The 57,671-nt window shown below is 50.5% G+C and carries 54 protein-coding genes (1 of these 54 running past the window's edge); 25 read left to right on the forward strand and 29 right to left on the reverse strand.

From position 1 onward, the window contains the following. Window positions 1-82: 82 nt before the first annotated feature. Complete coding sequence (locus H6G21_RS06965; protein WP_190572037.1) at window positions 83-304, reverse strand: hypothetical protein; 222 nt, start codon at window positions 302-304, stop codon at window positions 83-85. Window positions 305-502: 198 nt separating this feature from the next. After that, window positions 503-1,894 carry a malic enzyme-like NAD(P)-binding protein gene (locus H6G21_RS06970; RefSeq protein WP_190572039.1) on the reverse strand — a complete coding sequence of 464 codons (1,392 nt, stop codon included), beginning with the start codon at window positions 1,892-1,894 and terminating at the stop codon, window positions 503-505. 177 nt (window positions 1,895-2,071) lie between these two features. Here H6G21_RS06970 and H6G21_RS06975 point away from each other — a divergent pair, with 177 nt between their 5' ends. After that, window positions 2,072-2,506 carry an SRPBCC domain-containing protein gene (locus H6G21_RS06975; RefSeq protein WP_190572040.1) on the forward strand — a complete coding sequence of 145 codons (435 nt, stop codon included), beginning with the start codon at window positions 2,072-2,074 and terminating at the stop codon, window positions 2,504-2,506. A 92-nt stretch (window positions 2,507-2,598) separates the two neighbouring features. Here H6G21_RS06975 and H6G21_RS06980 read toward each other — a convergent pair whose 3' ends face one another. Beyond that, window positions 2,599-3,093 carry a redox protein gene (locus H6G21_RS06980; RefSeq protein WP_190572042.1) on the reverse strand — a complete coding sequence of 165 codons (495 nt, stop codon included), beginning with the start codon at window positions 3,091-3,093 and terminating at the stop codon, window positions 2,599-2,601. 174 nt (window positions 3,094-3,267) lie between these two features. Here H6G21_RS06980 and H6G21_RS06985 point away from each other — a divergent pair, with 174 nt between their 5' ends. The 3 genes from H6G21_RS06985 (at window position 3,268) to H6G21_RS06995 (ending at window position 7,544) form a co-directional block, all read left to right on the forward strand. Beyond that, entirely contained in the window at window positions 3,268-4,149 is an 882-nt protein-coding gene (locus tag H6G21_RS06985; RefSeq protein WP_190572044.1) for a LysR family transcriptional regulator, read from the forward strand. Window positions 4,150-4,167: 18 nt separating this feature from the next. Then, the gene (locus H6G21_RS06990; protein ID WP_190572046.1) at window positions 4,168-5,472 is read left to right on the forward strand and encodes an LdpA C-terminal domain-containing domain; all 1,305 of its coding nucleotides are present in this window, start codon (window positions 4,168-4,170) and stop codon (window positions 5,470-5,472) included. A 74-nt stretch (window positions 5,473-5,546) separates the two neighbouring features. Next, window positions 5,547-7,544, forward strand: a complete 1,998-nt coding sequence (locus H6G21_RS06995; RefSeq protein WP_190572047.1) for a R3H domain-containing nucleic acid-binding protein — start codon at window positions 5,547-5,549, stop codon at window positions 7,542-7,544. 39 nt (window positions 7,545-7,583) lie between these two features. On the opposite strand, the gene H6G21_RS07000 is transcribed toward H6G21_RS06995, so the two are convergent. The 4 genes from H6G21_RS07000 to psbB form a co-directional block, all read right to left on the reverse strand. After that, window positions 7,584-7,979 (reverse strand): hypothetical protein, encoded by a 396-nt coding sequence (locus tag H6G21_RS07000; RefSeq protein ID WP_190572049.1) that lies wholly within the window; start codon window positions 7,977-7,979, stop codon window positions 7,584-7,586. 447 nt (window positions 7,980-8,426) lie between these two features. Continuing rightward, window positions 8,427-8,915, reverse strand: coding sequence for a GNAT family N-acetyltransferase (locus H6G21_RS07005; RefSeq protein WP_190572051.1), 489 nt, complete (start codon window positions 8,913-8,915; stop codon window positions 8,427-8,429). Between the two features lie 402 nt (window positions 8,916-9,317). Then, on the reverse strand, window positions 9,318-9,413 hold the full coding sequence (locus H6G21_RS07010; protein ID WP_075600934.1) for a photosystem II reaction center protein T: 96 nt from the start codon (window positions 9,411-9,413) through the stop codon (window positions 9,318-9,320). A 107-nt stretch (window positions 9,414-9,520) separates the two neighbouring features. Beyond that, on the reverse strand, window positions 9,521-11,047 hold the full coding sequence (gene psbB, locus H6G21_RS07015) for a photosystem II chlorophyll-binding protein CP47 (RefSeq protein WP_190572053.1): 1,527 nt from the start codon (window positions 11,045-11,047) through the stop codon (window positions 9,521-9,523). Between the two features lie 657 nt (window positions 11,048-11,704). On the opposite strand from psbB, the gene H6G21_RS07020 reads away from it, so the two are divergent. Together H6G21_RS07020 and psbM are read left to right on the forward strand one after the other, a co-directional pair. After that, a complete protein-coding gene (locus H6G21_RS07020; protein WP_190572450.1) occupies window positions 11,705-12,025 on the forward strand; it encodes a 2Fe-2S iron-sulfur cluster-binding protein in 321 nt (106 codons plus the stop codon). Window positions 12,026-12,183: 158 nt separating this feature from the next. Then, complete coding sequence (gene psbM / locus H6G21_RS07025) at window positions 12,184-12,291, forward strand: photosystem II reaction center protein PsbM (protein ID WP_190572055.1); 108 nt, start codon at window positions 12,184-12,186, stop codon at window positions 12,289-12,291. A 220-nt stretch (window positions 12,292-12,511) separates the two neighbouring features. On the opposite strand, the gene H6G21_RS07030 is transcribed toward psbM, so the two are convergent. Further along, entirely contained in the window at window positions 12,512-12,832 is a 321-nt protein-coding gene (locus H6G21_RS07030; protein WP_190572057.1) for a hypothetical protein, read from the reverse strand. Between the two features lie 423 nt (window positions 12,833-13,255). On the opposite strand from H6G21_RS07030, the gene H6G21_RS07035 reads away from it, so the two are divergent. From H6G21_RS07035 to H6G21_RS07050, 4 genes are all read left to right on the forward strand, one after another. Beyond that, window positions 13,256-14,083, forward strand: a complete 828-nt coding sequence (locus tag H6G21_RS07035; RefSeq protein ID WP_190572059.1) for a photosystem II manganese-stabilizing polypeptide — start codon at window positions 13,256-13,258, stop codon at window positions 14,081-14,083. A gap of 564 nt (window positions 14,084-14,647) precedes the next feature. Next, entirely contained in the window at window positions 14,648-15,421 is a 774-nt protein-coding gene (locus tag H6G21_RS07040; RefSeq protein WP_190572060.1) for an RNA polymerase sigma factor SigF, read from the forward strand. 95 nt (window positions 15,422-15,516) lie between these two features. After that, the gene (locus tag H6G21_RS07045; protein ID WP_190572062.1) at window positions 15,517-16,314 is read left to right on the forward strand and encodes a hypothetical protein; all 798 of its coding nucleotides are present in this window, start codon (window positions 15,517-15,519) and stop codon (window positions 16,312-16,314) included. Between the two features lie 677 nt (window positions 16,315-16,991). Further along, window positions 16,992-17,555, forward strand: coding sequence for a DUF6391 domain-containing protein (locus H6G21_RS07050; protein ID WP_199307082.1), 564 nt, complete (start codon window positions 16,992-16,994; stop codon window positions 17,553-17,555). 85 nt (window positions 17,556-17,640) lie between these two features. Here H6G21_RS07050 and H6G21_RS07055 read toward each other — a convergent pair whose 3' ends face one another. Beyond that, window positions 17,641-17,988 carry a BON domain-containing protein gene (locus H6G21_RS07055; RefSeq protein WP_190572064.1) on the reverse strand — a complete coding sequence of 116 codons (348 nt, stop codon included), beginning with the start codon at window positions 17,986-17,988 and terminating at the stop codon, window positions 17,641-17,643. A gap of 467 nt (window positions 17,989-18,455) precedes the next feature. Here H6G21_RS07055 and ilvN point away from each other — a divergent pair, with 467 nt between their 5' ends. Continuing rightward, window positions 18,456-18,977: an acetolactate synthase small subunit gene (gene ilvN / locus H6G21_RS07060; protein ID WP_190572072.1), complete on the forward strand. Its 522-nt coding sequence runs from the start codon at window positions 18,456-18,458 to the stop codon at window positions 18,975-18,977. Window positions 18,978-19,084: 107 nt separating this feature from the next. Here ilvN and H6G21_RS07065 read toward each other — a convergent pair whose 3' ends face one another. The 6 genes from H6G21_RS07065 to ilvA all read right to left on the reverse strand — a co-directional run bounded on the left by H6G21_RS07065 (window position 19,085) and on the right by ilvA (window position 25,161). After that, complete coding sequence (locus tag H6G21_RS07065; RefSeq protein ID WP_190572074.1) at window positions 19,085-19,831, reverse strand: hypothetical protein; 747 nt, start codon at window positions 19,829-19,831, stop codon at window positions 19,085-19,087. 237 nt (window positions 19,832-20,068) lie between these two features. Then, window positions 20,069-20,896 (reverse strand): M48 family metallopeptidase, encoded by an 828-nt coding sequence (locus H6G21_RS07070; RefSeq protein WP_190572076.1) that lies wholly within the window; start codon window positions 20,894-20,896, stop codon window positions 20,069-20,071. Between the two features lie 128 nt (window positions 20,897-21,024). Beyond that, window positions 21,025-21,720 (reverse strand): TIGR00266 family protein, encoded by a 696-nt coding sequence (locus H6G21_RS07075; RefSeq protein ID WP_190572078.1) that lies wholly within the window; start codon window positions 21,718-21,720, stop codon window positions 21,025-21,027. Between the two features lie 123 nt (window positions 21,721-21,843). Then, complete coding sequence (locus H6G21_RS07080) at window positions 21,844-22,521, reverse strand: TIGR00266 family protein (RefSeq protein ID WP_190572080.1); 678 nt, start codon at window positions 22,519-22,521, stop codon at window positions 21,844-21,846. A 100-nt stretch (window positions 22,522-22,621) separates the two neighbouring features. Next, the gene (locus H6G21_RS07085) at window positions 22,622-23,287 is read right to left on the reverse strand and encodes a TIGR00266 family protein (RefSeq protein WP_190572082.1); all 666 of its coding nucleotides are present in this window, start codon (window positions 23,285-23,287) and stop codon (window positions 22,622-22,624) included. 287 nt (window positions 23,288-23,574) lie between these two features. Continuing rightward, the gene (gene ilvA / locus H6G21_RS07090; RefSeq protein WP_347277994.1) at window positions 23,575-25,161 is read right to left on the reverse strand and encodes a threonine ammonia-lyase, biosynthetic; all 1,587 of its coding nucleotides are present in this window, start codon (window positions 25,159-25,161) and stop codon (window positions 23,575-23,577) included. 612 nt (window positions 25,162-25,773) lie between these two features. Between ilvA and H6G21_RS07095 the strand changes: the two genes are divergently transcribed. The 3 genes from H6G21_RS07095 to H6G21_RS07105 all read left to right on the forward strand — a co-directional run bounded on the left by H6G21_RS07095 (window position 25,774) and on the right by H6G21_RS07105 (window position 29,008). After that, window positions 25,774-26,895 (forward strand): GH25 family lysozyme, encoded by a 1,122-nt coding sequence (locus tag H6G21_RS07095; protein WP_190572092.1) that lies wholly within the window; start codon window positions 25,774-25,776, stop codon window positions 26,893-26,895. A gap of 97 nt (window positions 26,896-26,992) precedes the next feature. Then, window positions 26,993-28,267: an NAD(P)/FAD-dependent oxidoreductase gene (locus tag H6G21_RS07100; RefSeq protein ID WP_199307083.1), complete on the forward strand. Its 1,275-nt coding sequence runs from the start codon at window positions 26,993-26,995 to the stop codon at window positions 28,265-28,267. 210 nt (window positions 28,268-28,477) lie between these two features. After that, window positions 28,478-29,008 carry a hypothetical protein gene (locus tag H6G21_RS07105; RefSeq protein ID WP_190572095.1) on the forward strand — a complete coding sequence of 177 codons (531 nt, stop codon included), beginning with the start codon at window positions 28,478-28,480 and terminating at the stop codon, window positions 29,006-29,008. 103 nt (window positions 29,009-29,111) lie between these two features. Here the strand turns inward: H6G21_RS07105 and H6G21_RS07110 are convergent, their stop codons facing one another. Both H6G21_RS07110 and H6G21_RS07115 read right to left on the reverse strand, forming a co-directional pair. Beyond that, window positions 29,112-29,873, reverse strand: a complete 762-nt coding sequence (locus H6G21_RS07110; RefSeq protein ID WP_190572456.1) for a HEAT repeat domain-containing protein — start codon at window positions 29,871-29,873, stop codon at window positions 29,112-29,114. Between the two features lie 140 nt (window positions 29,874-30,013). Further along, entirely contained in the window at window positions 30,014-30,388 is a 375-nt protein-coding gene (locus H6G21_RS07115; RefSeq protein WP_190572097.1) for a cytochrome c, read from the reverse strand. Between the two features lie 286 nt (window positions 30,389-30,674). Between H6G21_RS07115 and petG the strand changes: the two genes are divergently transcribed. The 3 genes from petG to H6G21_RS07130 all read left to right on the forward strand — a co-directional run bounded on the left by petG (window position 30,675) and on the right by H6G21_RS07130 (window position 35,354). Then, the gene (gene petG / locus H6G21_RS07120) at window positions 30,675-30,785 is read left to right on the forward strand and encodes a cytochrome b6-f complex subunit V (protein WP_190572098.1); all 111 of its coding nucleotides are present in this window, start codon (window positions 30,675-30,677) and stop codon (window positions 30,783-30,785) included. Window positions 30,786-31,262: 477 nt separating this feature from the next. After that, window positions 31,263-32,075 carry a DUF1361 domain-containing protein gene (locus H6G21_RS07125; protein ID WP_190572100.1) on the forward strand — a complete coding sequence of 271 codons (813 nt, stop codon included), beginning with the start codon at window positions 31,263-31,265 and terminating at the stop codon, window positions 32,073-32,075. 231 nt (window positions 32,076-32,306) lie between these two features. Beyond that, window positions 32,307-35,354 (forward strand): GAF domain-containing protein, encoded by a 3,048-nt coding sequence (locus tag H6G21_RS07130; protein WP_190572110.1) that lies wholly within the window; start codon window positions 32,307-32,309, stop codon window positions 35,352-35,354. A 27-nt stretch (window positions 35,355-35,381) separates the two neighbouring features. On the opposite strand, the gene H6G21_RS07135 is transcribed toward H6G21_RS07130, so the two are convergent. Further along, the gene (locus H6G21_RS07135) at window positions 35,382-37,763 is read right to left on the reverse strand and encodes a putative PEP-binding protein (protein ID WP_190572111.1); all 2,382 of its coding nucleotides are present in this window, start codon (window positions 37,761-37,763) and stop codon (window positions 35,382-35,384) included. 346 nt (window positions 37,764-38,109) lie between these two features. Here H6G21_RS07135 and H6G21_RS07140 point away from each other — a divergent pair, with 346 nt between their 5' ends. Next, complete coding sequence (locus tag H6G21_RS07140) at window positions 38,110-38,796, forward strand: ComF family protein (RefSeq protein WP_199307084.1); 687 nt, start codon at window positions 38,110-38,112, stop codon at window positions 38,794-38,796. Between the two features lie 30 nt (window positions 38,797-38,826). Here H6G21_RS07140 and H6G21_RS07145 read toward each other — a convergent pair whose 3' ends face one another. Further along, window positions 38,827-39,186: a hypothetical protein gene (locus H6G21_RS07145; protein WP_190572113.1), complete on the reverse strand. Its 360-nt coding sequence runs from the start codon at window positions 39,184-39,186 to the stop codon at window positions 38,827-38,829. A 381-nt stretch (window positions 39,187-39,567) separates the two neighbouring features. Continuing rightward, on the reverse strand, window positions 39,568-40,167 hold the full coding sequence (locus H6G21_RS07150; RefSeq protein WP_199307085.1) for a TVP38/TMEM64 family protein: 600 nt from the start codon (window positions 40,165-40,167) through the stop codon (window positions 39,568-39,570). A 208-nt stretch (window positions 40,168-40,375) separates the two neighbouring features. Between H6G21_RS07150 and ureE the strand changes: the two genes are divergently transcribed. The 4 genes from ureE (at window position 40,376) to H6G21_RS07170 (ending at window position 43,860) form a co-directional block, all read left to right on the forward strand. Beyond that, the gene (gene ureE, locus H6G21_RS07155) at window positions 40,376-40,813 is read left to right on the forward strand and encodes an urease accessory protein UreE (protein WP_190572460.1); all 438 of its coding nucleotides are present in this window, start codon (window positions 40,376-40,378) and stop codon (window positions 40,811-40,813) included. Between the two features lie 41 nt (window positions 40,814-40,854). Next, window positions 40,855-41,565 (forward strand): urease accessory protein UreF, encoded by a 711-nt coding sequence (locus H6G21_RS07160; RefSeq protein WP_190572117.1) that lies wholly within the window; start codon window positions 40,855-40,857, stop codon window positions 41,563-41,565. A gap of 764 nt (window positions 41,566-42,329) precedes the next feature. Next, window positions 42,330-42,935, forward strand: a complete 606-nt coding sequence (locus tag H6G21_RS07165; RefSeq protein WP_190572119.1) for a hypothetical protein — start codon at window positions 42,330-42,332, stop codon at window positions 42,933-42,935. Next, window positions 42,928-43,860 (forward strand): alpha/beta hydrolase, encoded by a 933-nt coding sequence (locus H6G21_RS07170; RefSeq protein WP_190572121.1) that lies wholly within the window; start codon window positions 42,928-42,930, stop codon window positions 43,858-43,860. The genes H6G21_RS07165 and H6G21_RS07170 overlap by 8 nt, the downstream gene beginning before the upstream one ends. A 47-nt stretch (window positions 43,861-43,907) precedes the next feature. Here H6G21_RS07170 and H6G21_RS07175 read toward each other — a convergent pair whose 3' ends face one another. Next, entirely contained in the window at window positions 43,908-44,615 is a 708-nt protein-coding gene (locus tag H6G21_RS07175; RefSeq protein WP_190572123.1) for a hypothetical protein, read from the reverse strand. 179 nt (window positions 44,616-44,794) lie between these two features. On the opposite strand from H6G21_RS07175, the gene H6G21_RS07180 reads away from it, so the two are divergent. Both H6G21_RS07180 and H6G21_RS07185 read left to right on the forward strand, forming a co-directional pair. After that, the gene (locus H6G21_RS07180) at window positions 44,795-45,994 is read left to right on the forward strand and encodes a sigma-70 family RNA polymerase sigma factor (protein ID WP_190572125.1); all 1,200 of its coding nucleotides are present in this window, start codon (window positions 44,795-44,797) and stop codon (window positions 45,992-45,994) included. Between the two features lie 94 nt (window positions 45,995-46,088). After that, window positions 46,089-47,213: a DUF1822 family protein gene (locus H6G21_RS07185; RefSeq protein WP_190572127.1), complete on the forward strand. Its 1,125-nt coding sequence runs from the start codon at window positions 46,089-46,091 to the stop codon at window positions 47,211-47,213. A 482-nt stretch (window positions 47,214-47,695) separates the two neighbouring features. On the opposite strand, the gene H6G21_RS07190 is transcribed toward H6G21_RS07185, so the two are convergent. The 4 genes from H6G21_RS07190 to H6G21_RS07200 all read right to left on the reverse strand — a co-directional run bounded on the left by H6G21_RS07190 (window position 47,696) and on the right by H6G21_RS07200 (window position 51,875). Beyond that, window positions 47,696-47,884: a hypothetical protein gene (locus H6G21_RS07190; RefSeq protein WP_190572129.1), complete on the reverse strand. Its 189-nt coding sequence runs from the start codon at window positions 47,882-47,884 to the stop codon at window positions 47,696-47,698. Between the two features lie 611 nt (window positions 47,885-48,495). Continuing rightward, a complete protein-coding gene (gyrA, locus tag H6G21_RS07195) occupies window positions 48,496-51,087 on the reverse strand; it encodes a DNA gyrase subunit A (RefSeq protein ID WP_190572131.1) in 2,592 nt (863 codons plus the stop codon). A 395-nt stretch (window positions 51,088-51,482) separates the two neighbouring features. Further along, entirely contained in the window at window positions 51,483-51,611 is a 129-nt protein-coding gene (locus H6G21_RS25980; RefSeq protein WP_277875261.1) for a hypothetical protein, read from the reverse strand. Window positions 51,612-51,716: 105 nt separating this feature from the next. Beyond that, the gene (locus H6G21_RS07200; RefSeq protein WP_190572133.1) at window positions 51,717-51,875 is read right to left on the reverse strand and encodes a hypothetical protein; all 159 of its coding nucleotides are present in this window, start codon (window positions 51,873-51,875) and stop codon (window positions 51,717-51,719) included. A gap of 711 nt (window positions 51,876-52,586) precedes the next feature. Here H6G21_RS07200 and H6G21_RS07205 point away from each other — a divergent pair. Further along, window positions 52,587-53,510 carry a histone deacetylase gene (locus tag H6G21_RS07205; RefSeq protein ID WP_190572135.1) on the forward strand — a complete coding sequence of 308 codons (924 nt, stop codon included), beginning with the start codon at window positions 52,587-52,589 and terminating at the stop codon, window positions 53,508-53,510. Window positions 53,511-53,603: 93 nt separating this feature from the next. Here the strand turns inward: H6G21_RS07205 and H6G21_RS07210 are convergent, their stop codons facing one another. The 4 genes from H6G21_RS07210 to H6G21_RS07220 all read right to left on the reverse strand — a co-directional run. Next, complete coding sequence (locus tag H6G21_RS07210; RefSeq protein WP_190572137.1) at window positions 53,604-55,235, reverse strand: MBL fold metallo-hydrolase; 1,632 nt, start codon at window positions 55,233-55,235, stop codon at window positions 53,604-53,606. Between the two features lie 30 nt (window positions 55,236-55,265). Then, on the reverse strand, window positions 55,266-55,388 hold the full coding sequence (locus tag H6G21_RS25985; RefSeq protein WP_277875262.1) for a hypothetical protein: 123 nt from the start codon (window positions 55,386-55,388) through the stop codon (window positions 55,266-55,268). A 189-nt stretch (window positions 55,389-55,577) separates the two neighbouring features. Next, complete coding sequence (gene trpS / locus H6G21_RS07215; protein ID WP_190572139.1) at window positions 55,578-56,588, reverse strand: tryptophan--tRNA ligase; 1,011 nt, start codon at window positions 56,586-56,588, stop codon at window positions 55,578-55,580. Between the two features lie 1,066 nt (window positions 56,589-57,654). After that, on the reverse strand, window positions 57,655-57,671 hold the final stretch of the coding sequence (locus tag H6G21_RS07220; protein ID WP_199307086.1) for a S8 family peptidase. Its footprint extends 1,180 nt past the window's final position; only the last 17 of its 1,197 coding nucleotides appear in the window; the start codon falls outside the window, past its right edge; it ends in the stop codon at window positions 57,655-57,657.

Below are 57,671 nucleotides of genomic sequence, written 5' to 3' on the forward strand. Positions count from 1 at the left end.
GGGATGGTCTGGCTATCCCTCGCAGCGTCCCCCTGGTGTTGTGACGATCGTCAAGGGTCTACAACGGTTTGAAGGCATTTTCTTAGGTTGGAAAATGACTTTCCCCTGACTTGTGTGTACACGGTAGGGCTTGCCCTTCCAGGGTCTCGACTCGCACGCTCAGCTGATTCACTTGTTCCGATAAGACTTCGATTTGGCTGAGCAACGTTTTGACCAGCGTCACGACGGCTTCTTCTCCCTGCCCATACACCGCACGGATTTCTGCATCACTGAGCTGGATGGGTTGAAGCGCAGGTTTACTCACAGATTCAATCTCTAGTCCCTAATAGAATGCTAAATTAACTGCTTTTTCTGGATTCTTGTAAAAACTCTCTATTTTTTTAAGCCTGAGTAGTTACGCTTTTTCCTAGTTTATTCCGACTTGTGTGTACACGGTAGCCCAGAACGGGAGAGGGATTTAGGGTGAGGGTCGCAACCGTAGGATGCGCCCCTGCATGCCTCACTAGTGTTGAGCAACGCCATCTTCGCGGGCTGCTTTTTGCACCGCTGCGGCAACCGCTGGAGCAATGCGATCGTCGAACACCGAGGGCACAATATGCTCACGGTTGAGTTCCTGGGGATTGACTAAGGACGCAATCGCTAAAGCAGCTTGGAGGAACATGTTAGTGGTTAAGGTCGTGGCTCGGCAGTCCAATGCCCCACGGAACACGCCGGGAAACGCTAGCACGTTATTAATTTGATTGGGATAGTCACTGCGACCGGTTGCCATGACTGCAACAAGATCCCGTACCAATTCCGGTTGAATTTCGGGAATGGGATTGGCCATGGCAAAGACAATGGGATCCTGGGCCATGGATTTCACCATGTCTACGCTAACGACTCCGGGCGCACTTAAGCCGAGAAACACATCTGCCCCCTGCATCGCCAATGCTAAATCCCCCGCTTGGTCAACGGCAAAGGACTGTTTGGCTTCGTTTAAGTCGGTTCGATCGCTGGAAACAATGCCCTTAGAGTCACACAACCAAATAGTCTCTGCGCCTCCTTTCTTGAGCAGATTCCCCACGGCAATCCCCGCAGCCCCTGCACCGTTGATCACAATCTTGACTTGGCTGATATCTTTCTTGACCAGCTTCAAGGCATTGGTCAAGGCCGCCAAAACGACGATCGCGGTACCGTGTTGATCATCATGGAAAATCGGAATGTTCAATTCCCGTTGCAACCGCGCTTCAATTTCAAAACAACGGGGCGCGGCGATATCTTCCAAGTTCACCCCACCAAACACAGGTGCAATCCGCTTGACCGTTTCGACAATTTCATCCGTGTCCTGGGTATCCACGCAAATGGGGAAGGCATCCACGCCACCAAATTCCTTAAACAGCATCGCCTTACCTTCCATCACAGGCATGGCGGCTTCTGGCCCCAGGTTGCCCAACCCCAGTACAGCACTGCCATCGCTGACGATCGCGACCATGTTCTGTTTGATCGTCAGTTCATAGACCCGTTCCGGTTCCGCCGCGATCGCCTTACAAATCCGACCGACCCCGGGGGTATAGGCCATGGCCAGATCATCTTGACCATGCAAGGCTTGCTTACTTTGAACCGTAATTTTGCCACCGCGATGCAGGGTAAACGTGCGATCGTAGACATCCAAGACCTTGACCTCAGGCAATGCCTTCACGGCTTCGGTAATCGATTCCGCATGTTCTTCACTGGCGGCATTGACGTTGATTTCCCGAATAGCAATTTCACGGGTTTGTTCAATCAACTCGATGTGTCCTAGGTTGCCCCCCAAGTTAGACACGGCCAGGGTAATATTGGCCAACATACCGGGACGATTAGGAACTTGAACGCGAATGGTCAAACTGTAGCTGGGATTTGGGGTCAACTGTGCCATGGATGCCTATTTTCGGTAGGGTGCAAACTCTTAATTTTAAGATAATTTGTTAAGAGGACAGAAAGGATTCTGGAGAATTCGCGACGATCGTCCTGGAAAAATCAATTTTCTAGGGATCTTCAGAATTCAAAAATCAGCGTGCAGAATAGAAAAGAAGAGCTTCGATGAGCTGCAATTATGCCAACGCTTTATCATGAAATCTTGATTTCTGCTCCCCGGCAAGCGGTCTGGGAAGCCTTGATCTACAAAGACCGTTGGCGGTTCTGGAATACGTTTCTCTACGATTGCAGTCCTAAGTTGCCCTTTCACGCAGGACAGTCGATCGTCCTTGCCCTGCGACGGGTGCCTGGAGATGACCCGTTGGAGTTCAAGGCAACGGTAACGCAACTGCACCCCACCTTTACGCTGCATTGGAAAGCGGCGATTCCTGGCTTCCGCAGCGATGTGGCTATGGAATTACAAGATGTGGGGCCAGCCGTAACCAAGTACCTCTACCAAGAGCGCTTTTCGGGGTGGGTGAGTCGGTTTGCGTTGTCATTTATCAAAGACGACCAATTGCGGGGCATCCGCCGCATGAGTGGCGAGCTCAAGGATTACGTGGAGCGCTTTTAGGCTTCATTAAGGATGCCCCCTATAAATACCGGGGTTCTGTATAGAACCCCGGTATTGAAAATGGTATTTAAAATTTAAGGTCTGGAGCCGGATCAAGAAGCTAGCCGTAACTCAATTTCACGGAAGCCGTGCATTTTGGGGGGCGGTGCTGTTTTAGCCGTTACCTGCATCAGACGGGGAATGTCCGCGCTGCTGTAAACGCGAAATTCCTTTTCCACCGTGGTTTCCGCCAGCCGCACCGCCTGATTCAGCACGATCGACCCATTGGGATCCGACACCGATCGATGGAAGGTTCCCGGTGGGATCCGCAGAATCGAACCCTTGGCCTCTAGGCGCACCATGTGGAAGGGATAATCCCAACTGAAGTTGACTAGGTAAAAGGTACGGCCACCGGATAACGCAATCAAATTGTCCTCTTGATTGGGATGCATATAAAACTGCCAGTAGCCCTCTTCCGTATTATTAGGGCTGACCGCAGGGCCTTCATGGATGACTAAATCACGGGCATTGGATCCTGAAATTGTAATGTCAAAAAAACTAACACTAGGCGTATCTCGAAAGCGATGGTAAGGCAGCAGTTCAAACATAGGGCGCAATCAGTGATGTATTGGGCGTTGTCTAGCAGTGAGTGGCAGATTCCAGAATTCTTAAAATCTGTTTACTCAAGTTAACTTTGATGTCCCTAAGCTAACTTCTACCCTCCTTGAGGAACAAAACTAAATCCAGGGTACGTTTATGCGAAATGCGAATTGATGTGCTAGATGAACATTTTCCACCTCCAGGCGTTAATGGCAGTGGTTGAGCGGGGGAGTTTTTCCGCTGCGGCCTTGGAGCTTGATGTCTCCCAAGCCGCAATTAGTCGGGCGATCGCGGCCTTGGAAGATGAATTGGGCGTACCGCTTTTGCATCGAGGCCGGTTTGGAGCCTACCCCACCCAAACGGGAGAACGGCTGCTTCCCTGCGCTAAACAAATGTTGGATCTGCGCCAACAAATGGAACAGGAAGTGCAGCAGACCAAGGGCTTACACGGCGGACAGGTGCGTATTGCCTCCTTTCGCAGCGCCGCCACCCATTTATTGCCGTCCAAAATTGTGCAATTTCGCGATCGCTTCCCCCAGATCGAAGTGACGTTGACGGAGAGTGATCCAACCACAGTGGAGCAGCTATTGCGGGAAGGCAAAGTCGATATTGGTTTGGTGCCCCTGCCCCGATCGACGGAATTTGACACCTGGGAAATTGCGCGGGATGAATTTGTCGTGCTGTTGCCCCACCGCAATCCCACCCTGCCGGAACAATTGACCTGGGAAATGTTGGCGGATCAGGAATTCATTCTCTACAACTACGCAGAATGTACCTCGGCGGTGCGAGAGCATTGGGCCAAGTGGGGCCGATCGCTCAAGGCCACCTACGAAATGAAGGAAGATTCGACGATCGTCAGCATGGTGGCCCAGGGGTTGGGGGCTGCCATCTTACCTCGATTAGCTGCCATGCCCATTCCGGAATCGATCGCGGTACGATCGTTACCCGTGCCCTTGGAGCGAGTCATTGGCGCAGCGGTGGTTGCAGAGATGCTCCATCCTCCGGCGGTCTTTGCCTTTCTCGATCTCCTCCGGGGCACTGGAATTTTTCAATCGCGCCGATAGTGCGTCTATTCCACACCCATGCAGTTTCAACGTCCTCGCCTCTCTCTGGAAACCGGTCAATGGGTCAAACTGATCTGCGGTGCCAGCTATCAACACATTCCTGCCATTCGCAGTTTAGCGATCGTCTACAGTCTAGCGGGGGTGGATTGCATCGATGTTGCTGCCGATCCAGCCATCATCGCCACGGTGCGGGAAGCGATCGCGATCGCTAATACTTTAGTACCAAAATCTCAACCCAATTTCCATTTGCCGAGCTACAATGGAGACGCAACGCCGTGGCTCATGGTGAGCTTGAATGATGGTGAAGATCCGCATTTTCGCAAAGCAGAATTTTCTAGCAGTGCCTGTCCTGCCGATTGCCCGCGACCCTGCGAAAAGGTGTGCCCTGCTGAGGCGATCGTGTTTGGTTCCGACTACGCTGGGGTGATCGATGCCCTCTGCTATGGCTGTGGTCGCTGTTTGCCCATTTGCCCGATCGAACAAATCCATGCCCGATCCTACGTTTACGCACCGGAGGTGATTGCACCGACGGTGCTGCAAGCGGGGGTCGATGCGGTGGAGATTCATACCCAGGTGGGGCGGTTTGAAGATTTTCAACGGCTGTGGCGATCGATCAAACCCCAGCGCGATCGGCTGAAATTAGTCGCCGTCAGTTGTCCCGATGGGGAGGACTTAATTGATTACCTCTGGTCTTTAGCCACGCTACTGCAACCGGCTTTGCCGCCCAGTTGCGCTTTGGTTTGGCAAACCGATGGGCGACCCATGAGCGGTGACATTGGTGATGGAGCCACGCGGGCTTGTATTCAACTGGGCCAAAAGGTCTTACAAGCGGGTTTACCGGGATTTGTGCAACTGGCGGGTGGGACCAATCGTCATACGGTGGAAAAGCTGCGATCGTTGGGTTTATTGCAAGCTCCGCGATCGAGTTCGGATCCACAGGAGGGTGCTGATCCGACTGCCCCGGCAGACTCCACCCCCCCCATGCAGTCGGGAACCAGTCTCGCTAGAATGGCGACATCAACGGGTGTTCCCTCTGGGATAGCAACCGGAACAACAACCGGGATAGCAACCGGGATAGCAACCGGAACAGTAACCGACAACTTAACCGCACCCACCATTGCTGGAGTGGCCTATGGCAGTTACGCCCGATCCATTCTCCAACCCGTTTTGCATCAACTGGAAGAACGCGGCTCCACCCGTTTGGAAGAACACCCCGATCTACTCTGGGCCGGTGTTACAATTGCCGCCAACTTAGTCTCTCCCTTAAAAAAAATCGCCGGCTGTAGCCTGGTTAACGCCCATGGACTAGGAAATGTGACATAAATGCGATCTTGGGAGTGTTTCCCGAGATAACACGATTCTTGATGAAATTTCCTTTTCTTCTTTGAAATATCTTTATGACCGAATCGATCGACGGCCTGTATCCCGAAAACCTGTCTAATCAAAACGTGTCTAATTCATCCAACCATCATCAGTCCCATCACCCTAGCGATTTTTCCACCACCGCTGATACCGTTGCTGAAGCCTTTGAAACGTCCTCTGTAGACCCTGCTCCGTTGGGGAACGATGGCCCATCTTCCACAGTTGTGGAACAGAAAATTACCGATGATTTAGACAAATTATTAGAGATTTTGCCCCCGGATTTACGCACTGCGCTCCACGCCCATCCCCAGAAAGGGGTATTGGTGGAAGTGGTAATGGATTTGGGACGGCAGCCAGAAGCCCGTTTCCCCGGCAAGGCCGAATATCTGTCCGATCGCTTAATTACCCTCGAAGATTTGCAAGAGAGCATCCAACGGGTGGGGGACTTTGGCGGCGATAACCGCGCAGGGATTGAACGAACCCTGCATCGGATCAGTGCTATCCGCAATCGCCGGGGGGATGTGATTGGTTTGACCTGTCGGGTGGGTCGTGCGGTCTTCGGCACGATCGGCATGATTCGCGATCTGGTGGAAAGCGGACAGTCCATCCTGATGCTGGGGCGTCCCGGCGTGGGCAAAACGACCGCCCTACGGGAAATCGCCCGTGTCCTAGCCGATGACTTGGAAAAGCGGGTCGTGATTATCGATACCTCCAACGAAATTGCGGGAGATGGTGATGTGCCCCACCCCGCGATCGGTCGCGCGCGGCGAATGCAAGTGGCTCAACCCGAACTGCAACACCAGGTGATGATTGAAGCCGTGGAGAACCACATGCCTGAAGTCATCGTGATTGATGAAATTGGCACCGAGTTAGAAGCCCTTGCCGCCCGCACGATCGCCGAACGGGGGGTACAACTGGTCGGCACTGCCCACGGCAACCAGTTGGAAAATCTGATGAAAAATCCCACCCTCTCCGATTTAATTGGTGGGATTCAATCTGTCACGCTGAGCGACGAAGAAGCCCGTCGGCGCGGCAGTCAAAAAAGTGTCCTAGAACGCAAAGCTCCGCCCACCTTTGACATTGCGGTGGAAATGTTAGAGCGACAGAAATGGACGGTGCACGAAGAGGTTGGTCAAACTGTGGACATGCTGCTGCGCGGACGGCAACCCAATCCCCAAGTCCGCACCGTAGACAGCAAAGGCCAAGTCGTGATTACCCAAGAATCCGGCGGCCCTGTCCCCATCCCACCCAAAAATCGACCTCTCAAAGTTGCGCCCCTCGGCGGTCAGCCGCCCTACAGTGGATCCTCCTATGGTGGATCAGCCTACAGCAATGGTTCCACCTACAGCACTGGCCCTGTCGCAGTGCCGGATAAACCCATAGGCTGGCGATCGTCCGGTCGGATGCAGGCCATTTCGAACCCTAGCTTGGAACGGCGGGAGTTTGAGCACCTGTTGGATCGATCGTTGGGCAATGCCTTTGATGGAAGTGCTGCCATGGAAACCCACTATGGAGCCAATGGGGAAGAACTGCCCCTCCAGGTCTATCCCTACGGCATTGGACGGCATCAGTTGGATCAATTGATCACCACGCTCAACCTCCCGATCGTCCTGACCAAGGATATTGATACGGCGGATGCGGTCTTAGCCCTACGTTCCCATGTCAAAAATCACTCCAAGCTACGGCACCTGGCCAAATCCCGCCAAATCCCCATTCACACGCTGAAATCCAGCAGCATTCCCCAAATTGCCCTAGGGCTGCGACGTTTGCTGAATATGGATGATCCCAGTGAACCGGAAACACCGGATTTGAGCCTCTTTACCCGAGGGGACACTGATGATGAGTTGGAAGCGTTGGAAGAAGCACGGTTGGCCGTGGAACAGATCGTGATTCCCAAGGGGCAACCGGTGGAATTACTGCCTCGATCGGCCAATGTGCGCAAAATGCAGCATGAGTTGGTGGAACACTACCACCTGACTTCCCGCAGCTTTGGCGATGAACCCAATCGACGGATTCGGATCTATCCTGCGTAATGCGATCTATGAATTAACGGAACGAATTAACAGAGCGAATTAACGGATCTCTGAAGAGGATAGCTCAGAATGCCGCACTCGATAGACCGTGTGCGGCAAAACTCCAACTAACTGGGCAAAGGCTTCGTCGGGAACTTGTTTAATTGTTTCCGATGAAAAATAATTTTCAAATTGCTGTAACAGCATCCTAACCCGTTGCTGAGCGTCCGGCGTGTCTGTAATTTGCTGGATGAGCCGAATCCATTGCCGTCGGATTAAGTAAGCTTTTTGACGATCGTCGCTGGAATCGGGCTCAATCACGGAGAGATCACCCACACAAACGACTCGCTCACAATTACGATCGAAGCCTCCACCAATCGCAGCCCCAGGACCTGCGAACTCAGCATGGAATGGCTTGTAGAGAATTAAGCCATTACGTTTGCGACTATTGACCATGAGCAATTGCCCGCTCTGTAGCTGGGTTAAAATATCACACACGATACCAATCTCTCTACACCCTACCTACTGATCAGGACAAGACTGACTGTATTCCCTCGCGCAGATGGCCCCAAAAATTGTTAAAAGTTTATGCTCAGTCATTTAAGTCCCTATTGTAGAACAACCCTCTGTAGAACAAACTGCAAATCGAACATCGTCTGCGCCACCTCCTCAGCCTGAGGACATCGAAGGAAAGTACGTCCTGCTAAGAACTTGTGGCCACAGATCATGGAAACAATTTGCCCCCTCGCCCTGACTTTTCCACCTCCGATGTCAATCACGCTTGACAGAACCGTTGCAAGATTCCAACATGCCTCACCAAAATTCGCCCGTGCAATTCAAACTCACTCACATGAGGTTGCAACTCGCTTCATTGGATTGACAGCTTAATTCGCTCTCAAGATTTTATATCTTTTTATGAAGGAATATTCGCAGCGATCGAGATTGGCGGTGGAAGCCATACATTCGGGCGAGAGACTGGGTGCTGTAGCCTAGGTCTAGGTAGAGTTTTCTCGCCGGAAAGTTTTCTTCTAAAACATGTAGATAAAGATCCTGGGCTCCCCAATTAACAATTTTTTGTTCACACATCTGGATGAGACGTCGTGCAATGCCCTGTTGACGATAGTCAGGATGAACTGCGAGGTTGGCCAGGTAGGGATAGGTGAATTGGGGGCGTCCTAAAAAGTTGGGATTTCTCAGACTGACTTCGATCGTGCCAACAATCTGAAAATTTCTCGGATTCGTTGGTTGGAACTCTGGTGCTTGCAGCGTCCCCCCTTGCAACGTTGTTGCTTGCAACTCGGCCACAAAGCAGGCATAGCCCTGTTGTTGCCTCAAGCGATATTTCAGATCTTCTTGCATCCCTAGACGAATCAACGGCAACAGCCAAGCCATTTGCGGGGAAACCAAATCAAAACATCGGATCAGTAATTCAGCTATTTTCTTCGTATCCGACGATCGGGCCGGACGCACTCTCAAAGGATAAGACGTGATCTCTGGGGGACAAGCAGAGTTGATATCAGGCCAGAACAGAGACAAGGCTAGCTCCTAGAATTCCCAAAGTTTGATAACAACAGTTTCTAGTTCACGACAATTGCCAGCGGTGAAGCAAGTGCTATGAAGCAAAGCTCGTAAAACAAAATCTGTAAAACAAAACCTATGAGACATCAATCAGCAGAATTGAAGCATCGCCAGCAAGATTCGTGCCGGTTCTACGCTGACCATGAAAATCTAGCAATTAAAAACCTGCCCAGTGTTTAGATGATCACTAGGCAGGTAGCCACACAGACTTAACAATTACTTGCCAATCCGTGGGGGTTCGCGAAAGGCGATGGCAAAGAACAGAACGCCCAGGGCCAACGTCAAAATCAAAATGTAAGCAACGCTTTCCATAACAGCCTCTGAATCAAGGATTCACGAAACAATCTATCAGGTGATGGGGGACAAGCCATAGGGTAAACCACTACAACTTGCCCCAAACATCCTATCGAGCCACGGCCCTAAGCTTTAGCACGGGTGGTCTTATCACCCACCTTCTGATAGAAGCCCCACTCGACTTGTTCTTCGCTGAGTTCGGGGTCAATACCCGCAAACACGTCGCGGAAGAGAGTCCGAGAACCATGCCAGATATGGCCGAAGAAGAACAGCAGTGCAAAAACAGCGTGACCGAAGGTAAACCAACCTCGAGGACTGGTGCGGAAGGTCCCATCAGAATTCAATGTTTCACGATCGAATTCAAACGGTTCACCCAACTGGGCTGCCCGAGCATATTTCTTAACAACCGCAGGATCGGTGAAGGTCTGACCATTCAACTGACCGCCATAGAAGGTAACGGTTACACCGGTTTGTTCAAAGCTGTACTTAGACTCTGCCTTCCGGAAGGGAATGTCAGCCCGAACAACGCCATCTTTATCCGTCAAAACAACGGGGAAGTTTTCAAAGAAGTTTGGTAAACGACGAACAAAGAGCTCACGACCTTCGCTGTCGGTAAAGACTGGATGACCCAGCCAACCTTGGGCAATTCCATCACCCTTATTCATTTGACCCGTACGGAATAAGCCTCCCTTCGCAGGGCTGTTACCCACATAGTCATAGAAAGCCAGCTTCTCAGGAATCGCTTCATAGGCTTCTTTTAAGCTGCTGCCTTCTGCCACAGCCGTTTGGACTCGCCGATCGATTTCTTGACGGAAGTAGCTACCATCCCACTGATAACGAGTGGGGCCAAAGAGTTCGATCGGAGTGGTTGCGTTGCCGTACCACATGGTACCCGCCACCACAAACGCAGAGAAAAAGACAGCGGCAATACTGCTGGAGAGAACCGTTTCAATATTCCCCATCCGCAGCGCCCGATAGAGCCGTTCGGGCGGACGTACCGTCAAGTGGAACAGACCAGCGATAATCCCCACAATCCCAGCGGCAATGTGGTGCGCCACAACCCCACCAGGGTTAAAGGGGTTAAATCCGGAAGGCCCCCACTCCGGCGCAACGGGTTGAATATGTCCCGTCACACCGTAGGCATCGGATACCCACATGCCAGGTCCCCACAAGCCAGTCAGGTGGAATGCACCAAAACCAAAGCAGAGAAGACCAGACAAGAACAAATGAATCCCAAACATCTTGGGGAGGTCTAGGGCTGGCTCACCAGTACGGGGGTCACGGAATAATTCCAAATCCCAAAATACCCAATGCCAGACAGCCGCCAAAAATAGCAGACCCGATAAAACGATGTGAGCTAGGGCCACACCTTCAAACGACCAGAAACCTGGATCGACATTTGTCTCACCTGTGATGCTCCAGCCACCCCAGGAACCCGTCACGCCCAAGCGTGCCATGAAGGGCAGCACGAACATGCCTTGCCGCCACATTGGGTTCAGTACTGGATCGGTCGGATCAAAAATAGCCAACTCATAGAGGGCCATTGAACCCGCCCAGCCAGCAACTAGAGCAGTGTGCATTAGGTGAGTCGCGATCAACCGACCTGGGTCGTTAATCAGGACGGTGTGAACACGGTACCAAGGTAGTCCCATTGACTACGCTCCTCCTCTAAACGACTGCAACGCTTCTTTCAGCCTTTTGTTAAAGTGCTAGGTATTGGTAATTTACCAGATTACGGATAGCTCCGGCCTGCTCTCCCACTGCCCTGACCTGTCAGGAATCCGACTAGCGCAACACCCTGGGAGTAGCATGGACAGACAACACTGCATTCGCAAAAATGAAAGTGTATAAAGAAGTGTAACTACTGTTAGAAGCGTTTGCAAGACAGACCAGACAACGGCTGCGGTGGTTCAGCCCTTCCCGTCGAGAAGTTCACAATTCTTAACTTTTGGGCCATGATAGTTGACAATGCCAATGAACTTGATCCAGGGCTTTTGTCCAGTTAGCGCCCAATGCCTGAATAGACCCCCAAGTTCCGGTTTTGGGGCCTTCTACGGGGTGCACAGCCCTTGGGGTCGCCCTTGGACATCCCAGGGGCTAATTTAGGGCTCTTCCCCACCCATCAGGCATCGCATTATGCAAAGCTGTATGTAAAGCTGCTGTATGTAAAGCTGTTGTTGCGTTAATTTGGCTACCCTTGACCTCCAGGAATCTTTGCCATGACTGAATCCTCACCCCCATCCCTTGCAACGGATGTTGTTCATGACTCTTCGGTCGTTTCTAGTTCTTCTCAACCCACCCAGTCACCCATGTTTACAACTGCTTGTATCCGTTTTGAAGCTGAAAATAAAGAAGCGATCGCCTCTGGGGGCGCTAATCTCCGGGTTAAGGCGATCGAATCCGGGATTGACCTCTATACCCTGATGGGCAAAATGATGAACTGTGGCGGGTATGGTCAATGCGGAACCTGCGTTGTAGAAATTGTCGAGGGCTTGGACAACCTCTCCCCCAAAACGGCTGTCGAGGAACGGCGGTTCCGCAACAAGCCCGACAATTACCGGCTCGCCTGCCAAACCCTGGTCAACGGAGATGTGACCGTCCGAACCAAGCCGACAGGCAAGAAGAAGTAACCCTTCGCAGAGATCCTGGGCACCCAGCTCCAGTCCAAATCTCCAAAAGCCCGTCATCATTTTCGCAACACTTCTTTACACAAGTTGGTTGGCGATTCCGACAGTGGTATTCTGAGGGGTAATATCCCAGTTATGCAGTTAGAGACGGACTAAGTGGTATGCAAGTTAACGACCTTGGCTTTGTAGCAAGCATTCTATTTGTGTTGGTTCCTTCGGTGTTTTTGCTCATTCTCTATATCCAAACCGCTAGCCGTCAAAATCAGTAGTGTCTGAACACAGTCAATACTCCCAAGACTGGCTACTGGGAATGTTGACTATGAAGCCGTTGAGGCAATTCAGGCATTTCAGGTCGCGATAGCGTTGAGTCAGTTAAAGCAAATTTTTTTCATACCTTGATCAAACTTGTTACGCCTTAATCAAGCGTTTAACAAGGTTTTCGTATTGATATGCATGTTCGATCGCCATACGATCGAACATGCATTCTATTTATGGTTGCAACTCTCCTGAAGCAGTATTTTCGAGACAATTCACCATCAGTTGTTGAATTTTCATTCTGGGAATGTGGGGCCAGCCCCCTTCTAGCTCAATATCTTTTAACAAGTTGTACAGTCCATGACGGGTCGTTGGCAATGAATCTTGGAAAGCACCCTCAAAAATTTCCCGGTGTAACTGCTCTAATACCCGCAGCAATGCTAACAGCGCAAACGTATCTCCCTCGGCCTGTTGAGCCAAATTTTTCACCACGCCCATGAGATCTTGTAGCTCCGGTTCTAGCGCCGTCGATCGTTGAGTTACCTGATTTTCCATAACACTCCTGAAATTTGCTTGGGTCTATATAACTTGCGCTCTTAACTTGCTCAGGATAGTAATCTGAACCTTAAGTTGGAGTAAAGCATTGGAGAGAAATCTAGGCACACTAGGACGTATTGGCAGAATTTACTGGACAGAACTTACTGGACAGAACTTGTTGTAAAGCTTTGTTGAAAAGCAATGTGGGTATGAAATTGGACTTTTAGATCGATTCTTCTCAATCTGTTTCAATCAAAGCCCAAGGAAGGGGTAACAAGCCATGTAAAATGCTATGAGAGGTTCAAGCTGACCTATAGCCTTTATTAAATATTCCAAAGCCTGTCAGTGGATGAAGCCAGTAGTGTTCGCTTGATTTCAAGCGACTACGGTTGATTGTGAATTTCACTGCGGGATTTTTTGACATTGACTTTGAGGTTGACCATGAGGTACCGCGCTATCATCGCTGCACTCCTGGCATTTTGTCTGAGTGTATTCGTGACTGCCTGTAGTGAGGCCCCCACTAGCAAAGAGGGCTTGACCTACGAAGAAATTCACAACACCGGTCTGGCAAACTTGTGCCCTACGTTGGAAGAAACTGCTCGGGGTTCTGTACCGTTAACTGGCGGTCAGTCCTACGTGCTGAAGGATCTGTGCTTACAACCCACCAACTTTGCAGTCAAAGTGGAAGGCGAAAGTAAGCGTCAAAAGGCTGAATTTGTGCCTGGGAAAGTCATGACCCGCTACACGTCGTCGATCGACGCCGTTGAAGGTCGCCTGACTGTCAATTCTGATGGCAGTGTCACCTTTAAGGAAGAAGATGGTCTGGACTTCCAAGCCGTGACAGTTCAACTTCCCGGTGGCGAACAGTTCCCCATGCTGTTCACGATTAAAGGTTTAGAAGCAACCAGTCAACCTGGTTTAAATGCTATCAACTCCTCTACCGACCTACAGGGTGAGTTCCGCGTTCCATCCTACCGAACATCGAACTTCTTGGATCCTAAAGGACGTGGCTTAACCACTGGTTACGAAAGTGCCGTCGCGATTCCCTCCAGTGGAGACGATGAAGAACTCGCTAAGGAAAACACCAAGCGGTTCTTGACGGGTAAAGGGAACATCTCCCTTCAGATTACTCGGGTCAATGGTGAAACGGGTGAAGTTGCTGGGAACTTTGAAAGCTTCCAGCCTTCCGAATCTGATATGGGATCTAAGGAACCCAGCGATGTGCGAGTCCGTGGTGTTTTCTATGGTCGGGTTGCATCGGCAGCCTAATTTTCTAAGGCCAGAGAGTCCGCAACTGGGTGAGTTTAACTAGCTGAACATGAAATAAAGATGGATCAAAATTGATCCATCTTTTTTAATATGATGACCCACTCGTTATCCCCAAATTCCTCGGGTTACCGCCAGCACCCAGCTCAGTCCCCAGCACGTGAGTTGTTCTGAGACCCATCGGATCCTAGTTTCCTCACTTTTATGGGGGCTCAGTCCATTCCACTCCGGAGCTGTCTGGGCTAGCAACCGATCGTCCGGTCGAAGACCTTTGGCTGAAACCTGTGGAAAGCCGGCATAGCAACGGGCTTTTTCTCATTGTCATCAGTAGAAATGCAGTTGTAGGAGGGTGTACGAACGCATACCTTGAAGTTAAGCTGTCAAAAGCGACTCATTTGCCAACAAACCGCTTAAACAATTCTTTCGATATATTTTCAGCTATATTTCAGAGATATAGCGAGTTTCAGTGGGTGCATTCTGCGATCGGTGATTTGGTAGGTTTATTTCAGCGTTCTGCTGATCTCTCAATTGTTTGTGGTGATTTGCTCTACCCAATTAAATAAGATCATGTTTAACTCAGTCTCTAGTGAACTGAAGAGTGAAAGTTTACGCCTACTGCAGGAATACCAGCGGAACCATTCGGCTCAGCTACGCAATCAAATTGTTGAGTTGAACTTTGGGCTGGTTCGGAAAGAAGCCCACCATTGGATGCATCAGTGTACTGAAACCTATGATGACTTGATTCAGGTTGGCTGTATTGGCTTAATCCGAGCGATCGAGCGGTTTGATGTAACCAAGGGCAACGCCTTTAGTTCCTTCGCCCTTCCCTACATTCGGGGCGAAATTCAGCACTATTTGAGAGATAAGAGTCCCGCTGTTCGGATCCCTCGCCGGTGGCAAGCGTTGCAACGGCAGGCCATTAGCCAAGTCAGAGAACTCCAGGTTCAGCTAGGGCGGACTCCCAATGACCAAGAAATTGCCCAAGCCCTAGAGGTTTCTCTGGCAGAATGGCAGGAAATGAAGTTAGCTGTACGCAACCGAGCCCTGTTAAGCTTGGATGCACCCGTCAACGACGATGAGAATGGCACAATTTCCCTCGGTGAACTGGTGCCCGATCATCAATATCGCAGCTTTCAGTTAGCCCAGGAAGATCAAATTCGGCTGCAACAGGCACTGGTTCAACTCGAAAATCTCACGCGGCAAATTTTGGAGTTTGTGTTCTTGCATGATCTCACCCAAAAAGAAACGGCTGAACGGTTGGGTGTCAGTTGCGTCACCGTCTCTCGTCGCGTAAAAAAAGGTCTAGAAACCCTACAACATCTGATGGTGGGGCATGAGTAATGGGGTTTTCTGTCAAACCCCTCAGTTCCCCTGAATAACTGTGTCATTTGCCAAAATAGAGAGTATCTTGAAGGAAAAGTTTTCGGGGATTGGAGATGCAAAGACAGATAATTCTAGCGATCGTGGGCCTGTGGGCACTGTCGATCGGTGGATGCGCGTCGGAGGAGACGAGTACAGCACCATCGGAATCACCCAGTGCCTCCCCCACTGCCAGCCCGAGTCCTGCAGCGGCTCAACCTTTTAATAAACCTTTGGTTGCCCAAAAAGATTCTAAATTGAAGGGGGACAGCGGGAAAAAAACTGCCGTTGGTACTTTGAGCATCCCAGAGTTACAAAAGTCTACCGATCCTTTAGAACGGGCCAGACAAGTACAGGCAGGCATTAAGTCTGGCAAAGGTAGTTCAACGGATCCCTTCGCTTCACTTTCTCCCCTCATTTCCTTCAAAACCCCAGTCGTTCCTTCCACCCTTCCTCCTGAGAGCAAAGAAGGGGAAAGTACTCGCCTACCCAGTTTACCGAACTTTCCTAAGCCACCCGCCACGATCCCAACCATTCGTTTTCGATCCCAGCCTCCGGTCGCCATTAATCCTAGACCTGGGTTACCCTCTCAACCTACAGCAATTCCTACGATTCCTCCCTTACCCGAACCCACATTAGCGCGGGCGGTGGAGGTCAGTGGGGTCGTGATGATTCGAGGCACCGCTCAAGCGATCGTCAAAGCCCCCAATGAGCCGACGAGCCGCTATGTCTCGGCTGGACAACGCTTATCGAACGGTCAAGTTCTGGTCAAACGGATTGAAGTCTTTTCAGGATCCGACCCAGTCGTCATTTTGGAAGAAAACGGTGTAGAGGTTGCTAGACCAGTTGGATCCAAGGGATCTAAAGCCGCTTAAACCAGAATGCTTGTTCACCGAAGTGGTGGCTTTAGGGTAAGTAGGCTATGACTCCTGACTGACATAACTCCTAACTGAGTATCAGTCTACCAGAGGTACCTCAACCTCAAGTTACTTCAACTTCAAGTTACTTCAACCTCAAGTTACCTCGACTTCAGGTTGAGATTTGTTCCCAGCCCGATCACTGGTTGGGCCATTTTCTTCTTCCCCCGATAAAACCGATGGTGAACCATCGGTTTTTTGTTGTCTATAGGTTGAGGCGATTAGGCTTCACTCTATAGACAAAAGCCTTCTCAACAGCCTTCTCAACAGTTTGCCCTACAAGCCCAGCAGTCGGACTACAATTTGCAACAAGTTCGATTGTCCTTAAGTGGGCACGCTACATTATTGATAAAGGCACATGGGTAATTGGTAAAGGTACGCTCTTGGGAGCTTTAACGCTGTTGCACCACAGGCTGTTGAGAGACATCCTCTTAAGACATTAGACATTAGACAATTCACCATGCTGGAAAGCCCATCCTATGCAGCCTCCATGGGCTTGTCACCGTGGCCTAATAACCGTTTTATTAACCTTTTCTCTGCATTTTCGCCATTTTTCGATGCCTAGCTCGCAAAGTTCTTCATCTGGGTCGTTCTTTTCAGAGTGGGAGACTCAATTTCCACAATTCTTTCCACAAATGGGTGGACTCCCTAGTCTTCAGGACGTTCTTCGACTCCGGCAAATTCATGCTTTGGAGCATGGGACTGTTTGGGTATTGAGTGAACAGCATCTGAATCAAGCTAGACGGATGCGTCCTCGGCTACCTCGAACCATCGCGGTAGATGATGAACACTTAAGTGGCCTCTCAACCCACGAAGGGTTTTATCTGTACGGCCAGGTTGAAACGGCGCAACTCACGCAAGCAGTGAGGCAAGCTTTACACCGACTCACTTCAGGAGAGTCATCCTTAGCCATCCATCCACGATGTGGGACAAACGTAGCCGTTGGGATGACTTTGACGGCGGGACTGGTGCTGGGTGCGCATCTGTTGTTCCCGAAAAATCCCTTAACACAGGCGATCGGACTCGGATCGGCAGTACTGACAGCTGCACATCTCACACCCACGATCGGCGAATGGGCACAAGCACACCTCACTACGGCCATTCCCTTCAACTTAGTGGTGCGCCGCATCTATCCCTTATCTGACCCAGGAGGACGCCCAACCCACTTCGTCCAGATTGGCTGGACGGAGCGATCGTAAAGCCTAGCAGCCTGACAAAAAATGCTGATCAAAAAATGATTGATCAGCATTTTAGAGCTTGCTTAATTTGTTCAGTTGAACTTAGCTATCCAACTTCGACTTGCTCCACATTCACGCCTGTTGCTCCACTTTGAGCCCTTGCAATTTCTACTAAGCGATTGAGAATATCTTGGCTGGGGACTTTCCCCTTCAGCACAACTTCCCCGGTTAACTGGGCCACCCACACCGTATCAATGTCAGCAACGGCAGCATCCTGATCAAAAGCCTGAGCAACCCGTTTGGCTAAGCCGCTTTGATCATACTCTCCATTTAAGCCAACTCGTTCAGGGGGAATGGACTCAGCCGGGACATCAGCAGTCACCATGGGAGTTGCCGCCGTCGCTTCCGGTGCGGCTTGATTTCCACCCCCAAAAATTCTTTGTAACCAACCCATAACTCTAGTTTCTCCAACTGTTCTAATTTGTAAGAAGATATGAGGCTAGACTTTGTTCAAGTTAGTTGAATCACTAACTGTGGACGACTTAGAGCACATTAGAGCACATTGGTTCAAACCCATAAGTGCCCAAATAGGGAAATTTTAAGCTTTCAATCTCATCCTCAGGTTTGTTGAATCTCCAGCTAGCGCCGACTATCCAAAAACGTCGAAATCCATGACTTCGAGAAGCGATCGCAAATCTCCCTAGGGAACTCACCCTGCACGATACAATAGTGAACGGGCAGCGTGCTGAAACTGCTCAAAAGTCTTTAGAAGTTGTTAGCAGTTAGGGTTGCAGGATATTCGGATTCAAGACCTGCTGGCCAGCAGAAGGATCCATCTGTACCACCAGCTAATTGGCTGCGCCACCGTTGACCGTTCGATCGATTCACCCTTGCATTAATTTAGTCGGCTATTAACTTGCTATGAAGCACACGCTGTCGGTTTTAGTTGAAGATGAAGCTGGAGTCTTAAGTCGCATTTCTGGGCTATTTGCGCGTCGTGGCTTCAATATCGAAAGTTTGGCCGTAGGCCCAGCCGAACAGATGGGAATTTCGCGCATTACCATGGTGGTTCCTGGGGATGCCCAAGAAATTGAGCAGCTAACCAAGCAGCTCTACAAGCTGGTCAACGTTCTGAAGGTGCAGGACATTACCGAAGTTCCTTGTGTGGAACGGGAGTTAATGCTGTTGAAGGTCAATGCCAGCAGTGGAACTCGATCGGAACTCTTGGAACTGGCTCAGATTTTCCGGGCAAGGGTCGTCGATGTGGCTGAAGATTCCCTCACGTTGGAAGTCGTTGGGGATCCTGGAAAAATGGTGGCGATCGTCCAGGTATTGAACAAGTTTGGGATCCGCGAAATCGCCCGCACCGGGAAAATTGCCTTGACTCGGGAATCGGGGGTGAATACCGAATTCCTCAAGTCTCTGGAAGCTAAGGTGGTTTAGTCACATTCCGCAAACCTTAGCCAAATCCAGTCAAGCCAAGCAAAACCCGGGAAGACATCAAACCACTGTTCCTCCCGGGTTTTTAATTGTTCGTCATCCATCCGTCATTATTTCTGACTATTCATTTTCGGGTCAAAGGGTAACCCATCGCGGAACTCTCCTGAAAACCGTTTGCCATCGGCAAAGACCATGACTCCGCGTCCTTCGGGTTTCGCCCCGCGCAGTTCTCCGGAATAGCTGCGGTAAGTTGATCCTGCGGGGTAGGCACAGCTTCCCCGTCCTGAAAGTTGGCTACTGAAAAAGACTCCTTGGCAACGAATCCCTTTAGAGACAAAGACCCCTTGCCCCTTGGCTTGTCCAAGGTAAAACGTTCCGGAGTAAACACTGCCATTGCTGAAGGTAAACACCCCTTGCCCGTGGGGACTGCCTTCTTTCACCGAGCCGATATAGCGATCGCCATTGGCCATCGTGAATGCTCCTTGCCCATGGGGTTGACCATTTTTGATTCCCCCTTCGTAGCGATCGTTATTGGCAAATAAAAACATCCCTTGGCCATTGGGGATCCCGTTACGCACTTGGCCTTCATAGCGATCGTCGTTGCTATAGACAAGAATCCCCCGCCCATTCGGAATCCCATTTCGCATTTGCCCCTCATAGGATTTATAGGGAGCCGAACCAGGATTTTCTTTGATATAAGCACAAATCCAGTTGTCTCCGCCTCGGCGTTCACAGCGGGGCTTAACGAGGTCGTCACCGGATTGGGCCTGGGCAATTCCCGCCCAACCACCTACCACGCCAACCCCAACCAATGTGAGGAGCGAAACCCTAAATAATTGCTGTGTCTGTATAACCATAACGGTATCAACTCTTACTCAATAATCAGTGCTAAAGAAATGAAGGAAGGGGGGAGATGAAATAAATGCACGGGCAGAGGTTTCCCTTTCAGGGTACCCGCTCTTATCTTGCTGCATACCAAAGATGTTAGGCACTATAGGCCGTAGGCACTAAAGGGTATATAGGCTACCTGCACTAAAGGCTATCTGCACTACAAGCTATCTGCATAAAGGTTATATGCACTAAGATTTTATGCGCTATTTCCGGAGTTCGGACGATAAAGGGGTTTTGGGGCCGATCGCATAGCCCTTTTGCTGAATGAGTTGCCGCAAATGGTCAACTCGACTTTTCGGGGTCGGATGGGTGGCCAGTAAGTCAATTTGTTTGCGATCCTTTTTACTCATTCGATCGAAGAAATCAACCGCTCCCCCCACTTGACCATATTGGGCATTCAGTAACTGAAGCCCCACTTCATCCGCTTGGGTTTCCTGGGATTGGGAAAACTGGGCACGGCTAATGGCTGCCACGCTGGAGGCTCCTAGGGAAACCAAAGATCCCCCATCGCCCGTCAGTGCTGTAAATGCCAGTTGAATTAAGAGCGCATTGCCGAGGCCTCGCAGGTGATCCCGGTTGGCAAAGTGGCCCAGTTCATGGCCCATGACCATGACCAATTCGTTCTCTGACTCCGTTTGGTTCAACAAACCTTGGTAGATCAAAATGCGATCGCCGGGAATGGCCCCCGCATTAACGATCGGTTGAGGGATATAGAGAACTTGGTAATTACGGTCTTTCCGCTTGTCCGCAGGCAGTTTGGCTTCCAGTTGATCCAGAAGCTGATTTAGCTTTTCTTGGGTCGTGCCCGCTTCGGCCATGCGTTCATAGGTCGGGACGATCGCAGCTCCCAACTTTTGCTCAACACTGGGAGGGATCCACCAGATGATCAAATGGACAATGACAGAAATTAGCCAAATCGTCCCTATCACAAAGCCAATCCCAATGACAGCCAGCTTAAAGAGATCGAACCCGCTGGATTCGGGGTTACGATCGCTATGGGCAGCAGTCCCAGAAGGAATTTCGATCGGCATATTAAGTCGCCTGGAAAGTTAAATCATCTGAAAAGAGATTCAAGGATTTCAATGCATCCCTACCAGTCCTACTCAGGGTTGCGGCAGTTGGCCTCAGGACGAGTTGAGTCACTAGCTTCAGGAGGGATCTAGTTACTCTTGACGGGACGGAAGGCATTGAGGAAGTTCAGCAAGGGATTCAAGTGACGAGACTGGATCCATAGCCGACCTTGACCGCTGAAGCGGCAAACTAAACCCTCTCCACCAAAAATACTGGTTTTCAAGCTTTTGAAAGACAATCCACCCAACATTTCCACGTTGTAGTTCAAGGTGTCTTCGAAGGCGACCACATAGCCCGTATCTACAATATAGGATCCATTGACTGGAATTTCTAGAATGGCTCCGTAGGAACTAAACCAGATATCACCAGGGCCGATCGCCTGCACCAGGAATAACGATTCACCACTGAAAAAACCCTTAAAGCCTTGAAACTTCGTATTCAGTTCCACCGTGGGGCTACAGGCCACGAACCCCGATGATTGCACCATCAACGATCGACCACTCTCTAGCCGATAGTAACAAATGTCGCCAGGGATCCCAGGAGCAATGTAAATGTCACCCGGTTTGCCTTGGGCTGTAAATTCGCTGATGAACAGGGATTCGCCGCTAAACATGCGACCAATACTTTTCATCATGCCCCCTCGCATTTTGGATTTCATTTCGAGGTTGGCATCCATAGCGGCCATGGCTCCCGCTTCTACCAGAATGGTTTGATTGCTTTGCAGCTTGACGGTCAGACCTGCGTAGGCCGGAGCATGTTCAATTTCGTAGGTATAGTCACTCATGACGTTTCAAGCAGTAAGGTTATCTCACGAAAAGGGCTGATCTTTGTCCATCTCATCTCCCCAGGATGCAGCTCGCGAGCCGATCGCGGAGATCGCACAAGATCCAGCAGACTGGTGCAACCGTTAGCGAGGGGGTAATTGGCTGCCGACCATGCGACCAAATGCCCCCGGATTGTGGGTTTGGCAGTAGAGTTTCCCTCGGCCTTTAAAGCGGCAAATAAAACCTTCTCCACCGAAAAATGCTCCCATCCAGCTTTGGTTAGCTTTGCCGATCGTGAAACTCAGACTCTTTTCAAAGGCAACAATATGGCCGGTGTCTACAACGTATTCTCCATCCACATCAATTTCGTAGATTCCACCAAAGGCACTGAGCAACACCAATCCAGAGCCACTGGCCGTCAACCAAAACAGTGATTCTCCGGAGAACAGCGATTTAAACCCTTGGAACCCCAATTCAATGTCTACCCCTGGGGTACTGGCCATATAGCCCGTGGACTGAATGACCAGTTCTGCCCCCTTGAGTTGATAGGGCAGAATGTCTCCCATTAATTTAGGTGCAAGAAAAATTTCCCCCGGTTCCCCATGGGTTTGAAAAACGCTTAAAAACAGGGATTCTCCCGCCAACATTCGCTTGAGCCCGCCTAGAATGCCGCCACCTTTACCTTTGCGCAGGGTGGTGCTGACATTGAGGTTGCTGCTCATGGCCACCATGGAGCCCGCTTCAGCCACCAATTCTTCGTTGGGAGCCATGTCGATTTTGGCGATCGAGCTATCCGGTTGGTGCAAAATATCCAGTTTCATAATGAATTCTGCTAGACGACATGAGGATTATTTGATGAACCCAGGGATCCAGAAGACTTGGGCGGATCGATGCATCGATCTACAGATCTTGCCCATGGGACTACCAACGAATCTTGCTGCGTAGGAAGCCGACCAATCCACTGATGCTGCGGGATTGTAGGTAGACTTCGCCTTGGCCCGTGAGTCGGTTGACTAGTCCTTCTCCAGAAGTCACTGAACCCAGCAGGCCCCCGGCTAGCTTGATATTCATTTTGATGCTGGGATCGTAGGCAACCAGGTGGCCAGAATCGACAATATATTCCCCATTGATTTGCCGCTTGCTGAGCCCACCGTAGGCCCCCAGGAACACAATGCCATTGCCGCCAACCTTCAGTTTGAAAAGCCCTTCACCCGCCAGCCAACTGGAAAATCCAGCCCAGTGGACTCCCAAATGGACGTTCCCCGCGTGGGCAATGTAGGCTCCGGGTTGGAGGCAGAGTTCCCGATTTTTTAGTTCGAGGCAGGTAATGTCCCCGATCGTGGATTGGGTCAACACGACTTGCTGGGGCTTCTGGGTGGAATTGCTAAAGGTATTAACGAAGAGCGATTCTCCGCCTAAAAAGGTTTTTAACAAGGCTGGGATCAAGCCCCCGGAAAACGAGGTTGCGATCGTCACGCCACCGTCCATACTGGCCATGGCTCCCGCTTCAGCAACCAAGCGTTCGCCGGGATTTAAGGTGATAAAAACGGTGGCAAAGGTAGGCTTATAGCGAATGTCATATTTCACAAAGGGCACTCCTTCAGGTGAATGAACCACGGTTCAATGAAGCACTGTGCATGCAAATTGCGCTGGGTACTGAGAGATCTCTAGCGAAGGTTGAGACAGGTTATGCACTTATCCTCAGACTACCCACCGTTACGATAGCTATAACTTCACCGTTCGATCACAAACTTTCCGATCGCTCTTCGCACCCGTTCAACCGGTGTCTGCCGAAACATGGACGATCGCATCTGAGGGCTAGCGGTTAAACCGAGCCTAGGAGAGATCTTATGGCGCAATCTATCTGTGGAGACTTACCCTAAAAAGAGTTTGTAGGCAGGATTCTGGCTCTCGTCCCAATAGCGATAGCCCAGGGTGTCTAAAAAGGCTTGCCACTCAGGCATTTCCTGGGGCGGCACTTGCATCCCTACCAGAATGCGACCGTAGTCGGCACCGTGGTTGCGGTAATGGAACAGGCTAATATTCCAGTTGGGACTCATGCAACTGAGGAATTTAATCAAAGCACCGGGCCGTTCTGGAAATTCAAAGCGATAGAGCAGTTCATGATCTGCCAAGGTGGAGTGGCCGCCCACCATATGACGCAGGTGGAGCTTGGCCAGTTCATCGTCGGTGAGATCGATCGTTTCAAAGTGGTTCTGCTCAAAGATTTCCTTGATCTGCACCGCATCCGATCGCCGACTAATTTGAACCCCAACAAAAATGTGAGCTTCCTTCGCAGCGGAAATGCGGTAATTAAATTCCGTAATGTTGCGAGTGCCTAAACATTCACAAAACCGCCGAAAGCTGCCCCGTTCTTCAGGAATGGTCACGGCAAAGACTGCCTCCCGCCGTTCCCCAATTTCCGCCCGTTCCGCCACAAACCGCAGCCGATCGAAGTTCATGTTGGCCCCACAGGCCACCGCCACCAAGGTTTGACCGTGAATACCCGTTTGCTCAACGTAGGCTTTAGCACCCGCGATCGCCAAGGCTCCGGCGGGTTCTAGGATCGATCGGGTGTCTTCAAACACATCTTTGATGGCAGCACAGGTATCATCGGTGTCTACCAAAATAATGTCATCTACGTATTGCTGACAAAGCCGGAAGGTTTCTTCCCCCACTTCCCGCACTGCCACGCCATCGGCAAAGAGTCCCACCTGGGGCAACCGAATCCGGTGGCCTGCTTTGAGCGATTGGCTCATGGCATCGGCATCTACAGGTTCCACGCCGATAATTTTGGTCTCCGGAGATAAGCGTTTGATGTAGGCGGCAATGCCGGAAATCAGCCCCCCCCCGCCGATCGCGACGAAAATCGCATGGATAGGCTTTTGGTATTGGCGGAGAATTTCCATGCCGATCGTGCCTTGCCCCGCAATCACATCGGGATCATCAAAGGGATGGATGAAGGTTAAGCCCTTTTCCTGCTCCAGTTGCCGCGCATGGGCATAGGCATCATCGTAGGTATCGCCATGGAGCACCACTTCCCCGCCGCGCGCCACGACCGCATTGACCTTCACCTGGGGCGTGGTCACAGGCATGACAATAATCGCCTTTGTCCCCAACTGTCTCGCACCCAGGGCAACGCCTTGGGCATGGTTGCCAGCGGAAGCCGCAATGACCCCCTGGGCCAAGACCTCCGGCGGCAGTTTTGCCATCTTGTTGTAAGCGCCCCGCAGCTTAAAGGAAAACACCGACTGCATATCTTCCCGTTTCAGCAGAATAGTATTGTGCAGCCGTGCTGAAAGGTTATGGGCTACTTCTAGGGGGGTTTCCTGAGCAACATCGTAAACACGGGCGGTCAGGATGCGTTCTAAATAGTCGGTGTGCATTGTTCGAGAAAGCGCCGTAGAAGAAAGCGCAGGTAGAAGAAGGGCAGCCGATCGTGAATGGTCTGGAAACGGCAGTTCTCTGAAGGGAACCTTTCTTACTCTACAACTGCCTACCCCGGCAAAGCACAAACCTTGGGTTAAACCTTGGAATAGGGAAACCTTGATAACCCTAGAGGATTGCTGGAGTACCGTTGGAAAATACTGTTGGGGAAATATTAAAAAACTCAGCCCATGAATCGTAGTCGAAATGGGCTGAGCTTTGTCAGAATTACCACTTGGGCGAAACCACCCTCATGTAACGAGCCTAACACTGAGGTTTTTGGAGATTTATTCTTCTTCCGGAACTTCATAGAATCTTGTTCCTAGCAATGCCTGTAACAATCAGTTAGCAGTCCCCGCCAACCTTGAAGAACCCTACCCAACTGGGTAAGACGCAGCGATCGGGGCCTTGCTTATCCTGCTTATTTTTGATTTTTATTAAAAAATTTTTTATCGCAGACTCACAGGCAAAGTTGAACTGACCCAGCAAGTTTGCTGCTGCCCTCGGTAGATCAGCCACAATTGCAGGTAATTCCCTCAATAGGATCGATTGACTGGAATCAATTGACTGGAATCGATCGATCTAATGCTGTAGGGATTTACGGTGACTAGAATCGGGCCGTCTGCAATCCAATCACAGAAATTACTATGGTGCTTCAGGGAATCGATATCTCGGAATATCAAGAAATCATTAATTGGTCTGCCGTCAGTGCAACCAATACGGTATTCGGAGTCGCTAAGGCCACCGAGGGTGTACAGTCTCGCGATCCCATGTTTCTGCGCAACTGGGCTGGGATGAAGTCCGCAGGCTTAATGCGCAGTGCTTACCACTTCTTTGTGGCCAATAAAGATCCCTTGCTGCAAGCCAAAAATTTTCTAGGACTGACCCAAGCCGTTTGGGAAGACAGTGATCTTCCCCCCGTACTGGACTTGGAAAAAAGCTATGGCTTGGATCCCAATACGGTGCTCGATCGAGCTGGACAGTGGTTGGATGCTGTGGAAGCAGCTTTGGGACGGCAACCGATTCTCTACACCTTTCCTAGCTTTTGGCACGATGCTTTAGGAAACTCGCCTCGTTTAGCCCATTACAAACTCTGGATTGCCCACTACGAAACCAATAATCCTTGGGTACCCGGCGGTTGGAAGACCTGGACATTTCACCAATACACCGAGTCTGGTGCAGTCTCTGGGATTGCAGGCCCCGTCGATCGCAATACCTTTAATGGCGATCTAGATTCCCTGGCCCGATTGCTCAAAGACAAACCCCCACTCCGCCAAGGGTACGAAGGTCAAGTCGTGCTGGAACTACAAAAATTGTTGAAGGGCAAAGGATTGGATGTGGGGAATCCTGATGGTGATTTTGGGCTGAAAACGAAAAATGCGGTTCGCACCTTCCAGTCCGCCCAGAAGTTGGCAGTCGATGGAATTGTGGGAAGCAAAACCTGGAATGCACTCTTGAGTAGCAGTGGAATGACAACGCCCCGCCCCCCTTCCAACTCTACGTTGGTTGATGTCTGTCGCAGTTACAAAGCATTGGCTCACCAAGATCAAGCATTGCAATGGTTACAAAGCAATATTGCGAAGCCAATTCTGGATCAATTCACTCTGCAGTGGCGGCAAACACAGTCCGTTTCGACATCACCGCTATCATTCATCAATGTTTGCAAAAGCTACAAAGCCCTGCCCCACCAAATCCAGGCATTACAACAACTCCAACAAAAACTCCCCCAAGCCACGTTGTCCCAGTTTCTCCAAATTTGGCGTAACTAAAAGCGATAGAATCAAAGGCCAATTCTACAAACAAAGCAACGGACTCAAGTCAGGAGTCGATCGGGGTGCTTTGGTCTAGCTGAAGGAGCGATCGCGGTTGGTCATTGGAACACCACAAACAGGGAAAAAAAGCAGGATCGTCGTCATTGGGGGCGGGGCAGCCGGTTTTTTTGGCGCGATCGCCGGTGCAGAAGTCAATCCATCGGCTCAGGTGACTGTCCTGGAGGCCGGTCGGGAATGCCTCGCGAAAGTTCGCATCTCCGGAGGGGGACGCTGTAACGTTACCCATCACTGTTTTGACCCCGCCGCCTTGGTGCACCATTATCCTCGGGGAGCTAAGGCGTTGCGGGGAGCCTTTTCCCGGTTTCAACCCAAGGATACGATCGCCTGGTTCACCCGTCGGGGTGTGGAACTGAAAACCGAAGCCGATGGCCGGATGTTTCCCACCACCGATGACTCGGGCACGATCGTTGATTGCTTAATGACCGCCGCTCGACAGGCTGGCGTCAAATTGTGGTTGGGAGCCATGGTGAAAACCGTGGAAAAAGTCGGGGAGACCTTTCGAGTCCACCTGCGATCGGGGGATGAGCTCGTGTGCGATCGCCTGTTGTTGGCCACGGGTAGCAGTCCCCAGGGGTACCAATTGGCAAAGGCATTGGGTCACACGATCGTGCCTCCCGTCCCCTCGTTATTCACCCTAACGATTCGGGATCCTCGCCTACAGGACTTGGCGGGGGTTGCGGTTAGTAATGCCCATCTCAAGCTACAAGTGGAGGGCGACTCCGCCAAATTGGAGCAAACCGGGCCAGTGCTGATTACCCACTGGGGGCTGAGTGGGCCAGCGGTCTTAAAGCTATCAGCTTGGGGGGCTCGTCTCCTGCATCAAACTCGGTATCAAGCCAAACTCCGCATTAATTGGCTACCCAGTTCCACACCGGATAACCTGCGGCAAGAACTGTTAAAGGTCAAATCCCAACTGGCCAAAAAAACGATCGCCGGAAATTGTCCCGTCATGCTGCCCCGCCGTCTTTGGGAAAGTCTAGTCGTGCAGGTGGGGATCACGCCCCAAGCCCGTTGGGCGGATTTCTCGAAACCAGCCATGAACGCACTGATTCAGGAACTCTTTCAAGGGGAATACGTCGTCTCTGGTAAGGGTGTCTTTAAGGAAGAATTTGTCACCTGTGGTGGGGTCGAACTCAAGGAAGTAGACTTTAAAACCCTAGAAAGTCGGATTTGTCCCGGCCTTTATTTCGCAGGGGAAGTGTTAGATATTGATGGCGTAACGGGTGGGTTTAATTTTCAAAGTGCCTGGACAACGGGTTGGCTAGCAGGGCAAGCGATCGGTCAGGGGTGTGACCATCCAATCCACTAAGCCCATGCACGCTAAACCCATGCGCTAAATCCATCGGCTGCATAAATCGTTCAGATACGCCGTTAGATCAGATACGCCGTTAGAGTTCTGTATCGGGAATCTAGATCCATTGGAGAAAGCAATCCGTTCTCCACAATCCAGATCTTGAGGCCAAACTTGCCCGGTCAAAATCTACAAACTGACAAAATCTACAAACTGAGAGGTGGCTCAATGAGGGGAAGATTCACAGGATTAGGCATTTTGGGCGCGATCGGAGTGAGCCTGCTGGGGGCACCCATGGCACAGGCTGACTGGCCTGGACAAGTCTCTGGGCACATCTATGTTGGCGGTGAACAACGCCGGGTTGAAACCTCTCGGACAATCATTATCAATGGCCAAAATAGCCAACCCACAGTTATCTACGAGAAAACTGAACAACGGCAACCCAGTCATTGGGGCGGTTCTGCCAGCTATTACTCCTATGGCAATCACAACAACTGGGAAAACCGCAATACCTGGGAAAACCATAATACCTGGGGCAATCATACCTGGGGCAACCCCGGCAACTGGCCCCAGCGTCGGTTTCCTCCCACTCCCCCAATTACACACCAGCCCTCAGTGATCTATCCATCCGTTGGACAACCGATCGTCATTAATAACCCTCAGAATGTCTATATTGCACCCCGACGATACTCAGGATACAACTTCCGCACACGGGTTTGTACGACCAGCTTTGAGGGCATTCGCACCTGTAATGATTGACAAGGGATGAAAGGATTGGTGAGGGAGGACGGGCAACCCAGGGAAGATGACCGCAGGACACTGGTTCATCTAGCCCTAGATCTCGTAGCCCTAGATCTCGCCCTTACAGGCCCCAACCTTCCTGTTCCAACTCCTCAATGACTTGCATTCCACGGGTATCCCCGAGCTTCAGCATGGCAGATTTGGCATCTTCTCGCACGCTGAGATCTTCATCCTCAGCAAACGCTTCAATCAACGCATCTACTGCGGTTGCATAGATCACATTCGAGGGCAGTTCCCGACACAGTTCTCCGATCGACCAGGCGCAATTACTCCGCACCGCAGACACCGCATCCCGACGTAACCCTTCAATCAAAGGGGGGATGGTGGTAATCATTTCCTCGTAGCCGATCGAGGCCATTTGAGCCAGGGAGCTAGCAGCCCACAGGCGAACCGCCGAAATATCATTTTTCAACGCTTCAAGGAGGGTAGGCAGCGTCCGCTTGTCCCGGCAGTTACCCAACGCCCAGACAATCCCTTTGCGCACATAACCGTTCCAATCCTGGTTGTATTGGTTAATGAGCGGTTCCACCACTTCCGGACTGGTATTACGACCCAACCCATAGGCTGCGCTGACCCGTACTAAGGCACAATCATCCTTGAGTAAGTGGATCAACGGCGCGATCGCACGAGCATCTTGCAACTCACAAAACACCCGTGCCGCAGTCATCCGCTGCTGGACATCGGGGGAACTCAGTAACGGCAAAATCTCCTCAGGATTGGGCTTAGGCATCCCTTCTTCCGGGGAGATGACCGGGAGCCGATCTAACGGATCTTCTAAATCGGCTTCTAAATCGAGAACGCTTAAATCATCATTGCTATACATAACTTTTAAGGGTATCGGGTAAAGGGTGCCTGGGTAAAGAGGCATGCAGTTCACCGATGGCCGATTACAGCATCAATGGGAACAACTCAAGACAACTCCGTTGCTACAACTGAAGTGACAAGTTGGCAACTACTGGGCAACTATAAACTTTCGAGGTAGCTTAAGAGGTCTGCCATTTCTTGGGGACTGGGCTGAAACTGCGGCATAGGTGGAGTGTTGCCGCTAATGACTTGCTCAATCAATGCTTGGCGGGACTTATGGCCGGATACCCCTTTTAGACTGGGGCCAACTTTGCCATCAGCCATTAAGCCATGGCAACCAGAGCAGTTCATTTGAAAAATTGCATGACCTTGCACAACGTTTCCTGGGCGGGTCAGCACACTGCGGACGTAGGGATCGGGACGATGAAAAGGTCTCATCCCCATTAATGCCAAGGCACAGGCCAACAGCAGTACTAGAAGCCCTAGCGCTGCCCTACGATTCAAGCCTTCAGTTTTGACCAACTGCTCGTTCAAAGGTCTTTGCTTATATCGACAATTTAAAAGGAAAGTTACGAGACTCTCTATACAAACAGTAACAAACTTTAGCCATCTCAGTCCACGCAAATCTACGGATAGCAACCAGGCTAAGCTTTAGGGGCTGAAGGGCGATCGTTGCTCTCCCCCGAAATTTGTATGGTTTTATGGGAATTTCTTCACACAAGGTGATGTTTTGACTGCGAAACAGATTACCATAGGACAGGGTTATGAATTGATACAAATTTGCTGTGCAAAAGCAGCATTGTTGTTAGGAGGCGAGAACATGGTTGAACCAATTTTGTTGGGCATTGTCCTAGGTTTAGTTCCTGTGACGATCGCAGGGTTGTTTGTTGCGGCTTACACGCAGTATCGTCGTTCTAACCAGTTTGAATAGGTTAGTTTGTATAAGTTAGTTGATTGGCTTAGGTTTTGACTTGACGAAATGTTGACTGACGGTTGTTCTGACTTAAGCAGTACAAAGCTCATTTAGAAGAGCTAGTTGACTTAATGTCACGTTCGCCGATCGTCAAACAATTGAAAAAGCTTTGATGACAAGAAATTTGCGAATGAGGATATAGGATCCATAGTTCAATACTTCTGATTTAGGTCATCGAACCTTATAGTTAAGTCAACTTAACAATTACATCAAAAATTTCATCAATTCAATCAAGCTTTACGATCGCGCTACGGTTCGTGAAGCTTTTGTTTTTTTGAGGTGCTGATGACTGTGCTCATTGACTGTGCCTATTGACTGTCCCCATCCAGCCGTGCAGGCCATGGGTGTTTCGAAACAGACTTGTCATCCCCTTGCCATATAGCCTGCCTAAACTATAAGCATTAAAGTTAGGAAAGTGGCTACTGGACAAACATCATGGAACCCTCTCTGATGAAGTTTTTATTGTGGGATACGTTCCACATTATCTATGTCCATCGGAATTGGATGGGCTGGAATTTATTGTTAGCGTTAATCCCATTGGTTTTAAGCGTTATATTATTTCGCAGGGGCGAGTTGGATACGACTTCTACTAAACCGTATCAGGAAAAACCGTATCAGGAATCGCAATCGACTCAATCCAGACAACCTCGATCGCGATCGATTCACGATCGGATAATTGCACGAGGACTACGGTATCTCGGAAAATTAACAGCCACAGTACAGAGTCGTTCTTGGCTGTGGTGGGTGGGGTTCATCATCTTTGTTGCCTTTCTACCAAATGCACCTTACATATTGACCGATGTCATTCATCTAGTGAAAGCAATCCAAGGTGAACCTTCGATTTGGCGGAGTTCGCTAGTATTTATTCCTGTGTTTTTAGGATTTATGTTTTTGGGATTCGAATCCTATGTCATCAGCATGATTAACTTAGGCGCTTATCTCAATAGGACTGGAAAGAGCCAATACATTAGCTATGCAGAGATTTTTCTACATTTTATGAGCGCGATCGGCATTTATTTAGGCCGATTTATGCGGTTCAATAGTTGGGACATTGTAACCAATCCAGATGGCTTAGTTGGATATGTGGTAGATGATTTACTCCAGCATCAACCAATCACTGCGATCGTGTATACCTTTATCGTCATCACACTATTGTATATCCCAACTAAAGAAGTCACTCTAGCAGTGATTGCCTATCGCCAGTTAAATCGCCCCCAAACGATGGGAGATCGGCTAATTTTAGAATAAATAACTGGGAGAGCAACTGAGGAGTGACTGGAAAGGATCTAGGGCTAGGCTAGAGCAGCCCCTAGGGGGGAGACCCATAGCCTAGGGGGATGACTTAGAGAATAACTCTAGCGATGGGGTTGGAGCCAATGGCTCAGGCTAGGGATTGGGACTGAGCTCGTTATTCCGAGATGAGATCTGGGCATCATAAAAGAATGTGGCTCGACTCGTCTTGTATCCCTGAATATCCCCATGACCCTCAACCCGGCACCTAATCTGTCTGACTCTGTGCAACTGTCTGACTCTGTGCAATCCACCACTCAGCTTGAATCAGAAACCCCAACCTTAGATCAGCAGATCCAAGCCTTTACTCGGGTAATTCATAACATTCGAGCAGCCTTAGATCTAGAGACTATATTCAAGACCACAGCCACAGAAGTCCGAAAATTATTGGAAGCCGATCGGGTGGCTGTTTTCCAGTTTGACCTGAGCCAGGACTGGGCAGGTTCGTTTGTGTCTGAAGATGTCTCCCCGGTCCATCCCTCCGCTCTACAGGCATCGGTTTATGATCATTGTTTTGGGGGCAGATTTGCAGAGCAGTATCAACTTGGGCGCATTCAGGCCGTCGCAGATATCTATGAGGCAGAACTCAGTGAATGTCATGTTCAGATCTTAGAACAGTTTCAGGTTCGCGCCAATTTGGTTATCCCGCTCCTCCAGGACACAAAGCTTTGGGGACTACTGTGTGTGCATCAATGCCAAGGGCCGCGAATTTGGAGCCAGCGAGAAATTGAGTTCGTTCGTCAAATTGCCCAGCATTTTGATATTGCATTAAAACAAGTTGCTGATGTACAACAATTGCAATATCAATTACAGCAACAAAAGGCACTCACCCGCGTCATCACCCGAATTCGAGAATCGCTGAATCTAGAAACCATCTTTCAACGAACAGTCACGGAAGTTCAACAACTGCTAAAAGCCGATCGCGTAGCCATTTTCCAGTTCGATCGGCTACAGGATTGGGCCGGTAAATTTGTATCCGAAGATGTGAACGATGCCTATCCATCTGCCCTCGAACAACAAGTCTATGATCATTGCTTTGGAGAACAGTTCTCCCATTTCTACCAGCAGGGACGAGTGGGAGCGATCCACGACATTTATCAGCAAGATTTACAAGATTGTCATGTTGCCATCCTAGAAAAATTTGCTGTCCGATCCAATCTAGTTGCCCCAATTTTACAAGGGAAAGAATTATGGGGATTACTATGCATCCATCAATGCAGTTCACCTAGAAATTGGCTGCCCTCGGAAATTGAATTTGCTAGTCAGTTGGGAGAACAGTTAGGGGTTGCGCTGCAACAGAACGAACACCTCCAACACATGCAAGAACAGGCAACGCAGTTGGCGCAAGCAGAAATGCAAGCGAAGGCGGCAGAACGTCAAAAAATGCTGACCCAAACCTTCGATCGCATTCGTCAATCCTTGGATCTAGCAACCATCTTTCAAACGACTACCGCTGAAGTACGATCGCTCTTAAGTGCAGAACGGGTAGCGATTTTTCGATTTAATCCAGATTGGAGTGGGGATTTTGTGGCCGAGTCGGTTGCCCCCGGTTGGTTGCCTTTGGTTGGCGTCCTACCGTCCATTCAGGATACCCACTTGCAAGAAACCCAAGGAGGGCGGTATCGCCACAATGAAACGTTAGCCGTGGATGACATCTATACCGCAGGCCATCAACCCTGTCACGTTGCGCTGCTGGAAGAATTTGAAGCAAAGGCGTATGTAGTTGCTCCCGTCTTCCAAGGGTCAGAGTTATGGGGATTGCTAGCAGCCTATCAGAATTCCAGCGCTCGTCAATGGCAGGCCGATGAAGTAGATCTGTTGACACAAATCGGCTCACAACTCAGTATGGCCCTACAGCAGACAGAACATGTCCGCCAACTGCAGGCGCAAGCCATGCAAATTGCCAAAGCTTCAGAACGCCAAGCTGCCCTTGCAACTACGATCGCTCGCATCCGCAAATCCCTAGACATTGAATCGATTTTTGAAACAACCACATTGGAAGTGCGGCAACTCTTGGGGGTTGAGCGGGTAGCGATTTATCGGTTTTATGCCGGGGGAGGCGGTGACTTTGTTGCAGATTCGATCGTCAGTGATTGGCAACCCATGCCCCCAAAAAATCCCATTTCGCTAGATCATGATTTTTTAAAGACCACTAAACGGGGTAAATATCCACGTCACGAGATGTTTGTCACCATTTCCCAAGGGGAAACCCTCTGGGGCTTATTAGTTGCCTATCAAAACTCCCAACCCCGCTATTGGGAAGATGAGGAAGTCAAACTGTTATCCCAAGTGGCAGATCAATTAGGAGTCGCTCTGCAACAAGCAGAACTCTTAGAACACACGCAGCAGCAAACCGAAAAGCTCAATCAAGCCCTAAAAGATCTTAAGGAATCCCAAGGCCAGCTGATTCAAGGGGAAAAGATGGCCAGTCTTGGACAATTGATTGCAGGCATTGCCCATGAGATTAATAACCCTATCAATTTCATCTATGGGAACCTCCATCACGTAAATATCTATACCCAAGATCTCTTTAAAGTGATTGAAGCCTATCAATCAGCAATATCCCAGCCCCAGGAACAGATCGAACAACTCTTGGAATCCTTGGACTATCCATTTCTCTGCAAAGATTTACCCCAGACCCTGACTTCAATGGACGTTGGGGTGCAACGCATTCGAGATTTAGTAGTCTCGCTACGGAACTTCTCGCGATTAGATCAGACAGCAATTGTCCCAGCAAATCTGCACGATGGGCTTGACAGCACTCTTTTAATCTTGCAGCATCGCATCAAACCCCAAGTCGACAAACGACCTGAAATTCAGATTATGCGCCACTATGGTGAGGTACCGCTAGTGGAATGTTATCCAGCACAGGTCAATCAAGTGTTCATGAATGTTTTAAGCAATGCGATCGATGCGATCGATGACGCCCATCAGCAATTTCCCCAACGTAATCCCTACATCAAAATCCACACCGTGACCCTAGCCAACCAAGTGGTTCGGGTCACCATCAGCAATAGTGGACCCGCGATTGACCCATCGGTCATTCCTTCCATGTTCGATCCCTTCTTCACCACCAAAGACATTGGCAAAGGAACGGGGTTGGGTTTATCCATTAGCTATCAGATCATTGTTGAAAAACATGGCGGGAAGATGGGATGCTTTGTCAATGACAATGAAGAAACCACGCTTTGGGTTGAGCTGCCGACGACAGGGCTACACTCAACAGGACTGCACTGATGTTGCCACTGATGGATTTCAGCAACGCTATTGATTCCAGCTTGATTCAGCCACTGAAGGTCGGAGCAGGAGGCGTTTTTCCATGCGGGCGATCGCGCGCCACGTTGTCCCCAAGGCATCGGGATTAATCGACACCCCTTGAATGCCGTGGGCAATCGCGGTTTCCAATAGCATCTCATCTGGGTGGGGTGAATGCAGGCAGAGGATAGCGGGAATTTGTTTTTGATTCGTGACTTGCAAGAGATCGGTAATCACCTTCAGCATGGCTGGATGATGCAGCGGATAAAACTGATTAAGATAGGCATCATCCCGATCGATGGCAAAGAGGAGTTGATGTAAGTCCCCCGTCCCAATCATGACCCCTTGAACTCCCGCATCAATCAATGCATCCAACGCAAACAGGATCGCAGGAACCTCCGCCATGATCCACAATTCCACATGGGGTAACTGGAGTAAATCGGTTGCCCGAATCCGTTGGTAACAGGCTCGAAATTCCTCCACAGTTCGGACAAAGGGCAGCACCAATCTAAACGGCCCAGAGGACTGCCGACAGACTTGTTCGATCGCTCGCAGTTCCAACTCAAACCAATCCGGGAAAATCTGATAGCCCAGGGTACCGTGGGCCGTGAAGATCGAATCGTGCAGGCCACTGCGATGATCTAGGGTGCGATAAAACAGCGGACGATCGCCAACCGCTTGGGTGAAGGCCGTTAAGCGATCGACAATGAGCTGGTGCAATGCCGACAGATCTGCTGGAGCCATTAAACTTGGTAACGCAGCATCCCGCAGCCACGACGCCAACATTAATTCCGATCGCACTAAGCCAATCCCATCAATTGGGAGCGATCGCAATGCCTCAACCCCATCCACTTGACTCAGGCTGACCAATAACTGAGTGGCGGTGACCGGATAACGGAGGGGATGGAGGGCCCGCTCGTCCGCGATCGTAGTCTGGGGCAACGATCGATCAACCCCCTCAAAATCCTCTGGGGACTCCACTTGATACACCTGGTGGTTATCAATGCAGAGCCAATCCCCCGTCCGAAACATTTGACTCGCTTGGGGCACATTCACCACGATCGGAATCCCCAGTTCCCGCGCCAAAATCGCCCCATGGCTGGTCAGACTACCTTCCTCAGTGACAAAGGCGATCGCATGGTTGAGCTGAGGCACCCAGTTGGGTTGCAACTTCGCCGTCACAATAATCCTTCCTGGAGGAATATCTGCTGGCAACCCATCCTGGGAAATAACCACCGCTGGCCCTCGACAGCGTTGTTGTCCAGTGGTTGAGCCCGCCAGTTTGACAGGCGCGGCACCGAGGGAGCGATCAGACTGGGCTTGAGGATCCACTAGGGAATCCAGTCGTTGTCCGAGGGTCGGCGCTTCCCTGGAACCTGCCATCGGAGACAAGGCACAGAACGGGAAATCCGGCGCAATGCCATCGGACACCAAATTCAGGCCAGGACGCACATCCATAACCCAGAGGCGATCGGGCTGGGCCGCACCCTGGGCAGTCGCGCCCCTTTCCCAGAGCACATCAACCCGTAAATGAGTTCCAACATCCTGTTGCAACCGCAGTCCAAGGTCGATCGTGCTTTGCAGTTGACTCAGGGTCAAGGCCCACGTCTCTCGATCAACACTGGGACAGCGGAGCAGTTGCCGAGTCGCCAGATCGATGGTGAATTCTTCGACCACCCCATCCAGCAGCGGATCAAGGGTCAGATCCCGGAGCAGGAGTAAGCCTTGGCCCTCACTGAGGTTCAAGGTTGCATAGGTCGCGATCGGGGGTAAGGCTTGCACGACAACGGACAGCGGGATCTCGTTCAAGGCATCGGTTTGCAATTGCCAGTAGGCTAGATTTCTGGCTCGAGCCACTTCCGCCCACACCTCTTTGAGCGATCGCAGGAAGCTCAACGGGCGACGATCGTACTGCGTCACCTTGGGCAGTAGGCAATCTTCTTCAGCTTGGGCCAGGGCCGCGCTGGGGCGTGTGATGGAACTGCGCAACCAGAGCCACTGGCCATCCCAGGAGTCCAGGGCAATGTGCTCCGATCCCCAGGGGGAAGCGGTTTGGAGGGTTGATCGTCCGATCGCCTGTTGGGCTAAGGCATCCACTGCCGTCCACAGTTCTGTGACCCAGGGATCTGTCAAGGAGACCTTGAGAATTTGTTGGCGACAATGTTGGGCCATGGACTGTAGTCGCTTGGGATCAGCGCTATTGCCTGAGATCCCGATCGGGGGGAGATCTAGATCCGCTAGAACCGCCTGAAAAACGTGCCTGGGAATGACGAAGCCGGACAGAATCGGATAGCCTCGCTGCTGTAGGTCGTGCAACTGCCAGGCCCGATCGCCCACAAAGACTTGATCGTTGAGTGCAAGTTGATCCAACCAATAGAATGCTTTAGCCACGGGCAGAAGCTCAAAAAGGACAACGACAGGCAAGTGGAGAGATTCAGCACTTGCAAAGATTCCCTTGCAAAGATTTCATCACTGTAAAACTCGATCGTTGAAAAACTCAATGTATTGAAAAATATTGCTGGCTGCTACCTATGTCGATACTTATACATTGAATACATTCCTTTTCCTAGTCCTGATTGAATCGGCCTCCATTTTCCTAGCCCTCACTGGATGAATTCCGGAACGCCCTAGAGCAAACTATTACAGAGCAGCCGTGAAAAGTCGCCCTCACTAGGCATTTGGGCATCCTAACAAAGAAACTGCAAACCGTGGCAAAGAGAGCGAGCAAATCAGGCCAGTGCAAATCAGTAGTTTTCTCAACCTCTTCTTACAAAATACCTGTGGACTCTGCGATCGGGCAGCAACAGACTGTCTCTGCCCCGCTTGCCAACACCAAGTTCTCTTAGATCGCGGCCAGGGTGCGGTGGCCGAACATCCAGCCACCGCCGATCGGGTCTTTGCCTGGGGGCGCTATGATCGCAGCGTGAAGCGGGCGATCGCCCAGTTGAAGTATGGCCACCAGCCCCAAATCGGCGACTGGTTTGGTCAGCAATTGGCGGCAGCTTGGATCGATCGGGGGTTGTCTAAAGCCTCTCCTCGGTTAATTGCAGTGCCCATCCCCTTGGCCGCCGATCGTCGGAAACAACGGGGCTATAACCAAGCAGAACAGATTGCCCGATCGTTTTGTCAGCGGGTTGGCTATCCCTTACAGCCTCAAGGCCTATTGCGGGTGCGGGAAACCCAGGCACAGTACCAACTGTCCGGTCGCGATCGGATAGACAATTTGGCCCAGGCGTTCCGGCTGAATCCCCAGTGGCAGCAATCCCCACCGCGCGATCCGGTTGTCTTGATTGACGATATCTATACCACCGGAGCAACGATCCAGGCAGCAACGGCAGTGCTACGCCGATCGGGGATTCGGGTCTGGGGCTGTGCAGTAGTAGCACGGGCAGGAGCCTCCCTCGGAAGTCCGCCCAGTTCCTGAAGACCCCCAGTTCCTGAAGACCCCCAACGCCTAGTGACGACGCAGGATGGTCGGCGGCGGAAAGTCGAGGGATTGGAAAACGGGCACCGGATCGAGTCCTGTGATGTGGTGGAATTCTTCTGGTGTGAGGGTGCGGGTCATGCCATCCATCGCCCAAGCCTGTAGGCGATCGTCTACGCAACTGAGAAACTCGATACCGCGAGGCATGGGAACCCTCAGCCACAATGCAGCCAGGGTTTCCGCTAGGGCTAGCTCAATAATCGGGGCCGCATACACATCCATCAGTTCATCCAAGCAACTCGCAAACGCGTCGGCTTCGGTGCCATCCAGTTGATAGCTACTGACAATGTGCTTCACCCTTTGGTAGCTGATTTTTTCCTCCAGCGTCATGAAAACCCCAGTCTTGGCAAACCCAATTGCGTCATCTTTTTCCCAGCTTATACCAGCTTTCGGAAATCAGGACGAATTTTTCTGAATCTTCAACGATCTAGCGCTTTTAGGCCAACCCATTGACCCAAGCACGCTTTCACTGAACCCAAGCACACCTTCCTAGGGTTACCTGCTGCATTGTACCGACTCCGCAATAACCTGGGTAACCACGCGCTGTGCTGGCACCGGAACCGTAGCTAGACGATCGCTACCAGGGATTTTCTCAACTATTACGATATTTTTGGTCGTTGTTTGCTAAATTGACTCAATCTTGTTGTTTAAAATCAACCACGATCGCATCGGCAAAACAAATGCTAGCACTACTAGAAAATCACGAGCTAATTAAGCCTCGATCGATTGATCTAATGCAGCTTTAGCAATGCGGGTAATATACACCGTGACAGCAACCGTAGCCACAAACCCAACAATTCGAATCCCCCATTGTGCAATTTGCACTTCATGGTTCATTGCCACATCTCCCACCAGTGAACCAATGTAGACGTACATCACTGTGCCAGGAATCATCCCGATCGAGGCTAAGGCGTAGTCTTTGAAGGAGACATTCGTCAGGGAGAGGGCATAATTCAGCAAATTAAAGGGAAAAACTGGAGACAGGCGCGTGAGTAACACAATTTTGAAACCTGCCTGTCCAATTGCGCGATCGATCGCAGCAAATTTAGCATTTCCTGAAATTTTCTGGTCAACCCACTGGCGGGCAACGGTTCGCCCCAGGAGGAAGGCAAGAATAGCCCCCAGGGTTGCCCCCACCAAGACGTAGAGAGATCCCCAAACAATCCCAAAGAAGGCTCCGGCTCCCACGGTTAACACCGTACCCGGAATGAGCAACACGGTGGCGATCGCGTAAATCGCGATAAACCCCAAACCGCCCACCAAGCCCAAATTCTGCGACCACTGCAAAACCTGTTCAAAAAATCCATTCATAGATAGGGAGTCATCACGTGTAGAACCGTCAGGATCAACAGTCCGATGACCCATTGTAGCTTTGTCGGCTAAGACAGGCAGGCTCGTAGGCTAAGACAGGTTGCAGGCTAAGACAGGTTGCAGGCACTACACGCTATGTACGCCTTACCGCTATGCTGGGATTACATCACCTTTGCAAGTTGTCTAGTCAAGCAGTAGTAAGCCTGTGTTGCCTGTCTTTACCCACCGATTGAATGATGTTCCTGCGCGGGATCCTGATTGGATCCTTTCCTTGACGGCAGAAGAGCGCACCCGATCGCGGCTCCACTGCAAAACAGATGAAGGGGAAGCCATCTACCTCCAATTGCCGAGGGGCACGGTTTTGCAAGAAGGGGATTGGTTGCAATCCAACCATGGTCATCTTTTGCAAATCCTGGCTAAGCCCGAGCCGGTACTCACGGTAAAAGCGCAGTTTCCCCTAGCCCTGTTGCAGGCAGCCTACCATTTAGGCAATCGCCATGTGCCGCTGGAAATTACAGCCACCTACCTACGGCTAGCTCCGGATCCAGTGCTACAGCATTTGTTAGAACACCGAGGTTTGACGATCGTGGAAGAGGTTGCCCCCTTCCAACCAGAAACCGGAGCCTACGGAGAGCACTCCCATTAACCCCCGCTACCCTCCCACCCCCCCACCCCGCTACCCCAAATATGCAAACGTCCGGATTACTACGGTTAATGCAATTGGTCAGTCCCAGTTTACCTGTGGGTGCCTACAGCTATTCCGAGGGGCTGGAAACCCTAGTTCAAAGGGGAACGATCGCGAATGTTGAGCAGTTACAGCACTGGTTAATCCAGGAGCTGACCTATGGGGCCGTGCGCTTGGAAGCGGCGGTGATGCTGCGATCGTACCAAGCCAGCCAAGCGGGAGATCGGGCAGCCATCCAGTACTGGAATCAATGGCTGACGGCAGCAAGGGACACAGAGGAGCTACGATCGCAGAGTTTGCAAATGGGGCGATCGTTGTTGCGGTTATTTCAGGATGTACAGAGTAGCTTAGATTCAACTCGGACAACCGATTTAGAAACAGTTTTAACAACACTAGACGCATTGAAATCCCAAGGCTGTCATTTTGCCATTGCCTTTGGCTTAGTTGCATCTATGTGGGAAGTGGAAGAAACTGCTGCACTATTGGGTTATTTACACAGTTGGGCCAGCAACTTAGTCAGTGCAGCGATTAAGTTAGTACCCTTAGGCCAAACGGAAGGACAACGGTTATTGTTAACGCTCAATCCCACGATCGAACAGGCAGCGCAAACGATCGTTCAGTTGGCCGATGGGGATTTGGTGAGCTGTGGATGGGGTTTATCCCTAGCCAGTATGCACCATGAAACCCTCTACAGTCGCCTCTTTCGCAGTTAAATGACAACAATCCATTGCGTCTAGAATGTATCTCTCAAATTCCTTCGGAGTTCTCCAAATACTCTAAGCACTATTTGATGACTATGAGCCAACATTGAAGAATATGTTCATGGAAATTAGCTCTTTAGATCAAAAATCATTTCAGAACCATCTAGCTAAGTTAGAGGATTTATTCTAGAAAATGCTTACTATATCTAGAGTAGTCAACTAATCCGAATCATCTAAAAGTAGTAGTCTCAACAAATGGATCTTCACTTCAATAAAAAAAATCGGACAATTACTATATCGAATACAGAATACATCGAATTGAGAAATCTATACTCTGCTATCCGAGAATGGGAGTACGAAAATATATCTGTACCTGTAATCGCTAGAGGATGTGGCTTATTTCAAGTAGCGAATGGGGCAAAAACTTCTCCCATAGTTATTCTTGTTGGAGGATGGAGAATTTTATCGGAGGGAAAGGTCACAATTGTTGGGGGATTATTTCGAGCTGAAGATGAAGAGGGTAGGTATATTAGTCCAGTTGCAAAAAGCTTTGGCAGTAATATTACGATTAGGAACTAAGAATGGTTGATGCACGAAACATACGTTCACGGGATGTGAAAAAGCTGTATGGCTTGACTCGCAATCAATGCAGTAATCCGGACTGTCGGCAACCACTTATTGTTCCGAGTAAGGCTTCTAGCAATTGTTACGGACAACTTGGAAAAATTGCACACATTAGGGCGGCTGAAGACAGTGGCCCTAGATGGGATCCATCAATGACAGATGATGATCGTAGATCATTTGCAAATCTGATTCTTCTCTGCTCTAGATGCCATGACTTGGTCGATGATATCGAACTTGCAGCAGAGTACCCCGTCTCCCTACTTGAGAAATGGAAGAGAGAACACGAAGATGTTTCGTGGCAGCCTTCTGAGAAGATCAACGACTGGGGTGTAATTATTATTCATGAAAATAACGAGCAAATTGAGCTTCCATATTTTCGAACACAAACTGGACTCCAGATATTCTCAGAGGAGCAATGGGCAATTGTAGAACAGGCATTCTGGATATATGTAGAGATTGCAGAAGTTGTGGGTGCACTAGACCATGCTCGCACTATGCATCAGACACTTATCCAGCATGGTCTATATGGAGAAAATAGCATAACGCAAAATATAGAAAGACTTTTCTCCTCATGCAGAAATCGACCAGATTTACTTCCTGAGTCTGCTGATCCCACAATTTATGAATCACCAGCCGCAAGAATCTTCTCAATGATGTTGGGAAATCCACTGACGCTGGATCAGGTTCTATGGTTATCTACACACCCACAGAGCGTTATAACTACTACTTCTCTCGATAATATAGGCACCAATGATTAGCCGATTGGGGCGGTATGCTAGGCAACGTAAAAAACGGTTGATTGCGGTAGTGGCAGTCCTGACGATCGCCTATTGCTCAACCTGCCTATTTTTATTTCTGCGGCAACGGCACCTGATTTATCGTCCTGCTCCAGACTTCTCCCTGCACCCCGACGCACCCGCCTTTAACCTGCCCTACGAAGACGTTTGGATGCCGATCGCGAATTCTTCAGACACCCTCCATGGTTGGTGGATTCCTGCGCCGACCCCCCAAGAATCCTTTGCACCCTTATCCAATGAACCACAACGGATTCTCACCCGACCCAAAGTCATGTTGTACCTCTGTGGCGTTGGCCGCAACATGGGGGACTACAATTACTTGGCTCGTGTATCGGCCTTTCGACAATTGGGCTTTTCGGTCTTGGTGTTTGACTATCGAGGCTACGGGCGCAGCAAAGGCGACTTTCCCACCGAAGCGCAACTGTATCAGGATAGCCAAGCCGCCTGGGATTACCTCCGCACCGTGCGCCAGATCCCCGCAGAAGACATTGTGATTTATGGCGAATCTTTGGGAGGCGCGATCGCCTTGGATTTGGCCATTCGCAATCCAACCGCAGCAGGTTTAATCATGCAGAGTTCCTTTACTTCCATGGCAAAGGTGATTCAGTCCAGACCGTTGCTCAATCTATTTCCGATCGATCAACTGCTGACGGAACGCTTCGATTCGCTCACGAAATTGCGAGTGCTACGCATTCCTGTGCTCTTTCTCCATGGCAGTGCTGATTCTGTCGTGCCCGCTGAAATGAGCCAACGTCTCTACACGGCAGCCCCCAATCCCAAACAAGTCTTATTCATTGCTGGAGCAGACCATGTCAGGATTTATCAACCGGGCAATCAGTCCTATCTGAAAGCCATTCAGAAATTTGTGATGCAACTCTCGAAGTGAGGCCAATCGCGCGATCGTTGAGATTGGTAATGACAGGCGATCGGCCATCACTTAATCGGGCTCATAAATTCCTGGGGATAGGTATAAACTTGATTCGTGCGAAAGCTGGGAACGGTTTGGTTAGGCATTGTTGAGTTGGGGGAATTTGGGTTGGGGTTATAGGTGCCTGGGCGGCGGGGCGGCGTTAGCACTTGCGGCGGTTGCAGAGGTGGCAACTCCACTGAGGGTTGTTTGGGTTCCGGCGGTTGCGGAACAACAACCTTTTCCTGAATTACCCGAGGGCGAATATTGATGAACACAATATTGCGTTGACTATCTACACAACCGACGATGTCTGGTTGCTGCGTGCCTTGGGGCAATTGGAACGTACTCGCAGTCCCGATCGGGGCGGGATATCCCAAGGAAGACGTGGCCCCACCGGGTCGGGGAAAATCAAAGGAACCCATGACGCCACCGGGTTTGGGAAAATCAAAGCCATCACTCAGGCCCACTTGGTTCAGGCTGAAGCGATTGCCACAGGTATCTTTGCCATCGCCGATCGTGATGACAATCCGGCTATCACCCGTTCGACTGACTGCTTGGGAAATTTGGGAAATTTGCGAGAGCGATCGGGTCTCAAATCCTTGGGGTTGGGCTTGGGCCGTGGGAACCCATCCCAGTAGGGTTGCCAGCATTAGCCCTACCACACCTCCCTTGCGAAGTTCCCTCGTCCAATTCTGCGTAGCCACTGTAGACTGCATCACTGTAGACTTCATACAAGACTCCTCGTCCTTTCAAAATTAGGTCTTGCGTCCTGCATAGGAGTCAAAACTAGGAATTATGCACATCCGGAACAGTGGTCTCTGGCTGCGTAATTTCCATCAATGCTGGCATTTATAATTCCTGTAGCGGCAACTTACCGATAACAAGCTACTGCTAACCCCCTCTGACAACTATGCGATCGCGTCCCACTCTCACTGACCGATTCTCGACCTTTCTGCAATTTGAAGGCGATCACCCCCAAACCTGGGTGCCCGATGGTCGGCTTCAGCGTAGTATGCAACGGTCATTGCAGCAGCACCCTAGGGAACTGTCTGAGAATTTTTGGGCCTTGTTTTGGTTCAAAGTTTGGCACCAGGAAAAGGCCAAAGCCACGCCCAGTCGGTTGCTGTCTCGATCGCTCTCCACCAATCACCTAGCTGCCTACCTCCAAGAAAGCTGCTACTGGTCAGCCAAGCGCATGTTGACCCAATTTAGTGCCGTGCAGTATACCGTAGCCGATTGCTTCCAAGGGGCGATCGTGCGGATGCAGAAAATTCTAGAGGGCTTTGATCCCAACCAAGGCTTCAGTTTAGAAAGTTACGCCAGCGCCATTTTTAGCAGCACAATTCGCGATACCCTGCGACAACGTCAGGAAATCGACATTTGTAGTAACTGGGCCTTATTGCGAAAAGTCAGCCAAAAGCGCGTGATTGAAGCCCTGCAAACCGCTGGACAGTCTGCAAACACAATTCAAGCTTACGTCCTGGTATGGCAGGAATTTAAGCGGCTCTACGTTCCGACCCAGGCCACGGGTACCCGCAAGTTGCCTCCCCCCAGCCCCGAAATTTGGCAAGCGCTCGCCCAAACCTACGATCGGGAGCGGGGCAGCCTCCCGGAAGCCTCGGCAGTCACGCTGGAACGCTGGCTCAATGCAACGGCCCAAGCCGTCAGGGTCTATCTGAACCCCAATGTGGTTTCCATTAATACCCCCAAGCCCGGGCAGGACTCCGGGGAATTACTGGACGATCTCACCGATGAGGTGCGGGGTTCATTGATGAATGACCTGATTGCCCAGGAGGAAGCCGAAGAGCGCAAAACCCAGCAACAGGACGTGAATCAGGTTCTTGTCGCAGCGATCGCCGATTGTGATGGCGAAATCCAGAAAATTTTGCAACTGTACTATGGCGAAGGACAAACCCAGCAGCAAATGGCCGCTCAATTGGCCATCAAACAGTACACCATTTCCCGCCGCCTGACCCGCGCCAAAGAGATTTTGCTGAAAAAACTGATTCTCTGGAGCCGAGATACCCTGCATATCGAGATCACCCCGGACGTAATAGACACCATGGGAACGGTACTGGAAGAATGGCTACAAAAGCATTACCAAGCTTAGGCAGCGCTGAACAATTGGCCATCCTGTCCAGCCCAGTTTTTTCCACAACGCACTAACCCTGTTCAGTCTGATCTCAGTTAAGGAGTCGCCCACTATGTTCTCAACCACCACCCCGTTGCCCCTCCCTCAACCAGAACAAGTTTGGCGACAAACCGATCGCTTTCGCATCTCGCCCGATCGCTGGACAGCCTATCTCAATCAACTGGCGATCGCAGCGATTCAACCCTGGTTACAAGCAGAATTTGCCCAGGTCAAGCCCGCCCTGAATAGTGTGGCCCAAGCCAGTCTCTGGAGCTGTACCACCGGAACCCCCTTGCTAATCAACGGTCAGCGCTGGGTGATCATTCCCACGGAGACGATCGACCAGGATGAGTGGAGCATTCCCCAGGAATGGATTGACATTCCCGATTGGGCAGCGGATTACTACGTGGCGGTGGATATCAATCCCGATGGCGGCGCAGAAATTTGGGGCTTTGCCAGCCATTACCAAATCAAGACCCTGGGCATTTATGAAGCGAACGATCGCAGCTACCGTCTCAGCGCCAACCATCTCATCACAGATTTGGCCACCCTGCACCTGCGCCAGGAATTTTGTCCCCAACCCCTGCGGGCGGCCATTGCGGAGATTCCTAAACCAACGATCGCCCACGCCCAGAATTTGATTGCCCGACTCGCAACCCTCGCCCCCACGATCACCCTACGACTAGAACTCCCCTTTTCCACCTGGGCGGGCCTGATTGCCCATGGCGGCTGGCGACAAGATCTGCATCAACAACGGCAAGGCTTGCAACAGCAACCGTCGATCGGGCAATGGCTACGGCAAGGCTTAGATCAACTGAGCAGTGAACTCGGCTGGCAGCAGGTAGACCTGCAATTCGCCACTGTGGGAGCCAGGGGCCATGGCGAAGACCCCTCGGAGACCGTGGCCTTTGCACGGCAATTAACGATCGCAGGGCAATCCTACGAATTACAAATCACCCCATTGGATGATTTCCTGCGGTTTGAACTGCGCAATACTAATTCTGGTGGTTTGATTCCTGGCGGCTTTCGGCTCACACTTTTGACAGAAGATTTGGAAATGTTTGAAGGTAATCAAGCATTGGCTGAATCTGCGATCGAGGCATTGACCTTAGAGGTTGCCTTAGAACACGGAGAAGGCATCGTTTGGGAAGTAGAACCGACCCCCGATGCCTTCGAACGAGAAATTGTTCGGTTGTAGTTTAGGTAGTAATAGGATTTCAGATTTAGCAACAGCTCCTAGCAATTTTCCGGATTTCCAGTCGCTGCTCAGCCACTTAAGCCGACTACACCTGTTCGAGACACTTTGGATTCGAGATGCTTTGGATTCGAGATACTTTGGATTAGCTAAGTATTAGTCAAGATGCTTCTTAGTCAAAACATCTGTTAGTCAAGACACATCTTGCAATAGATGGTGTTCCCTGATGATGTGGAATTGGGTTTTGTGCTGAGTCAAGCGCTGAGTCAAGCTCGGCATTTAGGAGCAGAACCCTGGAAATCTAACCCGGAAACTTGATTGATATGCTAATCCAGTAGTCACAGTCCCTAGCGTGACCGTTTTTCAGATTGGTCTTTACACCCCTAGAAGACAAAAGCCGACCATAGCGACTCACTGTAACGAGAACTGTAGCCGTTACGGCAAATTTACAAGTTACTCGTAAAAGTCGTCAATTTTAATCTAATCTACTGCGATCGCTTGACCTGCTGCCGCTTTACATGCCCAAACACCAATGCCTGCTTTAGCATGACAACGGCTTCCAGGTCATCTCCATTGCACCCTTGACCCACAAGACGACGAAGCTGTCCCTCATGCTCCTTCGAGAGATAGCCCATTTCTAGCACACGATGAACCAGCAAATAGATTGCAGACATGCACAGACTCCCTTACCTCGGTCGATCGGCTCACTCTGACTGAGACTAGAGATTAGGGATCGATCGTGGAGAACTTGTGAAGAGTGCAACATTTCTATAAACCTTATATAAAGAATATTAAAGTAATCCACTTCAACTAAAAATTTATACAAGTAGATGTAACGCAGATTACATATTTACAATCCTTAGCTTTTATTTATAAAACTACATGCGATGATGGCAATTTCTATTGTGAGAACAATTCCCATATCAAGCCGAGCATTTGGAAGATTGCAAACCCACCATCCCTTAAGGCAATAGATTTTCATCAATTTGGGCAATGCGTTTAAATCATATAGGCATCTGAGCCAGAGCAAACCGCCTTGAGGGGAGAAGTTCCCCGATCTTCGCTGCGGAGCAGCCCCGACGATCGCGCCTCACCACGAATTTATCGAACTCATGTCACATTTAGAATTCAGCTTGCGCCTTCATCGTTGACTCCCCCAATTCAAACAACAAAAAGAGGGGCAGCGCTATGCCTCCCTCCGTTTGGCTAGTGGTTTTACTGGGTTCTTAGGTTGATAGGTACTTGTGATGAGTACTGATTGATGAGTATTTGTGAACGGAATTGACTAGTCAGTCTCCGCCATTCCACTCGTTTCATCATCCTCGTCGGTCACCTCTCCACTCACCGGCACCACAGCCACCGCAGTAATTGCATCATCCTCATCCAGCCGCTGCAACCGCACACCCGTTGCTGGACGAGATTGGGCGGAAATGGCATCCACGGCTTGACGAATGATGATTCCCCGGTTCGTCACAAGCATCAGTTCCTCCCCTTCGTTCACCATGGTCAAGGCCGACAAGGTATCCCCTTTCTTACGGAATTTGGTGGCAATGATGCCCATCCCGCCACGATTTTGTAGGCGGAACTGTCCCACGGGCACCCGTTTGCCCAAGCCCCCTGTGGTCACTACCAAAATCCAAGGCCCCTGGTTTTTGCCGTCAGTCAGTTCCTCGGAGTCATCATCACTATCCGCTTCCAACAGGGCGGCCTGTTCCGCAAGAATTTGGCTGGAGACGATCGCCATGCCGACCAAGCGATCGCCCTCTTTGAGGTTCATCGATCGTACCCCACGGGTCGCGCGACCCAATGGGCGTAACTGATCGTTATTCACCCGGAAGTGAATCGCGCGACCTTGGCTCGACCCGAGGATAATACTGTCGTGCACCGTTGCTAGCCGTACCCAGCGCAGCTGATCCCCCTCTTCGAGGGAAATGGCAATCAACCCATTGGCCCGAATGTTGCTAAAGGCAGACAGTACCGTCTTTTTAATGAAGCCCTTTTGGGTCAGCATCACTAGATAAACATCATCCCGGAACTCGCTCACTGGGACGACAGAGGTGATCTTTTCCTCGTGGGTGACTTGCAGGAGTTGCACGATCGGGGTGCCCCGCGCCGTCCGGGAACAGGTGGGAATTTGGTACGCCTTAATGGCATAGACCACACCACGATCGCTGAACATCATCACCACATCGTGATCACAACAAGTGACAAAGTGATCAACCGCATCATCTTCCTTCATTTTGGCCCCAGCTTTGCCCCGAGTGTTGCGGCTTTGGGCTTCAAAGGAATCGACAGGCATCCGTTTGACGTATCCCTGTTCTGTAATCAGGATGATCGATTTTTCATTGGCGATCAAATCCTCATCCATTAACTCATCTTCGCCCTGCTCGATGTGAGTTCGACGAGGAGTCGCATGGACTTTCTTGAGTTCACTAACTTCTTCTTCAATGATTGCCAGAATCCGTTCTCGCTTCGCTAGGATGTCTTGCAAGTCAATAATTTGCCGTTGCAAGTCCTCATGTTCTTTCTGGATCTTTTCTGCTTCCAAGGCAGTTAAGCGGCGCAATTGCATTTGCAAAATTGCATCGGATTGATTCTCAGACAAGTTGTAAGTGTCGATGAGTTCCTGCTTGGCGATCGCAGCATCGGCAGCATGGCGAATCAGATCGATAATGGCATCCAGATTGGCCAAGGCTGTCAGCAAGCCCTGCAACAGGTGATCCCGCTCTTCGGCTTTACGCAGCAGATAGCGGGTACGACGGGTAATGGTTTCAACCCGGAAGTCGAGGAAGGTTTTTAGGAACGCCCGCAGAGTTAGGGTTTGCGGCTCGTTATTCACCAAAGCCAGCATATTTGCCCCAAAGGTATTCTGGAGGGGAGTTTGCTTATAGAGATTATTCAACACCACCCGAGGATAGGCATCCCGCTTCAGTTCAATGACGATCCGCATCCCATCCCGATCGCTTTCATCGCGAATGTCGGAAATACCTTCCAATTTCTTGTCATTGACCAGCTCCGCAATTTTTTCAATTAACGCAGCCTTGTTGGTTTGGTAGGGCAATTCCGTGACGATGATGGCATCCTTATCCGGTGCACCCCGCCGTTCGATCGTTTCGATGCTGGCGACTCCCCGCATGGTAATGGAGCCACGACCACTGGTGTAGGCTTCTCGAATCCCCGATTTCCCAACAATTAACGCTCCCGTCGGGAAGTCAGGGCCTAGGATATATTCCATCAACCCAGCATCGGTAATCTCTGGATTGTGAATCATTGCAACCAACCCATCAATCAACTCACCCAGATTGTGGGGGGGAATGTTGGTCGCCATCCCAACCGCAATTCCAGCAGACCCGTTGAGTAATAACTGAGGGATCCGAGATGGCAATACAGTGGGTTCTTGCTGAGATCCATCAAAGTTATCAGCAAAATCAACGGTTTCCGATTCGATATCCTGCAACAGGGCATTCATCGTCAGCGCAGTCAGCCGCGACTCCGTGTACCGCATAGCTGCGGGAGGGTCATTGTCGATCGAACCAAAGTTTCCATGGCCATCAATCAACGGCGATCGCATGGAGAAATCCTGGGCCATCCGCACCAAGGCATCATAGACCGCCGTGTCTCCGTGGGGGTGGTACTTACCCAGTACTTCCCCGACCACACGGGCGCATTTCCGGAAGGGGCGATCGTGGGTTAGCCCCAATTCATGCATGGCATAGAGAATCCGGCGGTGCACAGGCTTGAGGCCATCTCGAGCATCTGGCAACGCACGGCCCACAATCACGCTCATGGCGTATTCCAGGTAAGACCGCTGCATCTCGTTACGCAAATCAGTCGGAACAATGCGCTCCTCGTTCGGCGGCTCTTGAGAAAAGGTCATAGCGTGAAATACTCCAAAAGCAGCAATTTTTGTGATACCCAGACCGGGCGATTAATTATAACCGACTGGGGGCAACTTGACTCATCAATTTTAGCACAAAATCAGCACTTTGAGAGGCCGCTCAAACCCAAGTCAATTGCGACTTTGGAGGACTTTCCACGAGAGGCATTAGAGGTCTTCTACGACTCATTATTTTTTAGTGTTTTATATTAATTGATTTTAGCATTTTCATTTTTTTGCCTCAGCTTTACTTCAGCTAATTCTAAAGTTGTAAAAAGATAATCCTTAGTTGATTTATAAAATCCCGCACTACGTTGCCGTTCATGAGAGAGCAACATTTAATTATTCATTCATAAAACCCATACCCAGCAGCCAATAGTTGCTGATCCAGCTTTCTAGCCAAGCCCCTGGCGCGGGTCATACAGCCAAGCCCCTAGGGCTGGTAATGTCCGTTTTCTGAGAACCTTCTTATTCCACGATCGTAGCCCCCGCTCAACCGCGCGAGATGTGACGATTCCTGCCATGGGCTACCTCATAAAAGCAACACAATTCCAGCAAAAAGGCGACCGAGACGATCGCCTTATCATGGGTTTAAAAATTGAGACCTTATTGAAAACTTAAATTAACACTTAACGCCAACTCATTAAATTCTGCGTGAAGGATCGAGTCTCCAAGGTTGTCAGGTTGACCGCAGACATCATAGCCGTTCCCGACAGACACAATCCACTAATGACAACAAATACCAGCAATACTTTTAAATCGGCTTCAGAGGAAGAATATTTACGCATAGAGCTTAACTCCAACAGAGGATCAAAGGGGGCCGCGATCGCCTTGAACAGGTACAGTCATTTACAGGGGCAACTTGTTCTAGTTATGCAGATGGGATTCTGCAAATCGAAAGTTTTGGAGTCATCGTGTGACTCCTAAGCCCGAAGCAAGGACCAAACCATTCCAACTATTCAAACCGTTCGTATCCAGCAAACCGAGTCATATGCAGCAATATCGAGACGCTTGAGCAAACCCCAGCGAGGTCAAACATGCTGTGCGAAGTCATTCGTTGTGTTGTCTCATTCAGAACGTACCCAGCAGCCATTAGCGAGCACTAGCGGCTAGTCCTAGCCCCTCGCCTGCACTTAACGCCTGCAACCAACGTCCACTCCATCCCTCTCTCTACGGAGGGATGAATACTCAGAATACGATCTCTGCTGGGTGATGGATTCGGGTCAAGATACTTTTTTACAAATCAGCAATCTTTCTTTACAGATAATTTTAGGGTTCCTCCCGGCGATCGGTCTTTTCCCAGTGTGAATTGATTGGTGAACCGATCGCCCAGCTCAGCAGGCTCCATGATTCTGAGAGTCACTCTCTCCAAAATTCGCGTTATCCTGACAAATAAGCCGCAACAAATAAGCCGCACTCCAAGCCTGAGCTTGACGAAAATTTTAGCTTCGCCCAAATTTTAGCTTTGTCCAAATTTTAGCTTCGCCCAAACTTGAACTATGCTGCCAGTCATCTACTCCGATCGCTTTTTACACCACGAAACTGGAACCTTCCATCCTGAAAAGCCAGAGCGCTTAACGGTCATTCGCTCAGGAATTCAGGCAGCATCCTGGGCAGACCAAATTGAATGGCGGGAACCAACCCCCATCGATGTTCGATCGCCCTTGTCCTGGATTCAGAAAATCCACACCCAGCACTACATTGAAGCCGTCAGAGAACTCTGCAAGGACGGTGGCGGACAAATTGATGCAGATACCCCCGCTTCTCCCGCGACCTATGAAGTGGCTATGCTGGCGGTGAATGCATGGCTCGATGGCGTCAACCATGCATTAAATACTGGCAAGCCTGTTTTTGTGTTGGCTCGGCCCCCCGGCCATCACGCCATTGCCCATCGGGGGATGGGGTTCTGCGTATTTAGTAATGCTGCGATCGCGGCGAATTATGCCTTATTTGAAGGGTGCGATCGGGTCGCCATTCTCGATTGGGATGTGCATCACGGGAACGGCACCCAAGAGATTGTGGAATCTAATCCCCAGATTGCCTATTGTTCTTTGCATGAATTTCCCCACTACCCCGGCACAGGTCGTAAAACGGAACGCGGATTCCACGACAACGTCCTGAACATTCCCATGCAAGCAGGCAATGACATAGCCCAGTACACCGCCGCCTTTGAGCAGCAAGTCATGCCGTTCTTGAGAAATTTTGCCCCAGATTTGTTAATTGTCAGCGCGGGCTATGATGCCAACCAGGATGATCCCTTATCCGATACAGCCCTACTTCCGGAGGATTATGGTTGGTTCACTCAACAATGTTTGGATCTGACTTCCAAGATCGTGTTTGGGTTGGAAGGGGGCTATGATTTTGCCTCCTTGCGCGACTCTGTTTTAGCCACCCTTCAGCCTTGCCTTCGTTATAGTTGTTAAGCCTGAGTGCTGCATGACTGGCGTTTACGTTAGTGCCTCCTGCACCAGAAGTGATCGGTGATCGAACCCCTTGCCCCCGCCCCTTGCCGCGTTTCAATCCGTCATTGCAGCAAACACAGGACAGTAGCCATCCGGTGTCACCCGGAAGTTAAACAACGGTGATCGTCGATTACTACAGCGTTGGTTTTGGTAATACCGACAGTTAATACAACAATCCCGATCGACGGATTCCAATTTCTGCTCGATGTTTTCGCTGCGTAACTCCCGTTGCGTAATCCCGCGCAAAATCAACTGTTCTCCCTGCCAGCGGGCTTCAACTAAGCCCGTATCACTCAGCATTCGCCAACGTGGATCACTCGTCATTGACTCGGGTAATGTAATTACGATCGATTCTTGGGTTTCCGCAACTTCGCCCTCATAGCTTAGCTCCGGCGCTTCCGGTTGCAGAAATTGCTCACCGATCGCAAACTCAACGAGCGTTCCCGGCGATGGAATATGGAGCTTATAACGACTGCTCAATTCATCCAATCCCGCCAGATCGTGCAGTGCTTGGAGTGCTCCATGGATGAATACCACATGCTGCGGTCGCAAATTATGGATTAATTGCACCGCCCCCAGGCCATCGGAATGTTCCGCTAACAGATACGTTTCCACGGTCACCGTCGCGGCCTCCAATGACACGTCCGCCACCACCTCCGAACTGAGCCAATCTAAGCGGAGATCTTGGTGTTGCGGCAGCAAGATTAGCCAAGATGTATGGGGCTGGCAAAATTCGGCTAATTCAGAAATCGCATCCGTCAGCACAATGCAAGGTTCCTGCCCCAGCCGCGATCGCTGATCTGGACTGAGGCGACGCACCCGAGGCGAAATCCGATCGTCCCAAAAGAGCGGTTGATACTGGGCAAAATTCTGTACCGGGGCAGGCAAATGGGGCAACAACTCCAAATACGCATCACAGCCCTGCGCCACCTGTCCTTCCACCCAAATATCCAAATTGCGCCCCGAAAACAGATAGTGGCTGCGCAACAGCATCAGTAATTCCTGGGCCAACCCAAAGGGAGAAACGGGCAGCAGGATCGATTGTCCATTGGCGATCGCCCGTTCCATCCGTTCCATCAAATCATTTTCCTGGCGGCGACGGCGGGGATGGCGTTCGGCTCCATAGCTCCCTTCAATAATCAGCACATCGGGCTGGATACCGCGCAATTCCTCCAGTTTCAGCCCTTCCACCAAGCGCGCATTGGACAAAAAAAAGTCGCCGCTGTAGAACAGGCGATAGGGCCGATCGCCCCCCGTATAGGTCAACAAAATCGCAGCCGATCCCGGCAAATGGCCTGCGGGAAACAGTTGCACCGTTAGGTTATCTAGAATTTCGATCGGCGATCGCCAAGGCAGCGCCTGACAGAACCAGGGCACCGGGGCTTGATCTAACCAATTGAGGGGCAGAAGGTGAGTTGTAACTTCGCTGGCGTAGATGGGGAGATGGGGAAACGCAAAATGGAGAGGCAGGAGCGATCGGGCGTGATCCGCGTGGGCATGACTACACAGCACCACATCCGCAGGCGGTCGCTGGGAAGTAGGCTGGAACTCGGAGGTTGCCGGATCAATGAGGGTTTGTACATTTCTCAGGCCACAGTCTAGGAGAATTCGATACTCTCCCAAGGTGACCAGCAAACAAACCCCTTCTTCTCCATGCCCCACCGCGTAGGGGACACATTGAAACATTCCGACAAGCAGATCTAGGGATGGCGCTAGTTAATGGGCAGAACCGTTACCGTGGTAGTTATCTGAGTCGTAAAAACCATTTTTCGTGCCAAAAAACAGGCAAGCCATGGGGAAAATCACAGCAATCCCGATGAGTAAAACTTTAACGTCCATAAATTCCGATCGCTCCTTAACGATGCAGCAGGTTGGGTGGGAGTAAACCCGGTTCGATCGTAGCGGAACTTTTCAGAATGTCCTAGAATGCAAAGATTTTTGACAGGATTGGGACCGGCATATCGCCGCGATCGTTGAATCGATCGTCGCAGATCGATCGCCCGCCCCCATCTCTGCAAATAGAACAGCTTACAACGGGATGGAATAACCCAACGCTTGCTTCGCCTTCAGCAGTGTGGCATTGGCCACTTCTGCGGCCTTTTCCTTACCCTGCTTGAGCACCGATTCCAGATAGCCTTTGTCATCCATAATCGCGTGGTATTTCTCCTGAATCGGCGTCAGGGCCGCGATCGTCGTTTCTGTCAGCAACGGCTTAAACTGGCCCCAACCCATGTCCGCACATTCCTGGGCCACCGCCTCCTTGGATTGCCCCGACAGCAGCATATAGAGCGTCAGCAAGTTATTACACTCCGGGCGATCGGGGTTGTCAAACTCCAACCCACGGGTGGGATCGGTTTTACACTTCTTAATTTTTTGCGTGATGGTCTCCGGGCTATCCAGCAAATTAATCCGGCTCAATTCCGACGGATCGGATTTCGACATCTTTTTCGTCCCATCGGTCAAACTCATGACCCGTGCGCCTTCCTTGCGGATGAGGGGCGTCGGGACTTTCAGCACAGGGTTTTCTTCGCTGCTGAATTTGTGATTAAATCGTTGGGCAATATCCCGCGTTAACTCGAGGTGTTGTTTCTGATCTTCGCCAACGGGTACCAGATCCGGCTCATAGAGCAAAATATCCGCCGCTTGCAACACGGGGTAATCCAACAGCCCCACACTGACATCTTCGCCCTGCTTGATCGCCTTTTCCTTGAACTGAATCATGCGCTCCAGCCAATTCAACGGCGTAATGCAATTGAATAACCAGGCCAGCTCGCTATGGGCGGAAATGTGGGACTGCACAAAGATCGTGGCATAGTCCAAACTAATGCCGCTGGCTAGGTAAGTCGCTGCAACTTTGTAGGTATTGTTAGCCAGTTGAGCGGGGTCGTGGGGCACGGTGATGGCGTGCAGGTCAGCCATGAACAGGAAGCTGTCATAGTTCTCTTGGATCTCAACCCAGTTACGGATTGCGCCCAAATAATTACCCAGGTGCAAATCCCCGGTTGGTTGAATGCCAGATAGAACTCGCTGCTTCGCCATAGGATCCAGAAGAGACAAACTAGAATTAACAAATGTTACAGGCTTCAATTCTAGCGGGTTGTGGGAGCAGCGGATCAGGACGGGCGAGGCAATCGGCGAATGACGCGATCGGGGATTCGGGCAATGTTCAGTAAACTTATCTCGTCGAACTTAGTCTCGTCGGGCAGGTTGGGGTGGGAGATCTTGAAACGTAGTCTTACCCCAGGCTGGCGTTGAGAAAATTCTAGAAAATTCTTAAGCAGTGAAGTTGAGATAATTCGGGGTGAAACTGTTAACGACTGAGTGCAACGTTAACAGTTTCCTCGGAAGTAACGGCCTTTAACGCACAATGTGACTAAATTCAGGATGACTTTATTGATCTGAGTTTGTGGGGATTTTAGCTATCGAGCTTGCCACTAGAGGTGCTGTCCTTGTCGAGGCAGCGCTCTAGAAATTCCACTTGGTAAATATACCAGAATCGTCGGGGATTCAGGACAGGGATATAAGCACTTTCGAACAACGGCTGATTGAGATAATGCCAAATTGGGAATTTGATGAGAGAAGAGAACATGGTGCAAAGGTTAGTAGGGGAGTGATGTTTTAAACATGCCCCTGGGACATGGGGTTTTCCTAGGAAAGATCCCGGATCTTAGGCCCGGGGGTATGGCACCGGATCTGTAATTCTAAGGAGATGACTGAACGCTCGATCGTCGGTACACCCTGCCGTTTGAGCGGGAGTCTTGATGCTCCCTTCCTTTACCAAGATTTGATGACAAGCCCCCTAACCAGCAGGCTAAGGGGTAAGATCAAGACGATCGAGATAGAACCCTGGCTGCGTAATATCAGTTAACAAAACGCAGAATTACTTAACGAAAAGCACGGCAAGCACGACAAGCCCCGCAATGGGTACGACAACGAGTGCAGGACAGCTTGATTGACGAGTATCATTTCACCAGTGAAATTGCTAATGAACCGGACGGATCAACCAAGGGACTTGCATCAGCCATCCATTCACAATTCACCAATAAGCCGTTAATACTCCGTTAGTACTCCGTTAACACTCCGTTAATATTCCATTAGGGCTGCATTAACGATGGATGATAG

It is taken from the genome of Alkalinema sp. FACHB-956 (assembly GCF_014697025.1).
Lineage (GTDB): Bacteria > Cyanobacteriota > Cyanobacteriia > Leptolyngbyales > Leptolyngbyaceae > Alkalinema.

Coding starts and splice junctions, on each gene's coding strand:
- H6G21_RS07065 (WP_190572074.1), bottom strand. CDS start 19,831: ATGGTTATACAGACACAGCAATTATTTAGGGTTTCGCTCCTCACATTG.
- H6G21_RS07095 (WP_190572092.1), top strand. CDS start 25,774: ATGGTGCTTCAGGGAATCGATATCTCGGAATATCAAGAAATCATTAAT.
- ilvN (WP_190572072.1), top strand. CDS start 18,456: ATGAAGCACACGCTGTCGGTTTTAGTTGAAGATGAAGCTGGAGTCTTA.
- H6G21_RS06995 (WP_190572047.1), top strand. CDS start 5,547: ATGACCGAATCGATCGACGGCCTGTATCCCGAAAACCTGTCTAATCAA.
- H6G21_RS07130 (WP_190572110.1), top strand. CDS start 32,307: ATGACCCTCAACCCGGCACCTAATCTGTCTGACTCTGTGCAACTGTCT.
- H6G21_RS07075 (WP_190572078.1), bottom strand. CDS start 21,720: ATGAGTGACTATACCTACGAAATTGAACATGCTCCGGCCTACGCAGGT.
- H6G21_RS07030 (WP_190572057.1), bottom strand. CDS start 12,832: ATGGAAAATCAGGTAACTCAACGATCGACGGCGCTAGAACCGGAGCTA.
- H6G21_RS07050 (WP_199307082.1), top strand. CDS start 16,992: ATGGGTGGACTCCCTAGTCTTCAGGACGTTCTTCGACTCCGGCAAATT.
- psbB (WP_190572053.1), bottom strand. CDS start 11,047: ATGGGACTACCTTGGTACCGTGTTCACACCGTCCTGATTAACGACCCA.
- H6G21_RS07125 (WP_190572100.1), top strand. CDS start 31,263: ATGGAACCCTCTCTGATGAAGTTTTTATTGTGGGATACGTTCCACATT.
- H6G21_RS25980 (WP_277875261.1), bottom strand. CDS start 51,611: ATGGCAGGAATCGTCACATCTCGCGCGGTTGAGCGGGGGCTACGATCG.
- H6G21_RS07070 (WP_190572076.1), bottom strand. CDS start 20,896: ATGCCGATCGAAATTCCTTCTGGGACTGCTGCCCATAGCGATCGTAAC.
- trpS (WP_190572139.1), bottom strand. CDS start 56,588: ATGGCGAAGCAGCGAGTTCTATCTGGCATTCAACCAACCGGGGATTTG.
- H6G21_RS07000 (WP_190572049.1), bottom strand. CDS start 7,979: ATGGTCAATAGTCGCAAACGTAATGGCTTAATTCTCTACAAGCCATTC.
- H6G21_RS06970 (WP_190572039.1), bottom strand. CDS start 1,894: ATGGCACAGTTGACCCCAAATCCCAGCTACAGTTTGACCATTCGCGTT.
- H6G21_RS07190 (WP_190572129.1), bottom strand. CDS start 47,884: ATGTCTGCAATCTATTTGCTGGTTCATCGTGTGCTAGAAATGGGCTAT.
- H6G21_RS06990 (WP_190572046.1), top strand. CDS start 4,168: ATGCAGTTTCAACGTCCTCGCCTCTCTCTGGAAACCGGTCAATGGGTC.
- H6G21_RS07105 (WP_190572095.1), top strand. CDS start 28,478: ATGAGGGGAAGATTCACAGGATTAGGCATTTTGGGCGCGATCGGAGTG.
- H6G21_RS07110 (WP_190572456.1), bottom strand. CDS start 29,873: ATGTATAGCAATGATGATTTAAGCGTTCTCGATTTAGAAGCCGATTTA.
- H6G21_RS07020 (WP_190572450.1), top strand. CDS start 11,705: ATGTTTACAACTGCTTGTATCCGTTTTGAAGCTGAAAATAAAGAAGCG.
- psbM (WP_190572055.1), top strand. CDS start 12,184: ATGCAAGTTAACGACCTTGGCTTTGTAGCAAGCATTCTATTTGTGTTG.
- H6G21_RS06980 (WP_190572042.1), bottom strand. CDS start 3,093: ATGTTTGAACTGCTGCCTTACCATCGCTTTCGAGATACGCCTAGTGTT.
- H6G21_RS07145 (WP_190572113.1), bottom strand. CDS start 39,186: ATGACGCTGGAGGAAAAAATCAGCTACCAAAGGGTGAAGCACATTGTC.
- gyrA (WP_190572131.1), bottom strand. CDS start 51,087: ATGACCTTTTCTCAAGAGCCGCCGAACGAGGAGCGCATTGTTCCGACT.
- H6G21_RS07170 (WP_190572121.1), top strand. CDS start 42,928: ATGATTAGCCGATTGGGGCGGTATGCTAGGCAACGTAAAAAACGGTTG.
- H6G21_RS07045 (WP_190572062.1), top strand. CDS start 15,517: ATGCAAAGACAGATAATTCTAGCGATCGTGGGCCTGTGGGCACTGTCG.
- petG (WP_190572098.1), top strand. CDS start 30,675: ATGGTTGAACCAATTTTGTTGGGCATTGTCCTAGGTTTAGTTCCTGTG.
- H6G21_RS07005 (WP_190572051.1), bottom strand. CDS start 8,915: ATGGCTTGGCTGTTGCCGTTGATTCGTCTAGGGATGCAAGAAGATCTG.
- H6G21_RS07040 (WP_190572060.1), top strand. CDS start 14,648: ATGTTTAACTCAGTCTCTAGTGAACTGAAGAGTGAAAGTTTACGCCTA.
- H6G21_RS07175 (WP_190572123.1), bottom strand. CDS start 44,615: ATGAAGTCTACAGTGATGCAGTCTACAGTGGCTACGCAGAATTGGACG.
- H6G21_RS07150 (WP_199307085.1), bottom strand. CDS start 40,167: ATGAATGGATTTTTTGAACAGGTTTTGCAGTGGTCGCAGAATTTGGGC.
- H6G21_RS06985 (WP_190572044.1), top strand. CDS start 3,268: ATGAACATTTTCCACCTCCAGGCGTTAATGGCAGTGGTTGAGCGGGGG.
- H6G21_RS06975 (WP_190572040.1), top strand. CDS start 2,072: ATGCCAACGCTTTATCATGAAATCTTGATTTCTGCTCCCCGGCAAGCG.
- H6G21_RS07080 (WP_190572080.1), bottom strand. CDS start 22,521: ATGAAACTGGATATTTTGCACCAACCGGATAGCTCGATCGCCAAAATC.
- H6G21_RS07160 (WP_190572117.1), top strand. CDS start 40,855: ATGCAAACGTCCGGATTACTACGGTTAATGCAATTGGTCAGTCCCAGT.
- H6G21_RS07185 (WP_190572127.1), top strand. CDS start 46,089: ATGTTCTCAACCACCACCCCGTTGCCCCTCCCTCAACCAGAACAAGTT.
- H6G21_RS07200 (WP_190572133.1), bottom strand. CDS start 51,875: ATGCGTAAATATTCTTCCTCTGAAGCCGATTTAAAAGTATTGCTGGTA.
- H6G21_RS07035 (WP_190572059.1), top strand. CDS start 13,256: ATGAGGTACCGCGCTATCATCGCTGCACTCCTGGCATTTTGTCTGAGT.
- H6G21_RS07165 (WP_190572119.1), top strand. CDS start 42,330: ATGACAGATGATGATCGTAGATCATTTGCAAATCTGATTCTTCTCTGC.
- H6G21_RS07055 (WP_190572064.1), bottom strand. CDS start 17,988: ATGGGTTGGTTACAAAGAATTTTTGGGGGTGGAAATCAAGCCGCACCG.
- H6G21_RS07180 (WP_190572125.1), top strand. CDS start 44,795: ATGCGATCGCGTCCCACTCTCACTGACCGATTCTCGACCTTTCTGCAA.
- H6G21_RS07205 (WP_190572135.1), top strand. CDS start 52,587: ATGCTGCCAGTCATCTACTCCGATCGCTTTTTACACCACGAAACTGGA.
- H6G21_RS07210 (WP_190572137.1), bottom strand. CDS start 55,235: ATGTTTCAATGTGTCCCCTACGCGGTGGGGCATGGAGAAGAAGGGGTT.
- H6G21_RS25985 (WP_277875262.1), bottom strand. CDS start 55,388: ATGGACGTTAAAGTTTTACTCATCGGGATTGCTGTGATTTTCCCCATG.
- H6G21_RS07010 (WP_075600934.1), bottom strand. CDS start 9,413: ATGGAAAGCGTTGCTTACATTTTGATTTTGACGTTGGCCCTGGGCGTT.